This is a genomic window from Marivirga sp., from assembly GCF_024636815.1.
GTDB lineage: Bacteria > Bacteroidota > Bacteroidia > Cytophagales > Cyclobacteriaceae > Marivirga.
Genome location: NZ_JAGXGF010000020.1, coordinates 1 through 56,579 on the forward strand (window position 1 = coordinate 1; position 56,579 = coordinate 56,579).

At 33.7% G+C, this 56,579-nt stretch carries 64 protein-coding genes and 1 riboswitch; of the genes, 35 read left to right on the forward strand and 29 right to left on the reverse strand.

Annotated elements, in window-relative coordinates; all coding sequences use genetic code 11:
• Positions 1 to 100 precede the first annotated feature (100 nt).
• From rpsI to Q0L29_RS01695, 7 genes are all read right to left on the reverse strand, one after another.
• Positions 101 to 487: a 30S ribosomal protein S9 gene (gene rpsI, locus Q0L29_RS01665; protein WP_296618526.1), complete on the reverse strand. Its 387-nt coding sequence runs from the start codon at positions 485 to 487 to the stop codon at positions 101 to 103.
• A gap of 11 nt (positions 488 to 498) precedes the next feature.
• Entirely contained in the window at positions 499 to 942 is a 444-nt protein-coding gene (rplM, locus tag Q0L29_RS01670; protein WP_296618527.1) for a 50S ribosomal protein L13, read from the reverse strand.
• 212 nt (positions 943 to 1,154) lie between these two features.
• On the reverse strand, positions 1,155 to 1,868 hold the full coding sequence (locus Q0L29_RS01675; RefSeq protein WP_296618528.1) for an RluA family pseudouridine synthase: 714 nt from the start codon (positions 1,866 to 1,868) through the stop codon (positions 1,155 to 1,157).
• Positions 1,869 to 1,886: 18 nt separating this feature from the next.
• On the reverse strand, positions 1,887 to 2,972 hold the full coding sequence (locus Q0L29_RS01680; RefSeq protein WP_296618529.1) for an ATP-binding protein: 1,086 nt from the start codon (positions 2,970 to 2,972) through the stop codon (positions 1,887 to 1,889).
• An 8-nt stretch (positions 2,973 to 2,980) separates the two neighbouring features.
• Entirely contained in the window at positions 2,981 to 3,670 is a 690-nt protein-coding gene (locus Q0L29_RS01685; RefSeq protein ID WP_296618530.1) for a response regulator transcription factor, read from the reverse strand.
• Positions 3,671 to 3,782: 112 nt separating this feature from the next.
• A complete protein-coding gene (locus Q0L29_RS01690; RefSeq protein WP_296618531.1) occupies positions 3,783 to 4,817 on the reverse strand; it encodes an aminopeptidase in 1,035 nt (344 codons plus the stop codon).
• Positions 4,818 to 5,945 (reverse strand): hypothetical protein, encoded by a 1,128-nt coding sequence (locus Q0L29_RS01695; protein WP_296618532.1) that lies wholly within the window; start codon positions 5,943 to 5,945, stop codon positions 4,818 to 4,820.
• A 103-nt stretch (positions 5,946 to 6,048) separates the two neighbouring features.
• Between Q0L29_RS01695 and recA the strand changes: the two genes are divergently transcribed.
• The 3 genes from recA (at position 6,049) to Q0L29_RS01710 (ending at position 8,313) form a co-directional block, all read left to right on the forward strand.
• Positions 6,049 to 7,089, forward strand: coding sequence for a recombinase RecA (gene recA / locus Q0L29_RS01700; RefSeq protein WP_296618533.1), 1,041 nt, complete (start codon positions 6,049 to 6,051; stop codon positions 7,087 to 7,089).
• A 144-nt stretch (positions 7,090 to 7,233) separates the two neighbouring features.
• A complete protein-coding gene (locus Q0L29_RS01705) occupies positions 7,234 to 7,848 on the forward strand; it encodes a DUF3267 domain-containing protein (protein ID WP_296618534.1) in 615 nt (204 codons plus the stop codon).
• 63 nt (positions 7,849 to 7,911) lie between these two features.
• Positions 7,912 to 8,313: a hypothetical protein gene (locus Q0L29_RS01710; RefSeq protein ID WP_296618535.1), complete on the forward strand. Its 402-nt coding sequence runs from the start codon at positions 7,912 to 7,914 to the stop codon at positions 8,311 to 8,313.
• A 2-nt stretch (positions 8,314 to 8,315) separates the two neighbouring features.
• Here the strand turns inward: Q0L29_RS01710 and Q0L29_RS01715 are convergent, their stop codons facing one another.
• The 3 genes from Q0L29_RS01715 to Q0L29_RS01725 are packed head-to-tail and all read right to left on the reverse strand — an operon-like array spanning position 8,316 to position 10,154.
• Complete coding sequence (locus Q0L29_RS01715) at positions 8,316 to 8,924, reverse strand: cytochrome c (protein WP_296618536.1); 609 nt, start codon at positions 8,922 to 8,924, stop codon at positions 8,316 to 8,318.
• The gene (locus Q0L29_RS01720) at positions 8,914 to 9,576 is read right to left on the reverse strand and encodes an SCO family protein (RefSeq protein ID WP_296618538.1); all 663 of its coding nucleotides are present in this window, start codon (positions 9,574 to 9,576) and stop codon (positions 8,914 to 8,916) included. The genes Q0L29_RS01715 and Q0L29_RS01720 overlap by 11 nt, the downstream gene beginning before the upstream one ends.
• Before the next feature lie 44 nt (positions 9,577 to 9,620).
• Complete coding sequence (locus tag Q0L29_RS01725) at positions 9,621 to 10,154, reverse strand: CopD family protein (RefSeq protein ID WP_296618540.1); 534 nt, start codon at positions 10,152 to 10,154, stop codon at positions 9,621 to 9,623.
• Between the two features lie 147 nt (positions 10,155 to 10,301).
• Here Q0L29_RS01725 and Q0L29_RS01730 point away from each other — a divergent pair, with 147 nt between their 5' ends.
• Positions 10,302 to 10,982, forward strand: a complete 681-nt coding sequence (locus Q0L29_RS01730; RefSeq protein WP_296618541.1) for a Crp/Fnr family transcriptional regulator — start codon at positions 10,302 to 10,304, stop codon at positions 10,980 to 10,982.
• Positions 10,983 to 11,034: 52 nt separating this feature from the next.
• Here Q0L29_RS01730 and Q0L29_RS01735 read toward each other — a convergent pair whose 3' ends face one another.
• Both Q0L29_RS01735 and Q0L29_RS01740 read right to left on the reverse strand, forming a co-directional pair.
• Positions 11,035 to 11,961, reverse strand: a complete 927-nt coding sequence (locus Q0L29_RS01735; RefSeq protein ID WP_296618543.1) for a hypothetical protein — start codon at positions 11,959 to 11,961, stop codon at positions 11,035 to 11,037.
• A 10-nt stretch (positions 11,962 to 11,971) separates the two neighbouring features.
• Positions 11,972 to 13,252, reverse strand: a complete 1,281-nt coding sequence (locus Q0L29_RS01740) for a CHASE2 domain-containing protein (RefSeq protein WP_296618544.1) — start codon at positions 13,250 to 13,252, stop codon at positions 11,972 to 11,974.
• A gap of 129 nt (positions 13,253 to 13,381) precedes the next feature.
• Here Q0L29_RS01740 and meaB point away from each other — a divergent pair, with 129 nt between their 5' ends.
• Complete coding sequence (gene meaB, locus Q0L29_RS01745) at positions 13,382 to 14,377, forward strand: methylmalonyl Co-A mutase-associated GTPase MeaB (RefSeq protein ID WP_296618632.1); 996 nt, start codon at positions 13,382 to 13,384, stop codon at positions 14,375 to 14,377.
• Positions 14,378 to 14,383: 6 nt separating this feature from the next.
• Positions 14,384 to 16,579, forward strand: coding sequence for a choice-of-anchor B family protein (locus Q0L29_RS01750; protein WP_296618545.1), 2,196 nt, complete (start codon positions 14,384 to 14,386; stop codon positions 16,577 to 16,579).
• A gap of 42 nt (positions 16,580 to 16,621) precedes the next feature.
• On the opposite strand, the gene Q0L29_RS01755 is transcribed toward Q0L29_RS01750, so the two are convergent.
• From Q0L29_RS01755 to Q0L29_RS01780, 6 genes are read right to left on the reverse strand one after another with little or no spacing between them, the layout of a single operon-like run.
• Positions 16,622 to 17,329 carry a diphthine--ammonia ligase gene (locus Q0L29_RS01755; protein ID WP_296618546.1) on the reverse strand — a complete coding sequence of 236 codons (708 nt, stop codon included), beginning with the start codon at positions 17,327 to 17,329 and terminating at the stop codon, positions 16,622 to 16,624.
• Position 17,330: 1 nt separating this feature from the next.
• Positions 17,331 to 18,314, reverse strand: a complete 984-nt coding sequence (locus Q0L29_RS01760; protein ID WP_296618547.1) for a DUF3667 domain-containing protein — start codon at positions 18,312 to 18,314, stop codon at positions 17,331 to 17,333.
• A 53-nt stretch (positions 18,315 to 18,367) separates the two neighbouring features.
• Positions 18,368 to 18,526, reverse strand: a complete 159-nt coding sequence (locus Q0L29_RS01765; RefSeq protein ID WP_296618549.1) for a DUF5522 domain-containing protein — start codon at positions 18,524 to 18,526, stop codon at positions 18,368 to 18,370.
• Positions 18,523 to 18,912: an acyl-CoA thioesterase gene (locus Q0L29_RS01770; protein ID WP_296618550.1), complete on the reverse strand. Its 390-nt coding sequence runs from the start codon at positions 18,910 to 18,912 to the stop codon at positions 18,523 to 18,525. Before Q0L29_RS01770 ends, Q0L29_RS01765 begins: the two co-directional genes overlap by 4 nt.
• Positions 18,909 to 19,952: a YncE family protein gene (locus Q0L29_RS01775; RefSeq protein ID WP_296618552.1), complete on the reverse strand. Its 1,044-nt coding sequence runs from the start codon at positions 19,950 to 19,952 to the stop codon at positions 18,909 to 18,911. Before Q0L29_RS01775 ends, Q0L29_RS01770 begins: the two co-directional genes overlap by 4 nt.
• Before the next feature lie 2 nt (positions 19,953 to 19,954).
• On the reverse strand, positions 19,955 to 21,841 hold the full coding sequence (locus Q0L29_RS01780) for a TonB-dependent receptor (RefSeq protein ID WP_296618554.1): 1,887 nt from the start codon (positions 21,839 to 21,841) through the stop codon (positions 19,955 to 19,957).
• Positions 21,842 to 21,932: 91 nt separating this feature from the next.
• Positions 21,933 to 22,162, reverse strand: a riboswitch (cobalamin riboswitch).
• 62 nt (positions 22,163 to 22,224) lie between these two features.
• On the opposite strand from Q0L29_RS01780, the gene Q0L29_RS01785 reads away from it, so the two are divergent.
• Complete coding sequence (locus Q0L29_RS01785) at positions 22,225 to 22,869, forward strand: plasmid pRiA4b ORF-3 family protein (protein WP_296618555.1); 645 nt, start codon at positions 22,225 to 22,227, stop codon at positions 22,867 to 22,869.
• Positions 22,870 to 23,548: 679 nt separating this feature from the next.
• On the opposite strand, the gene Q0L29_RS01790 is transcribed toward Q0L29_RS01785, so the two are convergent.
• Positions 23,549 to 24,445 (reverse strand): LysR substrate-binding domain-containing protein, encoded by an 897-nt coding sequence (locus tag Q0L29_RS01790; protein ID WP_296618557.1) that lies wholly within the window; start codon positions 24,443 to 24,445, stop codon positions 23,549 to 23,551.
• A 275-nt stretch (positions 24,446 to 24,720) separates the two neighbouring features.
• Here Q0L29_RS01790 and Q0L29_RS01795 point away from each other — a divergent pair, with 275 nt between their 5' ends.
• The 5 genes from Q0L29_RS01795 to Q0L29_RS01815 all read left to right on the forward strand — a co-directional run bounded on the left by Q0L29_RS01795 (position 24,721) and on the right by Q0L29_RS01815 (position 28,090).
• Positions 24,721 to 25,239, forward strand: a complete 519-nt coding sequence (locus Q0L29_RS01795; protein ID WP_296618558.1) for a DinB family protein — start codon at positions 24,721 to 24,723, stop codon at positions 25,237 to 25,239.
• Between the two features lie 217 nt (positions 25,240 to 25,456).
• Entirely contained in the window at positions 25,457 to 25,834 is a 378-nt protein-coding gene (locus Q0L29_RS01800; RefSeq protein WP_296618559.1) for a metalloregulator ArsR/SmtB family transcription factor, read from the forward strand.
• Positions 25,831 to 26,463, forward strand: a complete 633-nt coding sequence (merTP, locus tag Q0L29_RS01805) for a mercuric transport protein MerTP (protein ID WP_296618561.1) — start codon at positions 25,831 to 25,833, stop codon at positions 26,461 to 26,463. The genes Q0L29_RS01800 and merTP overlap by 4 nt, the downstream gene beginning before the upstream one ends.
• A gap of 46 nt (positions 26,464 to 26,509) precedes the next feature.
• Positions 26,510 to 27,856, forward strand: coding sequence for an NAD(P)/FAD-dependent oxidoreductase (locus Q0L29_RS01810; protein WP_296618563.1), 1,347 nt, complete (start codon positions 26,510 to 26,512; stop codon positions 27,854 to 27,856).
• Between the two features lie 27 nt (positions 27,857 to 27,883).
• On the forward strand, positions 27,884 to 28,090 hold the full coding sequence (locus tag Q0L29_RS01815; protein WP_296618564.1) for a GDCCVxC domain-containing (seleno)protein: 207 nt from the start codon (positions 27,884 to 27,886) through the stop codon (positions 28,088 to 28,090).
• Between the two features lie 61 nt (positions 28,091 to 28,151).
• Here the strand turns inward: Q0L29_RS01815 and Q0L29_RS01820 are convergent, their stop codons facing one another.
• Positions 28,152 to 29,375, reverse strand: coding sequence for an MFS transporter (locus Q0L29_RS01820; protein WP_296618565.1), 1,224 nt, complete (start codon positions 29,373 to 29,375; stop codon positions 28,152 to 28,154).
• Between the two features lie 253 nt (positions 29,376 to 29,628).
• On the opposite strand from Q0L29_RS01820, the gene hisB reads away from it, so the two are divergent.
• Positions 29,629 to 30,726, forward strand: coding sequence for a bifunctional histidinol-phosphatase/imidazoleglycerol-phosphate dehydratase HisB (gene hisB / locus Q0L29_RS01825; protein WP_296618566.1), 1,098 nt, complete (start codon positions 29,629 to 29,631; stop codon positions 30,724 to 30,726).
• A 106-nt stretch (positions 30,727 to 30,832) separates the two neighbouring features.
• Positions 30,833 to 32,167 (forward strand): M24 family metallopeptidase, encoded by a 1,335-nt coding sequence (locus Q0L29_RS01830; protein WP_296618568.1) that lies wholly within the window; start codon positions 30,833 to 30,835, stop codon positions 32,165 to 32,167.
• A gap of 55 nt (positions 32,168 to 32,222) precedes the next feature.
• Here Q0L29_RS01830 and Q0L29_RS01835 read toward each other — a convergent pair whose 3' ends face one another.
• Entirely contained in the window at positions 32,223 to 33,536 is a 1,314-nt protein-coding gene (locus Q0L29_RS01835) for a DEAD/DEAH box helicase (RefSeq protein WP_296618570.1), read from the reverse strand.
• A 143-nt stretch (positions 33,537 to 33,679) separates the two neighbouring features.
• On the opposite strand from Q0L29_RS01835, the gene Q0L29_RS01840 reads away from it, so the two are divergent.
• From Q0L29_RS01840 to Q0L29_RS01850, 3 genes are all read left to right on the forward strand, one after another.
• Positions 33,680 to 34,822, forward strand: a complete 1,143-nt coding sequence (locus tag Q0L29_RS01840) for a DEAD/DEAH box helicase (protein ID WP_296618571.1) — start codon at positions 33,680 to 33,682, stop codon at positions 34,820 to 34,822.
• 73 nt (positions 34,823 to 34,895) lie between these two features.
• Positions 34,896 to 35,129, forward strand: a complete 234-nt coding sequence (locus Q0L29_RS01845; RefSeq protein ID WP_296618573.1) for a DUF2007 domain-containing protein — start codon at positions 34,896 to 34,898, stop codon at positions 35,127 to 35,129.
• 39 nt (positions 35,130 to 35,168) lie between these two features.
• On the forward strand, positions 35,169 to 36,146 hold the full coding sequence (locus Q0L29_RS01850; protein WP_296618574.1) for a hypothetical protein: 978 nt from the start codon (positions 35,169 to 35,171) through the stop codon (positions 36,144 to 36,146).
• An 88-nt stretch (positions 36,147 to 36,234) separates the two neighbouring features.
• On the opposite strand, the gene Q0L29_RS01855 is transcribed toward Q0L29_RS01850, so the two are convergent.
• Together Q0L29_RS01855 and prmC are read right to left on the reverse strand one after the other, a co-directional pair.
• Entirely contained in the window at positions 36,235 to 36,987 is a 753-nt protein-coding gene (locus Q0L29_RS01855) for an SDR family NAD(P)-dependent oxidoreductase (protein ID WP_296618577.1), read from the reverse strand.
• Between the two features lie 476 nt (positions 36,988 to 37,463).
• On the reverse strand, positions 37,464 to 38,309 hold the full coding sequence (gene prmC, locus Q0L29_RS01860) for a peptide chain release factor N(5)-glutamine methyltransferase (protein ID WP_296618578.1): 846 nt from the start codon (positions 38,307 to 38,309) through the stop codon (positions 37,464 to 37,466).
• 51 nt (positions 38,310 to 38,360) lie between these two features.
• Here prmC and ribD point away from each other — a divergent pair, with 51 nt between their 5' ends.
• The 4 genes from ribD (at position 38,361) to Q0L29_RS01880 (ending at position 41,586) form a co-directional block, all read left to right on the forward strand.
• Entirely contained in the window at positions 38,361 to 39,425 is a 1,065-nt protein-coding gene (gene ribD / locus Q0L29_RS01865; protein ID WP_296618580.1) for a bifunctional diaminohydroxyphosphoribosylaminopyrimidine deaminase/5-amino-6-(5-phosphoribosylamino)uracil reductase RibD, read from the forward strand.
• 19 nt (positions 39,426 to 39,444) lie between these two features.
• Positions 39,445 to 39,927, forward strand: coding sequence for a GAF domain-containing protein (locus Q0L29_RS01870; protein WP_296618581.1), 483 nt, complete (start codon positions 39,445 to 39,447; stop codon positions 39,925 to 39,927).
• Between the two features lie 111 nt (positions 39,928 to 40,038).
• Entirely contained in the window at positions 40,039 to 40,956 is a 918-nt protein-coding gene (hemF, locus tag Q0L29_RS01875; protein ID WP_296618583.1) for an oxygen-dependent coproporphyrinogen oxidase, read from the forward strand.
• A gap of 54 nt (positions 40,957 to 41,010) precedes the next feature.
• Positions 41,011 to 41,586, forward strand: a complete 576-nt coding sequence (locus Q0L29_RS01880; protein ID WP_296618585.1) for a phosphatase PAP2 family protein — start codon at positions 41,011 to 41,013, stop codon at positions 41,584 to 41,586.
• Here Q0L29_RS01880 and Q0L29_RS01885 read toward each other — a convergent pair.
• The 3 genes from Q0L29_RS01885 to Q0L29_RS01895 all read right to left on the reverse strand — a co-directional run bounded on the left by Q0L29_RS01885 (position 41,560) and on the right by Q0L29_RS01895 (position 43,838).
• A complete protein-coding gene (locus tag Q0L29_RS01885) occupies positions 41,560 to 42,258 on the reverse strand; it encodes a LytTR family DNA-binding domain-containing protein (protein WP_296618586.1) in 699 nt (232 codons plus the stop codon). The genes Q0L29_RS01880 and Q0L29_RS01885 overlap by 27 nt on opposite strands.
• An 11-nt stretch (positions 42,259 to 42,269) precedes the next feature.
• Positions 42,270 to 42,857 (reverse strand): riboflavin synthase, encoded by a 588-nt coding sequence (locus tag Q0L29_RS01890; RefSeq protein WP_296618588.1) that lies wholly within the window; start codon positions 42,855 to 42,857, stop codon positions 42,270 to 42,272.
• 75 nt (positions 42,858 to 42,932) lie between these two features.
• Entirely contained in the window at positions 42,933 to 43,838 is a 906-nt protein-coding gene (locus tag Q0L29_RS01895) for a DUF58 domain-containing protein (RefSeq protein ID WP_296618589.1), read from the reverse strand.
• A 136-nt stretch (positions 43,839 to 43,974) separates the two neighbouring features.
• On the opposite strand from Q0L29_RS01895, the gene Q0L29_RS01900 reads away from it, so the two are divergent.
• From Q0L29_RS01900 to Q0L29_RS01915, 4 genes are all read left to right on the forward strand, one after another.
• Positions 43,975 to 44,277 (forward strand): DUF3276 family protein, encoded by a 303-nt coding sequence (locus Q0L29_RS01900; protein ID WP_296618591.1) that lies wholly within the window; start codon positions 43,975 to 43,977, stop codon positions 44,275 to 44,277.
• Between the two features lie 170 nt (positions 44,278 to 44,447).
• On the forward strand, positions 44,448 to 45,488 hold the full coding sequence (locus tag Q0L29_RS01905) for a quinone-dependent dihydroorotate dehydrogenase (RefSeq protein WP_296618592.1): 1,041 nt from the start codon (positions 44,448 to 44,450) through the stop codon (positions 45,486 to 45,488).
• A gap of 66 nt (positions 45,489 to 45,554) precedes the next feature.
• The gene (locus Q0L29_RS01910; protein ID WP_296618594.1) at positions 45,555 to 46,451 is read left to right on the forward strand and encodes a bile acid:sodium symporter family protein; all 897 of its coding nucleotides are present in this window, start codon (positions 45,555 to 45,557) and stop codon (positions 46,449 to 46,451) included.
• A 17-nt stretch (positions 46,452 to 46,468) separates the two neighbouring features.
• Entirely contained in the window at positions 46,469 to 47,959 is a 1,491-nt protein-coding gene (locus Q0L29_RS01915) for a M28 family peptidase (RefSeq protein WP_296618596.1), read from the forward strand.
• Between the two features lie 33 nt (positions 47,960 to 47,992).
• Here Q0L29_RS01915 and Q0L29_RS01920 read toward each other — a convergent pair whose 3' ends face one another.
• On the reverse strand, positions 47,993 to 48,334 hold the full coding sequence (locus Q0L29_RS01920) for a hypothetical protein (protein ID WP_296618597.1): 342 nt from the start codon (positions 48,332 to 48,334) through the stop codon (positions 47,993 to 47,995).
• Positions 48,335 to 48,480: 146 nt separating this feature from the next.
• On the opposite strand from Q0L29_RS01920, the gene Q0L29_RS01925 reads away from it, so the two are divergent.
• The 4 genes from Q0L29_RS01925 to Q0L29_RS01940 are packed head-to-tail and all read left to right on the forward strand — an operon-like array spanning position 48,481 to position 49,537.
• Positions 48,481 to 48,792, forward strand: coding sequence for a rhodanese-like domain-containing protein (locus Q0L29_RS01925; protein ID WP_296618599.1), 312 nt, complete (start codon positions 48,481 to 48,483; stop codon positions 48,790 to 48,792).
• A 10-nt stretch (positions 48,793 to 48,802) separates the two neighbouring features.
• A complete protein-coding gene (locus tag Q0L29_RS01930) occupies positions 48,803 to 49,000 on the forward strand; it encodes a heavy-metal-associated domain-containing protein (protein WP_296618600.1) in 198 nt (65 codons plus the stop codon).
• A gap of 5 nt (positions 49,001 to 49,005) precedes the next feature.
• Complete coding sequence (gene trxA, locus Q0L29_RS01935) at positions 49,006 to 49,305, forward strand: thioredoxin (protein WP_296618602.1); 300 nt, start codon at positions 49,006 to 49,008, stop codon at positions 49,303 to 49,305.
• Position 49,306: 1 nt separating this feature from the next.
• On the forward strand, positions 49,307 to 49,537 hold the full coding sequence (locus tag Q0L29_RS01940) for a hypothetical protein (RefSeq protein ID WP_296618604.1): 231 nt from the start codon (positions 49,307 to 49,309) through the stop codon (positions 49,535 to 49,537).
• A 61-nt stretch (positions 49,538 to 49,598) separates the two neighbouring features.
• On the opposite strand, the gene Q0L29_RS01945 is transcribed toward Q0L29_RS01940, so the two are convergent.
• A complete protein-coding gene (locus Q0L29_RS01945; protein ID WP_296618605.1) occupies positions 49,599 to 49,901 on the reverse strand; it encodes a DUF4286 family protein in 303 nt (100 codons plus the stop codon).
• A gap of 161 nt (positions 49,902 to 50,062) precedes the next feature.
• Between Q0L29_RS01945 and Q0L29_RS01950 the strand changes: the two genes are divergently transcribed.
• The 6 genes from Q0L29_RS01950 (at position 50,063) to Q0L29_RS01975 (ending at position 55,673) form a co-directional block, all read left to right on the forward strand.
• Positions 50,063 to 50,998: a MerR family transcriptional regulator gene (locus Q0L29_RS01950; protein WP_296618607.1), complete on the forward strand. Its 936-nt coding sequence runs from the start codon at positions 50,063 to 50,065 to the stop codon at positions 50,996 to 50,998.
• Between the two features lie 369 nt (positions 50,999 to 51,367).
• The gene (locus tag Q0L29_RS01955; RefSeq protein WP_296618608.1) at positions 51,368 to 51,871 is read left to right on the forward strand and encodes an RNA polymerase sigma factor; all 504 of its coding nucleotides are present in this window, start codon (positions 51,368 to 51,370) and stop codon (positions 51,869 to 51,871) included.
• A 113-nt stretch (positions 51,872 to 51,984) separates the two neighbouring features.
• A complete protein-coding gene (locus Q0L29_RS01960; protein ID WP_296618610.1) occupies positions 51,985 to 53,466 on the forward strand; it encodes an NAD(P)/FAD-dependent oxidoreductase in 1,482 nt (493 codons plus the stop codon).
• 4 nt (positions 53,467 to 53,470) lie between these two features.
• Positions 53,471 to 54,313, forward strand: coding sequence for a phytoene/squalene synthase family protein (locus Q0L29_RS01965; protein ID WP_296618612.1), 843 nt, complete (start codon positions 53,471 to 53,473; stop codon positions 54,311 to 54,313).
• 9 nt (positions 54,314 to 54,322) lie between these two features.
• Complete coding sequence (locus tag Q0L29_RS01970) at positions 54,323 to 55,168, forward strand: 4-hydroxy-3-methylbut-2-enyl diphosphate reductase (RefSeq protein WP_296618613.1); 846 nt, start codon at positions 54,323 to 54,325, stop codon at positions 55,166 to 55,168.
• A gap of 25 nt (positions 55,169 to 55,193) precedes the next feature.
• Positions 55,194 to 55,673 carry a sterol desaturase family protein gene (locus Q0L29_RS01975; protein ID WP_296618615.1) on the forward strand — a complete coding sequence of 160 codons (480 nt, stop codon included), beginning with the start codon at positions 55,194 to 55,196 and terminating at the stop codon, positions 55,671 to 55,673.
• Between the two features lie 322 nt (positions 55,674 to 55,995).
• Here the strand turns inward: Q0L29_RS01975 and Q0L29_RS01980 are convergent, their stop codons facing one another.
• Positions 55,996 to 56,493: a tol-pal system YbgF family protein gene (locus Q0L29_RS01980; protein ID WP_296618617.1), complete on the reverse strand. Its 498-nt coding sequence runs from the start codon at positions 56,491 to 56,493 to the stop codon at positions 55,996 to 55,998.
• Positions 56,494 to 56,579 lie beyond the last annotated feature (86 nt).

Genomic DNA, 56,579 nt, shown 5'->3' on the forward strand with positions numbered 1-56,579 from the left:
ACTTTCTTGTTAAGTGTCCGAAATGGACACCAGCTTCAAGTAAGTCGTTGTACTCAAGCTTAGCCATAAGTTTTTAAATTTATATGTTGTTGTGTAAAAATTAACGTTTAGAGAACTGGAATGCTCTTCTCGCTTTTCTTCTTCCGTATTTCTTACGTTCAACCATTCTAGGGTCTCTGGTAAGAAATCCTTCTGCTTTCAATGCTGGCCTGTGCTCAGGATCAAGTTCGCAAAGTGCACGAGCAATTGCTAAACGTACAGCTTCTGCCTGACCTGCCACTCCTCCACCATCAACATTCACTTTTAGGTCGAAAGAACCTTCAGTTTTTGTTGTAGCAAATGGTTGGTTAATGATTGCTTGAAGAATTTCAGTTGGGAAATAATCTTTTATATCCTTTGTATTAACGGTAATAGCACCTTTGCCCGACTGCATATACAATCTAGCAACAGATGTTTTTCTTCTACCAATGGTGTTTATAATTTCCATCTATTGATTTTTTAGATTTCTTTAACTTTAGGTTTTTGTGCTTCATGACCGTGTTCTGCTCCTTCATATACATAAAGGTTTCTGAACAAGTCTCTGCCCAATCTGTTTTTCGGCAACATGCCTCGTATAGCTCTTTCTACTAGTAAAGTAGAAGATTTTGCTTTCAACTGACGAGGGGTGATTTCACGCTGACCACCAGGATAACCTGTGTAGTGCTGGTAAACTCTATCATCCCATTTCTTTCCAGTCATAAGGATTTTGTCTGCATTGATAACGATAACGTTATCCCCACAGTCCACATTAGGCGTAAAACTCGGTTTATTTTTACCACGAAGAATTTTGGCTACATCGCTGGCAAATCTACCTAATACTTTTCCTGCAGCATCTACTACAACCCAGTCTTTTTCAACTGTTGCTTTATTTGCCGAGATGGTTTTGTAACTAAGCGTATCCACTATTTTTTCTTTTTGTTAGTTCTTAACTCCTTATTAATTAGCTTTTTACAGATAGTAAACATTTATGATCGGGCGAACTATCCGCTAAAAGGGACACAAAGATAGAAGCTTATTAATTGAAAAACAACATCCTACGAAAAAAATCGCATGGATTTACGTATTGTTTTTGCTCTTTTTCAAGCTAAATCTCTAAGACTTGCAAATTTCTAAGATTATCTATTTTTTTTCAACTGCTTTAGCGCAACTTCTATATCTTTAGGATAGGGTGCTTCGGCTGTGATAACTTTGCCTTTTAAATCAGTTAAAACTAAAGATTTTGCATGCAAAGCAAATCTTTTAATTATAGGTTGCTCTTCCTTTTCTTTTCCCCTAACAAAATTCTTTTTAAAAGAAGAAAGATATAATAATTGACCACCATAAGTTTCATCTCCTGTGATGGAGGCATTCAAAGAAGCCAAATGAACCCTTATTTGATGCATTCTGCCTGTTTCGGGTTTGCAGGCTACTAAAGAATGCTTTTTAAAAGTTTCTATTGTATTAAAAATTGTCTTAGCAATTTTACCTTGCCTGTGAGAAATTTTCACATAACCTGAGGCTGTGGTATGTAAGGGTAAATTTACTTCTTCATCCTTAAATTGATGTAAACCATCTACTATCGCGTGATAGGTTTTATCTACTTGTCGGTGTTCAAATTGCATAGATGAATTTCTGTAAGCTTCGGTATTTTTGGCTACCAATAAAACCCCGGAAGTTTCTTTATCAAGCCTGTGACAGATTTGATAATCATCATTATATTTTTTCACTAAGGATAAAATCGTTACCGAATCGTTTCTATCCGCTAATGTTGAAACGAAAGGTGGCTTATTTATAAAAATATAATCATCTGATTCATCTATAATCAGTGGCTTAAGTGATTTGTAATACATTCTAAAATTAAAGTTAACCTATTCTGAATCTTCTTCCTTATCTGCTATCGGTACAAAAGGTTCTGGTGCTTTTTTCACAGGGAGTTTAAAACTAAATAGCGAACCTTTACCCACAGTACTTGTAACGGATACTGAGGAGCCATGTGCTTCAATAATATGCTTCACAATCGCTAAGCCCAAACCTGTTCCGCCCCTTTCTTTCGATCTACTTTTTTCAATACGGTAGAATCTTTCAAATATCCTTTTTATGTGTTCGGGTGAAATTCCAGCACCATGGTCCTGTATGGCTATGGTGACATCCTTTTCTGTGATTTCAAAACCGACCACAATTTCGGTATTTTCATCGGAATATTTGATGGCATTGGATATCAAATTTACAATTACTTGATAAATTCGTTGATAATCAGCAATTACGTTTATTGGGCCTTCATACGTTTTGTCAAATTGAAGATTCATATTCTTTTTGTCTGTCTTCCCTTCAAACTGGTCAAAAACGTCCTCTACTAAAGCCAATAAATCAAGTTCTTCAAAATGCATGGTGATTTCACCGGCTTCAATATGAGATAGCGTCAATAAATCATTTACCAACATTTCTAAGCCATCTAAACTTTTGGCGGCTTTTTTAAGAAATTTACCTCTTACGTTTTTATCTTTTACAGCACCATCTATAAGTGTATAAACAAACCCTTGGGCGGCAAAAATTGGAGTTTTTAATTCATGGGATACATCAGCCAGAAACTCACGCCTGTAGGTAGCCATCCTTTTTAATTCATCAATTTCTTGTTGTTTATTGGCGGCATAACTAAAAATCTCCTGATTGATTTTCCGTAAAGGATTAAAAGATTTTTGAGTTTCCATATCATTTACGAATGAATAATCTTTTTCTCCTAATTTATTAAAAACTTCATATAGCTTGTTGATTTCTTTAAAAAAGAGAAATTCTAGCACTATACTGATGAGCAAATAAGACGAGGAAGAGGATAAAATAAAGGTTAGAATTAATGCTGTGGCACCTACTCCTTCCAACAAACTTAAAAAAGCAGTTGTAACAATAGCAATTGTAAGTGCTAACAAAACAGAAACTCCTCTGGAATTAAAAAGCATAAATTTCCTTATTCCGTATCAAATTTATAACCAACTCCTTTTACCGTAGAAATATAACCATCGCCTACTTTTTCCCTCACTTTACGAACATGAACATCTACCGTTCTAGCTAATACATATACGTCTGATCCCCAGATATTTTGCAATAAATCATCTCTATTGAAAACCTTATTTGGATTTTGAGCCAGAAAATATAATAATTCAAATTCTTTTTTCGGTAAAGATACTTGTTTTCCGTCCACAGTAACCGTGTAGCTGGTTCTGTCAATCATTAAGCCACCAATTGTAATTTTATTGCTGTCCTTTTGTTTTTTTATGTCACGCCTGAAATAAGCATTTATCCTGCTCATTAAAGCACGTGGTTTAATAGGCTTGGTAATATAATCATCCGCGCCATTTTCAAAGGCAGCAACTTCAGAATATTCTTCTGATCGGGCAGTCAAGAAAATAATGAATGCATTAGCTGATTCAGGATTTTCTCTTAGCTGACGGCAAGTTTCTACCCCATCTTGATTGGGCATCATGATGTCAAGTAAGATCAATTGTGGCTGAAATTTTTGAGCTTTTTCAACTGCCGTTTTTCCATCTTGAGCGGTTTTCACCTCATAGCCTTCTTTTGTGAGGTTATATTCCAATAACTCTAGTATGTCTGATTCATCATCAACGACAAGCACCTTGTGGCTTTGCTTGTTTCCCATGGTTAATTGTGTTTTATTTTAGGCTAAATTCGATAAAAATATTTATAAATTAAGCGATTAAAATGGTAATAACAATTTCTTAATATCTAATTAAACTTAAGGATACATTCATTTATAAAGAATCAAGGTTCTTTTGATAAAAATCTAACATGCTTAAAATTTCTCCATTAAACTTCTCTTTTAAATCCTGTGCTAGCATTTGTTGATGACCCGAATAGCGTTTAAATGATAATAAGTAAGCATTATTGACATCTATTTCACTTTTTAGGAATTCAGTATATTTTGGATTTTTAAATTTTTGATTCCTTAAATCTTCTTTAAATTTTTCAATAAAATAATATTTTTGATTTTCTTTTTTGGTGGTATTAAATGCTTCTATTTGATGATAAAGACTGTCGAATCTTGGTAAATAATCTCTAACAAATTGATTAAGAGAGTGCTTATCTTCAAGGTGATCTAAATATTCATTATGGTCTTTTTTGAATAGTTCAGGCTGTTTTTCAAAAAACATTTTAGTGAATTCTTGTCCGAAAAAAGAAGCTAAATTTTCATTGAAATCCACACTATCTCTAATGAAAATTTCATCATGAGTTAACTCATGGAAAATTAATTCCGCCAATCTACCATTGCTGTATTGTAATACATTGCTTAATATGGGATCCTTTAACCAACCCAATGTTGACCATGCACTTGCAGTTCGCAACCGCACATCAAATCCGTTTGTTTTTAGCTCTTGCTCCAATTTTAAAGCTTCCTCTTCAATAAAGAATCCTTTATAACTAACCTTTCCTAAAACCGGAAATTTCCATTCATAGCTTTCCAAACTATAGGGGTAGGCTGCTGTTGCAACCCACATTAATTCTTTTCCTTGCTGATCATACATTTTTTCGTATTGGTCCTCAGATGAAAATCCTAATTCAGAATTAGCAAATGATTTAACGGATTTAACTAATTCAATTTTTGTCTTTAGAGAATCAGGATATGATGGGTTTTCCAAATAAAACTCCAAAGGCTCAGCATTGTACATAATAGAAAACTGGCCTTTAGCCTGTTGTAAACCATATCGGATCAAATCCCATTTTAAAACAATGAAAATAGTGATTACGGTTAAACCGAGTAGTAATATTTTGCGAAATATAGATTTCAATTATTTGTTTTTTATTGGGAGCGTTTTAAAGATATTAAAATATATGGCGTGAGAAAATTCAAATAATCGATTATTGAAATCCCAATAGGGTTCAAATCTTAACAAAAGCATAGAAGATTCTCCGATATGAAATTCATTCATGACTCTTAATATGAGAAGTTTTCTTTCATCTTCATAAAATCTTGAATTAGGATCAGTACTGTAGGATTGATATAATCTCCCACCTTTATAAGAATAAAAATGATCTCCTTCCCAATAACTCAGCATAAAATCTCCCATTTTTGTTTCCAGGGTACCATTTAAATAATAGCCATACCCTTCAGTATAAGGTAGGCTAAATTCTTGACTGTTATCTATATAATGTAAAAAATAACCTTCCCATTTATGTCCTTTTATAAAGCCTTTATTATATTTTTTATGATAAGAAGCTCCAATGGCATTATTAAATCTTGTAACCAAGGGTTGTCCTCTTAAAGCATCAATTTGTCCAGCCCGATGATAGCCTCTAAACTGATAATGAAGTGTGGCTGTATTACCATTTTTTTTTATCACATCATATTGACTCACTATTCCTCCGGAAACTTCTTCTTTAAAAGGGGAGTTTTGATAAATCATTTTCTCCCAGTTGATCCAGGCATCAAAAAATATTCTTTCTTTATTGAATAAATATTGAATGCCATTTTCAGGTGTATCAACTAATAGTCTTTCAAAATCTTCAAGTGGTTCTAACATGCGGTGATGAACGGAGCCATTGTAATTTCCGAAAATCAATTGGCTGTTATTCCAATCGTACAAAATACTGAAATAGGGGATGGAATAAGTTAGGTTATTGTTACCGAAATCTTTGTGTAAAAATATTCCAGCTTGTATATTGACTTGTTCATGTAATTGGTATCCAATGCTAGGAATAAATCTAGTTCCAAACAAAGTGTAGCCTTTTACGATTTGATTGAAATATTCATTATTTTTATTGAATGATAAAGCCCTTATAGAAAAACTGAAAGGATTATCTAAAGTACTGTCTTTTACAATTTTTTGTTCGAACCCTGTATTGTCTAATTGAGCCAACAAAGGATAAGTACAAAAGACTAAAATAATGAGAGAAACAGTAATAAATTTGATTTGCATAAAATTTAGTTATAAAGCAAGGCTAAAGCATTTGGCAATTGTCTCTTTTCCTGCTAAATTCGATGCAGCAAGTTACAAATAAGCCCTATACAAAATATTAAAGATGAGCGAAAAAAGCGAAAAATTAAAAGCATTACAACTAACTATTGATAAACTGGATAAAACTTACGGGAAAGGTTCCGTAATGAAGTTGAGTGACGAAAAGGTAATGGATGTTCCATCTATTCATACCGGTTCTTTAGGATTGGATATAGCCTTAGGAATTGGTGGTATTCCGAGAGGAAGAGTGATTGAAGTTTATGGCCCTGAATCTTCAGGTAAAACTACCTTAGCCATGCACTGTATTGCTGAAGCCCAAAAAGCAGGTGGCATGGCAGCTATTATTGATGCTGAGCATGCTTTCGATAAAGGCTATGCTGAAAAATTAGGAATTGATACTGAAAACTTATTGATTTCTCAACCCGATAGTGGTGAACAGGCTTTGGAAATAGCTGAACACTTAATTCGCTCTGGAGCTTTGGATATAGTAGTGATTGATTCTGTTGCGGCTTTGGTTCCTAAAGGGGAATTAGAAGGCGAAATGGGAGACAGTAAAATGGGACTTCAAGCTAGATTGATGTCTCAGGCATTGAGGAAATTAACCGGAGCAATCAGTAAAACTGGCTGTTCATGTATTTTCATCAACCAGTTAAGAGAAAAAATCGGGGTGATGTTCGGAAACCCTGAAACAACTACAGGTGGTAACGCATTGAAATTTTATGCTTCTGTTCGATTGGATATCAGAAGAATAGGAAGTATCAAAGAAGGTCCTGATAACATCACTGGTAACAGAGTGAAGGTGAAAGTGGTGAAAAATAAAATGGCTCCTCCATTTAAAGTTGTGGAATTTGACATTATGTACGGAGAAGGAATTTCTAAAGTAGGAGAGATCATTGACCTCGGTGTAGAATTGGATGTGATTAAGAAAGCCGGTTCCTGGTTCTCTTATATGGATAACAAATTGGGCCAAGGAAGGGATTCCGTTAAATCCTTGATTTTAGATAATCCAGAACTGATGGAAGAATTGGAAACTAAAATCAGAGCTAAAATAAATGGAGAGGATTTAGACGCGAAAGTGGGGAAAGCAGAAAAAGCTAAAAAGTAATATCGATATTAATCGCTTTAAATATAGTAAAAGCAGCTGCTGAAAGGTAGTTGCTTTTTTTGTATCCAACTACATGTAAAATTCACTAAAGCTTAACACAATCTATTAATCTTATGGCTTATTTTCACGTATATTTATGTGAAAATGAGCCCAGAGCTATTAAAAAATAACAGCCAGTACAAAAATGTGCTTTCCATCATGGATAGCTCTGAATGGTTGCTGTTTATTACTACTTTCATCCGCAGGAAAAACCCTATCACCAGAACTTATTGGATTTATCTATTGGTAGGTTTAATCGGAGGTATTTATATCCTTTTCAATTACGATTTAGTTAGCATTGAATCCAGATTTTGGATAGTGGGTATTACAGGGGGATTGTTAATTTCATTATTAGTCAGTCCTGTTTTGCATGAACTAATTCACGCATTAATTTTTAGGTTTTTCGGAGCAAGCAGTATTAAATTCAAATGGAACTGGAATCTTTTTCGCTTCAATGTTCAAGCCAATGATTTTGTTTTAAGCAAGAAGAAGTATTTTTTCACTTGCATTATCACCTTTTTCCTTTTCTCCATATTACCATTCGTTTTAGCCTTCTATACAGATGGAATATTGCTTTTTACTTTGCTTTCTCTCTCTTTTTTTCATGCACTCTATGCTATGAAAGATTTAGCAGTATGTAGTTATTTATACAAGTTTCCAAACTGCTATATTTACAGCTCGGAAGAAAATAAGACTATTTTTTATAAGTCAATACCATAATTTTGATTTTATAAAACCTCCATCTTTTCTTATCGTTTTCGAAATAAAATCTAAATTATTGATATGAAATCTGTATTTAAACTAAGCTTGATGCTTTTTGCTTTCCTTATGATCAGTTGCGAATCAAAGGAAAAAGAAATTGAGAAATTAAAATCTGAAACCATTGCGGTGCATGATGAGGTGATGCCAAAAATGGATGATATCATGAAGTTGAAGAAATCTTTAAGGGCTAAAGAAGATTCTGTTTCTTCCCACGATAGCACGAAAATTAAAGGGCTGATACTATCTTTAGAAAAGTCAGATAAAGTGATGATGAATTGGATGCGAAATTATGATCCACAGATGGAAGGTATGTCTGATGAAGAAAAAATTGAATATTTAAAGCAGCAAAAATCTTCAATTCAAGAGGTAAGCGAACAAATGAGAAGCAGTATTTCTGAAGCAGAAGCTTATCTGAATCAATAAAATTATTGACAGTTGGAGAGCGATTCTTCAATTGTCTCTATTTCAATCATACCCTTTTCATTCTCCCAGCTGTTGTAAATATAAGTTGAAATCTCTGCTATTTCCAGGTTGGTCAATCTCTCCAATGCCGGCATTGCCTGATTATAAGTTTTTCCATTTACCTCAATTTCTCCTTTCAATCCATTTTTTATAGCACAAATACTTCTAGGAATATCAGCTAACATATAATCTGATTTAGCCAATGGTGGGAAAAGCTTTCCCAAACCATCTCCATTTTCCTGATGGCAATTGCTGCAATGCGTAGTGTAAAGTTGCTTGCCCTGTATCATGTATTTGGCATACTTCTGCATTTTGGTATCTGAATAATTTTCAGTAGCTGAATTTCTAAATTCTTCATATCTGCCACAAGAAAAAAGGATAAGGCTAAAAATTACAATTGAAAATAATCCTGCTTTATCAAGTTTATAGTGGAAATTAAACCTGTCAGATTTTAGCCTTGAAAGCGGCTTAAAATACTTGAATAACCTAAATATAATGTAGATATAAACGTGACAGGTTTTGAGAAAAGTACAAACAATACGAGTGAAATAAAGAAACTTTTTATTCATCATAAGTAGCCAAAAGGAGTTCAATATCTGTAATGAGTTTATCTACTTCTTCAGATCGAGTGCCGTCATAAACGCCTCTAATTTTTCTTTCCTTATCCACCAATAAAAAGGCACCACTATGAAGAAAACCGCCTACTTCGTTTTCATCTTCCATGGCTGTCACCATATAACCTTTTTGGCCTAATTCATAAATATCTTCCTTTTCGCCCGTTACAAAGTGCCATTTAGGTGCTTCAACATCCAGTTTTTCAGCAAAATCTTTCAGCAAAGCAACGGTGTCATATTCAGGGTCAATGGTATGAGAGATTATAGCAACTTCATCATTTTCTTTATAAGCTTCGTAAACTCTCAACATTTCCTTTTTCATGGTAGGACAAATGGTGGGGCAAGAAGTGAAAAAGAAATCGGCAACATATACTTTACCTTCAAAGGTTTCTGGGGTTACCCAATTGCTGTCCTGATTCACAAGCTTATAATCAGGTATTGTGTGGTCAACCGTATCGGTTACAGTTTTTCCATCCACTATTTTTTCCACGTATTGCTTTCTACCCAAAACAGGAAATTCAGCTTTTTTATTTTTTTGATTCTCTAAACCACAAGCCGCTAATGTTAGGCTTATTAAAGTAAAAAAAAGTATTGATTTAAAAGTGTTCATTATATATAATTATGAATTATGAATTATGAATTATGAATTATGAATTATTTATTTTCCCTAATAGCTTTATAAATTTTAATGGCTACCATTAGCAAAACTCCAAAACCTATGAATCCTACAATACCGTAGATCCAGTCAAGCTCATTTTTAAGTACTATTAAGAATACTACGGCAACCAAGAATAGAGTTGCTATTTCATTCCAAATTCTTAACTGTGTGGAACTGTATTTGATTTCTCCTTTTTGAAGTTTTTTGTAAATATAATGACAGGAAAAATGATAAAGGTAAAGCAAAAACACAAAGGTCAGTTTGATATGCATAAAAGGCTGCTTCAACCAAAAAGGTTGTAGAACCAGTAAACTTGTAGCTAAAATCAATGTAATAATTGCTGATGGCCAGGTAATGACATTCCATAACAACCTGGACATCTTGCTTAACTGATTATGCAAGATCGTTTTTTCAGGCTCGGATTTTTGAAGAGCTTCAGTTTGATAAATAAAAAGCCTAACGATATAAAATAATCCTGCGAACCATGTGACTACAAAAATGATATGCAAAGATTTAATATATAAATACATATTTTGTTAATTAGGATTTCAATTTTTTGAATTAGGAAATATTTTATCCTGTTGCAAAAGTAATGAATATGAACTTATTTTTGTTTAGTTCCGTAAAGTATAAAGTTGTATTGAGTAACAAATATCACCTTTTTTAATCCAAGTAAAATGTCAGACTCTACCAAATTATGGTATTTCGAAAATATTGATTTATTCAACTTACTTTGCCCACATAAGATTGAGGGTATTGAAGATGAACATCCGATGACTCAATTTAAGAAAGAGGAGTTCGTGTATTTTGCTGAGGAGGCATCGAATTACATTTATATGATAGCTGAAGGCAGGATCAAAATTGGTTCTTATCTGGAAGATGGAAAAGAATCGGTAAAGGCGATATTGGGTAAGGGTGAGATTTTTGGTGAATTAGCTTTAGCAGGAGAGGAGAAAAGACAGGATTTTGCTCAGGCAATGGATAGCGGCACTATTGTTTGCCCTATGACTTTGGAAGATATGCAAAACTTGATGTCTGAAAATAAGCCCTTGAGTTTTAAGATGATGAAATTGATAGGTCTTCGTTTGCGCAAAACGGAAAGAAGATTAGAGTCACTCGTTTTTAAAGATGCCAGAACAAGAATTGTTGAATTCCTAAGAGATGAGGCTAATGAGCGAGGAAAGAAAGTCGGATATGAAACCATGATTCCAAGTCATTTAACGCACAAAGATATAGCGGCCCTAACAGGAACTTCTCGACAAACTGTTACCACTATTTTAAATGAATTAAGAGAGAAAAATATTATCAATTTCGATAGACGGAAGATTCTAATCCGAGACATGGAATTATTAGCATAAAAAAAGGAAGCACTTTTCAGGCTTCCTTTTTTGGTTAAAGTAGGTTTTAATTTCAATTCGTAAATCCATTTCTGATTAAGAAATCTTCATAAGCTTTTTCAAAAACCGGCACATTTGGTGCCATTTGAATGGCTTGCTCATATGCTGTTAAAGCATCCAATAATAAATCGTTGTCTTCATAAAATGCAGCCATTACTAATTTGTCCATTGCTGACTCACCTTCAATTTCACTTTTCAATTGCGCCAATGTTTCTTTAATTTCGGAAGTTTCTTCTTCTGGCTTAATAGTAATAGCATAATCATCAGATTTCAAATCTTCTCCTTTTACTTGCACTTTCACTTTAATAAAATTTTGACCTTTAAAAGGAGCTTCACTTCTGTTCAATAAATAAGAAGTTTTATCAACAGTCTCTGTTGCGATAGTTTCATCGAATAAATTACTGAAAGTAAGTTCATACTCTAATTTTTCGGTATCTCCTTCTTGCTTAGGCTCGTTCCATCTTAAAATGACTTCATCATTGATAATTTCACTTGAACTTAGAGCCATAATTTTGATAGATGCACCACTTGCTAATGCTCTATCAACAGCTCCTGTAGCTCCCATACTTTGTCTGTAATCGCCACTTCCTTCATCATCACTCATTTTGTTCATTACAAAATCAGCATATTTACTTGCTACACTGGTGTTTTTACTCTTTAAGTTTGCAGCTAAACCTGATACCGTATGAGAACCGGGAGTTTTAACTTCTAAGGTTTTACCCGAATTGTGCATCAAGCCTAAATACGCTTCTTCCGATAACTTCAACTCATCACCTGAGTTTAATGACTGACCTGTTTTTAGGGTAGTCCAATCAGCGCCTTCTATTTTTACTGAATTATCACCCTTATTGGCCAATACCTTGAATACATATTCTTGAGCATTTGCCGTAAAATTACCTAACATTAATGCTACAACTAAAATTTTGAATATAGATTTCATAATTTCTGATTTAATTGATTTCTACTTTGTCTTTTCTTCTTTTATTTACACTAAACAATTCTTTTCGACCTTCTTTGGTGAACATATTTTTTACTACTCCATTATAAACTTCTAAGGAGTCACCCACTACCGCCACAACACCCATTGCGAGTGTTAATTCTAAATTAATATTATATAAATGATAACTGTATATTATTGCACCTAAAATAAGCAATAATTCAATTAATTGTACCACTTTGGTTATTCCGTCATACCAGTTTTTTAATGCATAATAAACCCACATAAAGGCTACTACGTTCAGGTAGCATAATAAAACAGCTATTATGATTTGATAATGCTCTTCTAATTTATAAACATAGTCTTCATCTAATATCATCGAAATGATATTTGCATGTATCACAGCACCATACATATCAGGTTTACCTCTACCAGCATATTTTTCATTTAATGGCGTATAATACTTATCCTCAATATTATATGGATCGCCAAAATATTCCCCCAGCATTCCAAAAATAACGATCTTACCTTCTATTAATTCAGGTACAAAATTTTCATTAAATACATCCGGGATATCTAATGCAAAAAAGGTAGGAGCAAAGTTAGTTTGACTACCCATCGCATTTCCTTTGTAATTAATGTATTCAACTTCATTATCTCTTTCGAGAAATCTTTCTACTTTTTTAGGTCCTAAATATTGTGCCAATTTTACTGCAAAAAATAAATGGGTGCTATCTTTATTATACAAAATATCTTTAGGAACAAAAGAACGACAAGTTTTAACGTCTTCCTGACTCACTCCTTCTGCAGTTATCAAATTTGCAAAACCAAAATCTTCAGCATGCACTCTGAATTTTTCAGCGGATAGTTTTAATGAGTCTACTACATTTTTATCATTCCACCTTTCTAATTTTGTGGCCATTACTAAATTATCTACTTCACTTAATGCATTAGCTAATGCTGAATCTTGAGCTTCGCCTTTTGGAAATGGGAAGAATGTATCTAAACCAATAACTTTAGGATTGTATTTGTTAATAATCCTAATTTGCTCGGCTATCATTCTTCTGGGCAATCGACCAATATTAACAATTACGATATTATCATCAGCGGGTGGATCTTCTCTTAAAGTGGAATAAACAATATCGTTGAATTCAACATCTTCCAATGCTTCACCTACTGGATCAATTGCATCGAAAACATTTATTAAAGAGAATAAGCCAAAAATTACAACAAATATAAAAGCAGTTGCTAATACTGAATCAATCCATATATTTTTGAATATACTTCCTCGCATTCTATATTGAAATAGTTAAAATTTTTATCTGAATAGTAAAATTATGATATATTATTGAATTTAACAATAATATGGAAAAAAATTGTATTTTGATCCTTTTGCATCTTAACTTTTGGTTTTAAACAATATATAAGCTTGAAAAGAAAAAATAGATTATCATTAGAGGAATACAAATCAGGTGTCCTTTCAGGGGATAGAGTTGGTTTAAGTAGAGCTATAACTCTGGTAGAAAGCACTTTAGATAGTGATAATGAATTGGCAGCAAAATTAATAGATGAAGTATATCAGTACACTGGGAATTCATTTCGGGTTGGGATTACCGGGGTGCCCGGAGTGGGGAAAAGTACTTTTATTGAGTCATTTGGACATCATGTAATTGATAGTGGAAAAAAATTGGCTGTCCTAACAATAGATCCTTCAAGTCAAAAAACAAGCGGAAGCATTTTGGGAGATAAGACTAGAATGGAAAAACTCAGTCGATCTTCTCAAGCCTTTATCAGGCCTTCAGCTTCAGGTGATGCATTGGGTGGTGTAGCTCATAAAACTAGAGAAACTATGCTGCTTTGTGAAGCGGCAGGATATGATTTTATTTTTATTGAAACTGTAGGCGTAGGGCAGTCAGAAACTGCCGTGAAGAATATGGTGGATTTCTTTTTGCTGTTGATGTTGGCTGGCGCAGGAGATGAGTTGCAAGGCATAAAAAAAGGCATAATGGAAATGGCTGATGCAATTGCAATTAATAAGGCAGATGGTGATAATATTAAAAATGCTAGCAATGCAAAAAGAGAATATCAGAATGCTTTGCATTTGTTTCCGGCTAATGAGAATGGCTGGATTCCTAAAGTTCAAACTTGTTCTGCTTTGAAGGATGAGGGTTTAGCAGATATTTTAAAACTTTTAACAGACTTCCATTTACAACAAAATGAATCCGGATATTTTGAAAAAAACAGAAAAGAACAGGCAATTCATTGGATGCATCAGACTATTCATCATTATTTGAAGAGAAACTTCTACAAAAGTCCGGAAATATTAAAGAAATTAAGCAATTTTGAAGAAGAGGTTCGGAATGGAAACAAACATTCCGTGCAGGCTGCCAGGACTTTATTAAATCATTATTTTAAATAAACTATCATGACCAAATTATTGACTCTATTTTTTATTTTGTTATCCATTAATTTGATAGCTCAAACTCCATGTGAAAATGGGGTAGCAGATGGATATCCATGTAACCAAGTTGATTTTTTCAGCAATTTGAATAATAATACTTTATCTGGAACCTCAGGGGTGCAATCCAATGATATTTGGGGATGGACTGATTCACAAACTAATAAAGAATATGTGCTTATTGGCCAAACTAATGGGACTGTATTTGTGGATATTAGTAATCCCTCCTCTCCGGTTATTGCGGGAAGACTCCCGAGCCATACAGGTAATGCCAGTTCTTGGCGTGATATAAAAGTTTATAACAATTATGCTTTTATAGTAGCAGATGGAAATACCGGACATGGAATGCAAGTCTTTGATTTAACTCGCCTGAGAAATGTTGGAAATTCGATTGAAATATTTGATAATGATGCGCATTATAATGGAGTTTCGAGTGCTCACAATGTAGTAATTAATGAGGAAACAGGTTTTGCATATATTGTGGGAGCTAGAGGAGCTGGTAATAATTGCGGTAGTGGTGGATTACATATTGTGAACATTCAAGAACCTAAAAGACCTACTTTTGAAGGTTGTTTTGATGTTGATGGTTATACTCACGATGCTCAGTGTGTTATATATAATGGACCTGATACCAATTATCAGGGTAAAGAAATTTGTTTTAATGCCAATGAAAATACAGTAACTATTGCAGATGTAGACGATAAAGACAATACAAGCTTAATTTCAAAAGTTAGCTATCCTCAGTCCGCTTATTCTCATCAAGGTTGGTTAACTGAAGACCATCAATATTTTATTTCAAATGATGAGTTAGATGAATTAAATAGAGGTATTAATACCAGAACCTTAATATGGGATGTTCGAAACTTAGATAATCCGATATTGCTCAATGAATACTTTTCTGAAAGAATAGCTATTGATCATAATTTATATACCAAGGATTTCAAAATTTTTCAATCTAATTATACCAATGGATTAATAATTTTGGATGGAAAAAAAGTAGCCAAAGGAGACTTAAGAGAATTAGCTTTTTTTGATACATATTTTCAAGGTAATAATACCTCATTTAATGGATCATGGAGCAACTATCCTTATTTTGAAAGTGGGGTTGTGGCTATTAGTGATATTAATAATGGCCTTTTTCTTGTCCAACCAAATATAGAGGAAAAGATTACACAGCACCCTGTCTTCACTTCTTGCGGTGTTGAAGCTGTTTTAAATGTTGGGGTTGCAAATGGATTTACAGTCGAAAGCTATCAGTGGCAAATTTTAACTGGTGGCACTCCTGAGAATTTAACCAATGATGCGAATTATTCAGGCGTAAATACTGCGCAATTAACTATTAATCCTGAGCTTAGTGGCTTAGCGGATATGCAATTTAGATGTAAAATAGAGTTGGCAAATGGAGAAATTTTGACAAGCTATTTATCTAATACAATTGATGGATTTCCTGATGCGAATTTTTCTGCTTCAATGACTGATTTAGCAGTACAGTTTGAGAATAATAGCTTGGGAGGCCAAAATTATGAATGGGATTTTGGCGATGGTTCACAAATATCGACTGAACCTAATCCAAGTCATACTTATGAAAGTGCGGAAATTTATGAGGTAAGGCTAACAACTTCTAATGACTGTGGATCTTCTGAATTTGTTTATAGCGTTAATTTGTCACAATGTTTACCTTTTGCAGATTTTACAGTTTCTGTTGATGAAGGCGAAATTTCATTTATTAATTTGACTAGAAATTCTAATCTATTTGAATGGGATTTTGGAGATGGGTCGCCTATAATAACCGATAAAAATCCTGTTTATACATATGATAGCGAGGGACCGTATGAGGTTACCTTAACGGCTTATAATAATTGTGGAGCCAGCACTGCAACTCTTACAATCGATGCAGCTGTGCTCAATAATGATAATATTTTAGAAAAGTCAGTAAGTATTTATCCTAATCCAGTTCAAGATCAATTATTTATCAATTACAATTCTACTGCAGAAGTTCAAGATGTAAATATTGTTTCTTCAGAAGGAAGGAAAATGTATTTTAATGACGTCCTAAAAAATCAAGAATCTATTAAAATGTCTTCATGGGAAGAAGGAATATATTTTCTGATTATTACAAATGCAAAAGGGGAGAGAGCAGTTAAGAAAATCATTAAAAATTAATACAGGTTATTCGGTGATCCTTCAGTGTAAACCGAATAGCTTTTATTCAAGCTCAGCAAAGTAAAATTCGCTTTTCACTGTTTTTATTTCTCCATCGTCATCTGTTTTATATTTATAGAAGTGAGATTGAATAGATTTTAAATCTAGTTTAACGGCTTTTAGGAAAAGTGGGCCATCATAAACAAAAGTGTGAAATTCACCATTTTCCCCGCAAGGATCAACATCTTGTGGGAGTTGCTTTAGAAGATCCTGATTGATAGTCATACCTACAACCTTCCGGCTGATTTTAGAGGCATCCCCTGCACAAATTTTGGTTTGATAACCTAAATCTAAAAACTCTTTAATAACTTCTTTAGTTGGTTTTTTCCATAAGGGGAATAAACATTTCATACCAGCTTCAGCCATTTTATCTTCTCTGTATTTCTTCAAATCTTCCAGGAAAATATCACCAAAAGCTACGGTGTCTATACCTTTTGATTTACAATATTCTGCATATTCCTGCATCACTTGCTCATAGGATATATTACTTTTATCTGAGGAGAGATAGCTTATTTTCAGTGGGATATTTAAAGCTTTTGCTTGAGCTTCAATTAATTCTTTTTTTATTCCATGCATACCTACTCTGTTGGTTTCTTCTCCTATGACGGTATGCAGGTGATCTATTTTATATTTCTCTGACTGAATTAGATAATGTAGAGCTAAACATGCATCCTTTCCTCCACTCCAACTTAGCGAAATTTTCTTTTTCATTTTAAAGCGTTAAAAATGATATATAAAGTTCAAGCAACAGTCCAAATGATAAAAGAACAAAATAGAGAAATCCTAAAGAAAAGAATTTAAAAACGGATTTTGCCCAACTGTTTTGGTAAAGTCTTTTGATGGAGAATGACGTATAAGTACTTACCCAGACAAAGCTTAGAAAAATTATCCAATCTTCGGCTCCTGAGAACAGACTAATTAGTAAAATTGCCAGTCCATAAACGAAATAAGCAAAAGCATGTAAGTGCAAGCCATGGATTAGGTGTTCTATAAAATATCTTTTTTTGTAAAAAAGTATTAGGAGAATTAGAGCAAAAACAGGCAAGAAAAAAAACATCATCACAGGTAAATTCCTAATTGCCAAGTAAGTGAACATAGAAGAATTTAGTAAAAATGATCTTTTATAATGAGCAGGAATACCTTCAATATTCCCACCTACTTTATTGAGATTTGCCTCGAATTCCTCATCGCTCAATGTTTCATCTGCAGCCCAGTATTTTAAAGTTGCCCATTTATTTAGTGAATCTTCCTGATTTACAGCTTTATTCTGCTCAACTTTTTTAATCAGTTGTTGAACTCCTGTACTATCGAAATTTTCAATTTTCAAGGAATCCAAATCAGGTTTTTTATTGATAAATGATTTTAACCCTGAGTCAATTAAATCTTTAGGAACCGTAAGGCTAATCATGAAAAAGTAGAAAAGGGAAAATATTAAATACATCCTTATAGGATTAATATACCTTCTTCTTTTCCCTTCATTAAAAGCTTTGGTTAATTTTCCTGGCTTAAAAATGAATGGATTCAGTGTTTTGAATAAGATGGTATCAAAACTCAGGTAATTGGAAAAGAAATCCTTCAAAAAAGCTCCTAGAGCTAATTTTTTATCTGAATTTTCTTGCCCGCAATTAGGGCAGTAATTTTGATCTGTATCTAATTGCTCTCCGCAATTCAGACAACTCGTTAATTTATTTTTCAATCTTACGTTCGATTAGGTTGCTACGAAAGTAAAAAATAATATGAAAAATTTTACTATTTTTTTGATTTCACATTTTTAAATTGGTAAGGACAATGTCTGCATTTATTTCCACAGCAATAACCCCTTTTTAGATGGTATTTTTCCGTGAAAACAAAAAAACCATTTTCCATATAAAAATCATCAGTTTCTATTTTTATATTTTTTTCACTCATATAATCGAAACAGGTTTTTTGTTTTCATCCACTGCTACCATTATGAAACGGCCTGAGATAGATTTTTCTCTATGATCCGAATACATTTCTTCCGTAAAAACATCCACTCTGACTTCAAGGCTTGTTTTACCTACTTTTTCTATTTGACCAACTAATTCTACTATGGTTCCAGCTGGAATTGCTTTGTTAAAATCAATTTTATCACTGCTAACTGTTACCATTTTTTGTCTGGAATAGCGAGTGGCTGTAATAAAAGCCACCTCATCCATCCATTGAAGGGCAGTCCCTCCAAATAACGTATCATAATGATTAGTCGTATTTGGAAAAACTGCCTTGGTTACTTTAGTTATGGCATGATTGATTTTTTGTTCTTTTGATTCAATCATCTATCACGCTCGATGTTAAAAGTAAATTGAGTAGGGATAATACCGGCTGTAAAAGAATCTAACAATTTTCCATCATTACTGTACCTCTGTACCAGACCTTCACTTGAATAATCTACTGCATCTCCTAAGTAAAAGTCACCCGAAACAGGATCAATACCAAATGCATAGGGTGTTTGCATGTCAACCGAGATATTGGTGTTAGTCACATTGTAATCAGTTGTATTTAATAAAAATATCTCACCATTTGAATAAAAGAATATGTTCATTTCAAAGATGTCGATATCACCAAGTATTTCATTATCATGATCAATTTGGTTTTCAATACCTGTTAATGAAGTGTTGAGCTGGACTAAACTTCCACTAGTGCAAACAATCCAAATCTTTCCATTATCATCTTCGATAATTTCTTGAGGCCCTTTGGGCACAGATATAGTTTGTTCTATTTCTAAATTATCAATATTTATAATTGACAATTCGCTGATACTTCCATCAAAACTAGCATGTCCTACAATAAGCTTATTGTTTTTAATAATAAGATGCTCAGGATATTCTTGGGTTTCTATTCTACCGATAAGTTGATTTGTTTCTAATTCAACAACGAGTATTTCACTAGAGGTTAAAGCAAAATTCTCATTATAGGGTCCCCAATTTGATATAAATGCCAAATCATCTGATATAGCTATGTCCCTAGGCTTGTCTAATTCAGGAAACTTTATCAATGTTTCGTAATCTAAATTAGCATCCATTATTTTTATATCGTTGCTACCATTCAGAACGCTGTATATTTTGGAATCATAAAGTGATGCATTTTGCTGTACATCTCCCAAACTCATATTACTCTGTCTTCGGAAAGCAATGGGCGTGTATTCATTTATTTCTGGATCATAATTTCCTATAGTAGCATTATTGTTTCCAAACGACCCCTCGTTGTAGATGTAAACTCCTGAGGTTTTCAGTTTAATTTCTTCCTTTTCTTCACAGGCTGAAAGTAAAAATAAAAGGGCAATTACTTTAAAAAAGTTAGTGTAATTTTTTTTCATGTTTAATTAATTTTAAAGGTTTTATTTATACTGATTTGAAAATTTCTCCCCGGCATAGCATATCCGGAATACAACTGATATTCTTTATTTAATATATTTTTTACTTGAGCTGAGGTCGTCCAAATTTTATTACTCCATTTCAACCCTATGTCTGATAATAGAAAGGATTCTAATGCATAGATGTCTGAATTGCTGTTAGTAGTATAAACTTTTCCTGTCCATTGCTGAAAAACGTCCAATGAAAATTCCCTCCAATGGAAAGAAGATGAGGCATTTGCTTTGTGTAAAGGAGTGTAAATTAATTGCTTACCAATTTCATTTTGATTGCTTTCGCTTTCAAGTACAGTCGATTTTGTGTAACTGTATTGACCATTAACCTCAAATTTCAATTCTGAAGCTATAGGAAACCTAACATTTGCACTGGTTTCAATTCCCCCAGCCAAAACCTCTTTAATATTTCTAGGTCTCCATTGATTATTTTCATCAGGTACCCATTGAATCCAATTGTCTACTTGATTATGATAGGCTGTTATGGAAAAATTCGATTTTAAATCATTCCAATGATGTAGAGATGATACAGTAACTTCTTTGTTCCAAGAGGTTTCAGAATTAAGCTCAGGCCTTCCAGCTTCGTTCCAAAATCTATCGTTTAATGTGGGTAATCTAAAATTGTAAGAGGTATTTAACTTCAGGTTTAACTGATGGTTTTTAGTATTATATAGTTGAGTAGATATGCCTACATAAGGTGAAATTGGGATATTTACTTGTGGAACAAATTGCTGTCTTAAATGAACTGCATAGTCTGTTTTTTTCCAGATTTTCCCTTTAAATAGAGCACCCAAGCTATAGCGTTCTTCAGTGGCGCCACCACCCTCATAATTTTGATTCTTTGCATCTATGTAATTATATCTTGCCGAAAATTTCATTTGATGCCTAGTGGAGAAATTGTATTTGTAATCAGCAAAACTCTCCCATCTGTCTACTTTATAATAAGAGACAGCGCGATTAAGTTGATATTCCATTTCGTCCATGAAATAACCAGTGCCAACATTCAAACTACTTTTTACTCCTGTTTTTTTATAATTGAGATGAGTTCTTATATTTTGATCTTTTTGTTCATTTACATCTCGAGTTGAACCTATAGGAGGTTGTATTTCTCTGAAATTGTCATTGAACCAAATTGCCAGTTTTATTTTTTCAGATTCATTGATTTTATATCCGATGCTTTGGTTTATCCCCCATTTTTCAAATCTTGCATTATCTTGTTTTTCACCAGTTTGTAAAATCTCAAAATTATTTTCGGCTTTTCCCCAATACAATCGAGTATCATAAGCCCATTTTCCGTTACTGCCATTTGCATTTAGGTTACTATTTAAAAGTCCAAAGCTTCCTATTTGCTGACCAAGTGATAATTTATTGCCTGATTTAAAATGAAGTGGATTTTCCAGCAATACTGCACCCCCAAAAGCGCCACTGCCTCCCATGCTACTTCCACTTCCCGGAATGATAGATATTTCAGAAATGGCTTGAGAAGGCAATAGCGAAAAGTCTGTTTGCCCTAAGGTGAAACTGTTGATATTGAAATTATCCCAAAGCACTGCGGTTTGACTGGCATTGGTTCCACGGAAAGAAATGGTAGTCAGCATTCCATTTCCATATTCTTTGAAATAGATACTGCTGTTTTGTTTTAAAATCTCACTGATATTATCCCCATTATAAAAGTCAAGGGTTTTTGCTTTAGGCAATATTATATTGTTGCCAGGCAGAAACTGTTTTTCAAAATTGCCTTGCACAGAAACTTCCTCTAACACAGGAATACTATCCTGATGATTTTGTGCCCATAGTTCATTAGTGAACCATAGCAATAAAAATACTACACCTAATCGCATAAATTGAGTTTAATGCGACCACGGTAAAAATCAGATGTAAAAAAGTTAGCTTATAGCTTTCGTACATTCCTGACCTTTCACCCGAAAGTCGAAAATATTTATGAGCTATGGCAGGTCTCCTGACTCGTCCTATGAAGTAGCGGCCTTCCCGTCAACCTAAAGGCTAACAGTGGCAAGGGTGTTGCACTTCAATTAAAAGTGGACTTACAGTTGCGGGGACAGTTTCGGAATATTAGTTTTAAAAATTAAAACCAAGCACCGAATTCCCTTTTAATCCTGAAGGAATGAAATCCAACAGGAACCATAATTCTCTGCAAATGTAGGGGAATGAAAGATGAATTCAAATTTTTATTTTTAACTTTAATAATTAAAATTCTTACGCTATGAAAGTAGTTCCAATGTATCCTAATCCTTATAAGCTCAAAATCCATCTGGAGCACACAGATATTTATAGGGTTATTATGGTGCCGAGAGATATTAATATGTTACAATTTCATCTGATTTGTCAAGAAGCGATGGGATGGATGATGGCCCATTTGTTTACATTCACTGACAAAAAAGGTTCTTCAGCTAAATTAAAAGCAGGCTTACCAATGGGTGATTTGCCGTTTTTATCAGGGCCGGAAGAAATAAAGGCTAATGAGGTTAAGTTATCTGATTTTCATGAAGTCTCGAATGGTAAATACTTTTGGTATTGGTATGATTTCGGAGACGATTGGTGGCATAAAATCAGTTTTCAAAAACCATCTAAAAATGATTTGGAATTATTTAAGGGCGATCCTGTTTGTCTGCAAGGTGAAAAAGCTTGTCCCCCTGAAGATATTGGTGGAGTGGGAGGATACCAACATTTCCTGAAAATTATTGATGAAGATATCCAGCCTGATAAGGATGAATTGATGGATTTTTATGGTTTTATGGATGGGGATGTATTTGACCCAGATTTTTTTGAAATTGATTTTATTAACGAGGAGCTTTCACAAATTATGGAATGGGATGATTGGCATAAAACTGCTGATGACTTTACTTGATTGCAGTGAAATTAAACAAATAAAAATATTGACCCTTATTAATCATGGTTATCATTAGCTTGGCACAGAATCTTCATTACCGATTTCTGTAGTAGGAGAAAATCCTACTAGCTTAAATTCAAATGACGTTATTTAGAAGTTTTTCCTGCTTTCCTCGCTGCGATACCATGGTCATTTAAAGAATAAATAATTTTAGTCTCGTAATTAAAAATTATCTAGAAACAAGGTAATTTTGATTTATATAAGGGTAAAATAAGACCGAATTTATTTGATGAGTTAATTATTGGCTAATTCCCCCAATTTCGCCTTAAGCGAAAAAGTGGGCTGGAGGGTAAAATGGCGGGCCAGCGTTGGGAATTGTTGCTAGTAGCATCATTTTACCTAGATTTTTTGCCAGCCAATAGCTGGTCCGCCTCTGGCTGACATACTTTTTCATCATTGGAAAAAGTATGAATGATTAGGCTAGAATTAAAATGTAAAATTGGCAATTTAATGCTTAATTCTGCTCTCTGGGACACCATAAAACAATGAAAAGCTGCCCTTACACCAATAGAATGCACTAATGTATTTTTACCGAGGAAAACGGGTGAAGTTATTTGGAAGTTTTTCAGTTTGTCTTTTAACAAATAATACTTGAATCTTATTGATTAAATCGAATTCAGTCAAAGTTAGATATTAACTACTTATACTTTTGATACCATTTAAATTTATCATTTAGAATATCATTTTTATGCAGCCTTATGAAATCAAGGTATGCGCGAGAAACAGGTGAAATTCTTTTTCCTTTCAGCCAAATTAACCTCCATTTTGTTTTGACTGGTAAGTCCTCTGCTGCTAAAATATATAATTGCTTATTTATTAGTTCATTTTTTATACCAATCAAAGGCATAATAGAATTGCCTAATCCTGCGATAACAGCTTGTTTTACAGCCTCATTTGATGTTAATTCTAATCTCTTTCTAATCTTTGAATTGTGTGTTCCATAGTAATGTTCCATGGCGCTCCTTGTAGCCGAGCCTTCTTCCCTGTAGATTAATGGCTTCATTTCATTTGATTTTGGTTCATTACTAACCAAATACAATTTATTATCAATTAATAATTCTTCTTCAACATCTAATAAGTCTGGAAGAACACTTACTAGTGCGAAATCAATTTCATTATTTTTTAAGCTTTGTATTACCTTACTTTTATTAGTTACATCCAAAACCAAATCAATTCCAGGGTTTTTAGACAAGAACTCTTCCAGGAAAAAAGGGATCACATATTTTCCTGTTGAGGCTGAAGAAATTTTTAATTTTCCAGTCATAATGCCATTATAGGCTTCTGTTTTATAATTTATATTGTTTAATTCTTCTATTACTCTCTCAGCAATCAGTGCTACTTCACTTCCGAAATCAGTGATGTGTAATTTTCTTCCAACAATCTCATATAGGGGGATGTCGAATTGATCTTGAAAGTTTTTTAATTGAATAGAAACAGCAGGCTGTGACATGAAAAGCTCTTCAGAAGCTTTCGTGATGCTCAGTTTTTGTACCACTTTCAGAAATATCTGTAGCTGGTGTATAGTATAATTCATAAGAACAATTTATTACGTTTAGTTTAGGTGGTTAATTAAAGCCTCATTATTAATTTAATGGGGCTTTTTTAGTGAATAGCTGTAAATTCTCTAGCTTTAAGTTTTTGCTCTTGTATTTAAAATTCTAATTGAAATTGCACAACTGATAATATTTATCAGGCTATAATTCCAAATAATCTTTCATAAATTACTTTTAATTAATGGCAGACCTTAAATTTCCTGCTTTTTAAGGCGATAATTTAGGGAGACTTTTACTACGATAAAAAAAATCCAATATGACAAGAATTTGTATACTAATTAGTTTTTTTTTAATCAATACGATAGAGGGAAAAACACAAGGTTATTTTCAAGAGGAATTTCCAAAGGTTTGGGAGCGAAGCACTAACTACACTAAAGCCATTGTGAAAGCAATGCCAGAAAAGCTTTATGATTTTAAAGCCTATGAAGATGGTATGAGTTTTAAGGAGCAGCAATTGCATATTGTTGACAACATCAGTTTTCTAACTAATTATATCACAGGAGACTTTAAGAGCTTTTATAAGAAGGACAAGCTAGATGAACTGAACAAACAGCAAGTTTTGGAGATTTTGGATTCAGCTTTTAATTATGTATCAGTTTTAATTGAAAATACTGAAACTAGCGCACTTTCAGAAGAGATAATTTTTAAGGATGCTGAAATGTCAAAACAGAATATTTTCTACTTGATCAGAAGTCATATAATTCATCATATGGGGCAATCAGTTTTCTATTTACGCATGAATAATATAAAGGCACCTACATATGTGGGATGGTAATGGGTGTCTGACACATATTCTTCTATTAAGGTGCTTAAGTCAATTAATTGATTAGTACTTAAAATTCACAAAGCATTTTTAATAATAGGTGTAAATCAAGTGATGATCATACATTCACTGCGTAAATAAAGTTGTTATTTTTTTTTATTTAAGAATTTGCTTAAATAATAAACTTAATTAGTTTTGCATTCGTTATGAAACCACAAACAACGCACTCATGGATAAAAATCAATCATGTATAAGAGTATTGGCTGATGAAGTACAGATTCAGCAATGCAAAGAAGATTTGCAGGAAAATGAAGCGTCTTTTGGGAAGTTAAGTGGTATTCTGAATCTGGCTGGGAATGAGGTTCGTTTAAAAATATTATACCTCTTAGAGCAAGAAGGACAATTATGTCCCTGTGACCTATCTGATATTTTAAATATGAGTATTCCTGCCATATCTCAGCATATCAGGAAAATGAAAGATCGAGATATCATTACTGGAAAGAGAAGCGGGCAAACGATATTTTATTCTATAAACGAAGAACATTTAGGGCTTTTGAAGCCCTTGTTTCAGGAAGTTAAAGTAAATGAACAAAGTAAAACTATATGAATTCTCAGGAAAACTCAAATATTGAATCAGGTAATAACAATAAACTATTGGGTGCAGGATTGGTATCAGCAATTGCAGCATCGTTATGCTGTATTACTCCAGTTTTAGCCTTGGTCTCGGGTGCATCCGGCATTGCCTCTACCTTTTCTTGGTTGGATCCATTAAGGCCTTATCTGATTGGAGTGACTATATTGGTTTTAGCATTTGCCTGGTACCAAAAACTAAAGTCCAGAACGGAGGAGGAAATAGCTTGCGCTTGCGATGTGGACGAAAAACCTAATTTTTGGCAAAGCAAAAAGTTTCTTGGACTCGTTACTGTTTTTGCAGTGGTGATGATGGCTTTTCCTTTGTATGCAGATATGTTCTATTCATCTCAAGACCAAAAACAGACAATAGTGGTAGAAAGTGATAATTTGAATACTGCCACTTTCGAAATTAAAGGAATGACCTGTAGTGGTTGTGCTTCTCACATTGAAAATGACGTGAATAAATTGGATGGCATAGTGAAAGTAGACGCTAGCTATGAAGATGCTAATGCCACGGTGAAATATGACAATTCAAAAGTAACTGTACAAGAAATTAAAGGTGTCATTAATGGCACTGGATATAAAGTAATTAGTCAGAGATAATTTTTTTGACTTTTATATTTAAGAAATTGCTTAAATAAAAAATAGGATGAAAAAATATAGTGTATTCGTAATCGGTTCAGGCATGGCGGGCATGAATATTGCCAACCGCTGTGCTTCCAAAGGATTAAAAGTCGGGATCACGGATGAACTACCCTATGGCGGAACCTGTGCCCTTCGTGGTTGCGATCCGAAGAAAATCATGTTGGCTGCTGCAGAAGTAAAGCATATGGCAGCTAATCTTCAAGGAAATAATACTTCTACCGTTCCTGAAATTTCCTGGACTGATGCTATGAAAAGCAAACAGGAATTTGTGGGTGCAATACCCCCTAAAATTGAAAAGGGGTATGAAAAAAATGGCATAGATACGTTTCACTCTTCTGCCCGTTTTATTAATGAAAATCAGCTTCAGCTAGGGGATGAAATCATTGAAGCAGATAAAATTGTGATTGCAACAGGAGCTAAAGCACGGCAACTTGAATTTACGGGTGGCGATTTGGCTTTAACAAGCACTGATTTTCTAGATTTTGAAACACTTCCTAAATCGCTCATCTTTATTGGGGGAGGCTATATTGCGTTTGAATTTGCACACATGGCCGCCCATTATGGTAGCAAAGTGACTATTATTCATCGGGGTTCAAGACCACTGGAAAATTTTGATCCCTTTATTGTGGATGAAATCACCAAAGCCACCAAGGAATTAGACATAGATTTAGTACTTAATACAGAGGTAAGAGCCATTGAAAAATCTGACAAAGGATATAAAGTATCAGGTAACGGCCAAAGTAATGATAAGAGCTGGGAAGCTGAAGTCGTGGTGAATTCAGCAGGAAGGATTCCGGCTATTTTTGACCTTGACTTGGAGAGAGGGAATGTCGATTTCAATGAAAAAGGAATAACTGTAAATGAATACTTGCAAAGTAAATCTAACCCTAAGGTGTATGCGGCTGGAGACGCAGCTTATACAGAGGGCTATCCTCTAACTCCTGTTGCAGTGATGGAAGGCCATATTGTAACTTCCAACATTTTAAAAGGAAACAGTAAAAAACCGGATTATAGTGCTATCCCTACCGTAGTTTTTACTTCTCCTGCTATGGCATCAGTTGGATTGTCTGAAAAACAGGCTAGTAAAAAAGAACTGGATTACATTGTTAAAAAGAATAGCGTCCCGGAATGGTTTACTGCCAAGCGTCTCAATGAAAAAACCTATGCTTTTAAGACACTTATCGAAAAAGATAGTGGTAAAATTTTGGGAGCACACCTCACGGGGCCGCACGCAGAAGAGGTCATCAATCTTTTTGCCATGGCCATTAAAGCGGGATTTACCTCAAAGGATATAAAAACCATGATATTGACCTATCCTTCTGCAAGTTCGGATATAGTCTATATGGTATAAATTGAAAATCATTAAAATAAAATCGAAATGGAAGTAATATTAGAATCAACGATAAAATGCCCCAATTGTGGACATGAAAAAACAGAAGAAATGCCAACGGATGCTTGTCAGTTCTTTTATGAGTGTGAAAACTGCAAAACAGTTATGAAACCGAAAGCTGGTGATTGCTGTGTATATTGTAGTTATGGAACTGTGCCTTGTCCACCAATTCAGCAAAATAAAAGTTGTTGTTAATAAGAATATAGTAAAAAAGGCATCAAACAAATCAATATTACTTGATGCCTTTTTATTTATGTTAAGTGCTTTTTATTTGTTTTATAGTAGCCGGCATACGGAATTTTATAATTAGTGATGAAATAATGGTAAGCCCGGCTATCGTTAAAATCGCATATTCAACGCCAAATAAATCTGCTGTAATACCGGAAATTATGGCTCCAAAAGCATATCCTAAATCTCTCCATAGCCTGAAAGTTCCTACGCTTTCGGCTCTTTGTTGCGGACTGGTGGCTTGTGCAATTGTTGAGAGAAAAGTAGGGTAAACCAAGGCTGTTCCTAAGCCTAAAATAGCAGAAAGACTCGCTAAAACTCCAAAACTACTACTATAGGGAATAAATAATATGGCAACACCTTGTAATAGCATCCCCCAGAATAACATTCCTTTTTTAGAGTAATGATCTGACATTTTACCCGTAAACAACTGACCAATTCCCCAAACTGTAGGGTAAATAGCGGTAATAATCCCAATATTTTCATTGTCGAAATTCAGTGACAAGAGCACTATGGGTAACAGGCCCCATATCATTCCATCATTTAGGTTATTGATTAGACCTGCCTGAGTCACAGAGCTCAAAGTTTTGTTTTTGAAAGTAGTTTCTAAAAAGATGTTCTTTAACTGAACAGTTTTGTCCGTGCTGCTTTCTTTATGAACAAAATCACGGGTGTCTTTCACCCAGAAAAAGGTTAAAAGGAAACCGACTATTGAAAGAAAAATACCGATATAGAAAGGATAAGGAGTGATTCCGTAATCATTAGCTACATAACCAGTGATGAAAGCTACAACGCCTACGGCAAAGTATCCAGCAAATTCATTTAATCCCATCGCAAATCCACGATCTTTTTCGCCTACTAGATCTATTTTCATTACTACTGTACTACTCCAGGTCAAACCTTGGCTTAAACCTAATAAAACATTAGCGAAAATGACAAATGTCCAGCTAGGGGCGTAAATTAGCATGAATGGGACAGGAATTGCTAAAATCCAACCAAAGAGCAGGAGGTTTCTTCTTCCAAATTTATTGGCAAGTTTGCCTGTATAATAATTAGCTAATGCTTTACTGATTCCGAAAGCAGTAATAAAGGTGAGAATAGCCGTTTTGGATGCTACTCCAAACTCCACTTCTGCAAATTGTGGGAATATACTCCTTTCCATTCCCACCATACCGCCAACAAATCCATTGACGATAACCAACAATGTAAACTGTTTCCAGTTTTCTTTAAGTCCTAATTTTATATTATCCATTGTAATTCCTTCATTCAAAATACAAAAGTCGTCATTTCAAAAATAAAGTTATGTATCAATTGTTATAGAAGTTTATAATTGAATCAAATATGAAGATAAAATTATCTTTAAAATCCGTTCCTTTTTTCTATCACCAGGCCCGCCAAACTGGTCTTGATAATCGTCAGAAAACATATAAATCATCATATCATTTTAGCTATTCTGTTTTAAATCAATTCCAAATCCTTAATTTTGGATTCTCAATTAATTAAAGATGAAAAAGAAAGTATTATTTATAGATAGAGACGGTACCATTATTCAGGAGCCGCCTACAGATTATCAAGTTGATTCTTTGGAGAAACTGGAGTTTTTGCCTTTTGCCATTAGTGCTCTTCAATTTATAGCTCAGAATTCGGATTATGAATTGGTGATGGTAACCAATCAGGATGGTCTGGGAACAGATTCCTATCCTGAAGATACTTTTTGGCCTGCGCACAATAAAATGTTGAAGCAATTAGAAATTGAGGGAATAACATTTACTGAGCAACATATAGATAAAAGTTTTGAAAAAGAAGGAAAGAATACTCGCAAACCTGGTACAGGTATGCTCCAAAAATATTTCTCAGATGAATACGATCTAGCTAATAGCTATGTGATTGGAGACAGAAAAACGGATGTAGAGCTAGCTAAAAATTTGGGAGCCAAATCAATTTTTATTGGTGAGGAATTACCTGAAGCAACTTTTACTTCCAAAGATTGGAGAGAGATTGCTCGTTATTTGGTAATGCCTTTAAGAACTGCTTCCATTTCCCGTAAAACCAATGAAACGGATATTAAAATCAATTTAAACCTTGATGGCAGTGGAAAAGCTGAGAATTCAACAGGATTGAAGTTTTTTGACCATATGCTTGACCAATTAGGCAAACACGGAGGATTGGATTTATCTATCAAGGTAAATGGTGATTTGGAAGTGGACGAACATCACACCATTGAAGACACAGCATTAGCTTTAGGAGAGGCATTTAAGCAAGCTTTAGGTAATAAAAGGGGGGTTTATCGCTATGGGTTTTTGTTGCCTATGGATGATGCTTTAGCTCAAGTTGCAATAGATTTTGGGGGGAGACCGTGGATAAACTGGAAAGCAGAATTTAAAAGAGAAATGGTAGGGGATATGCCCACTGAAATGTTTTTTCATTTCTTCAAATCTTTCTCTGATGCTTCACAATGTAATTTAGATATTCAAGTGAGCGGGGATAATGAACATCATAAAATTGAAGCTATTTTTAAGGGTTGGGCTAGAGCTATTAAAATGGCGGTTAGTCGTGATGAAAGTAGGTTAAATGATCTGCCTTCTACTAAAGGTGCTTTGTAAATCCTCTTGATTTGTAAACATGTTTTTTGGTAATAATATTTGAAATAAGGATATGTTGAATTACATTAATAAATGTATTCATGTATCTATCCATAAATTAAGCTTTATGAAATTCAATTTTATTTATTTTCTGATAATCTCTTTTTTCATTGCTCAAAGTAGTTTTGCTCAATATCCTGAAATTCTGAGTCTGGAAGATCAGGCTAAACTTAAGGATGAAATTTTAAAAGAACGTTTTGAGACCGTTCTTCCCGAAATTATGGAGCGGACAGGTTTTGATATGTGGTTGATAATTTCCAGTGAATATAATGAGGACCCTGTAATCAAAACTATGCTGCCGTCTACCTGGATGGCCGCAAGAAGAACCACTATGCTGGTAATTTATCAGCCTGAGAAAGGTGCTGAATTACAAACACATGCAGTAGCGCGATATGATGTAGGAGAGATTTTTAAAAGAGCCTGGAATCCCGATACTCAAGCTGACCAATGGAAAAGATTAGCGGAAATTATTGAAGAAAAAAATCCAAAGAAAATAGGGGTGAATATGTCCAATGATTTTTCCCATGCCGATGGATTGGTGAAATCTGAATATGATTTATTAATGGACGCTTTATCGAAATCACAACAGAAAAAAGTCGTTTCTGCGGAGAAATTGGCAGTTGGATGGCTGGAAACGAGAACAGAAAGAGAAAGGATAGTATATGAGCAGTTATGCAATATTGCGCATAAAATTATAGCCAAAGGATTTTCTTTGGAAGCAATTACACCGGGCGTCAGCACTACAGATGATTTAGTTTGGTGGTATAGACAAGAAATCAATAGGTTAGGCTTAAAAACATGGTTTCATCCGACAGTAGATGTTCAGAGAGCAGATCCTGAAAGTTTTGATCATTTAAGAAGCTTTAGCAAAAGACCTGATTTGCAAATCATTCAGCCTGGAGATTTATTGCATGTGGATTTTGGTATCACCTATTTAAGATTGAATACAGATACACAACAGCATGCTTATGTATTGAAATCAGGAGAAGAAAGAATTCCTAATTATTTGGTGAAAGCATTTGAAGAAGGAAAAAGTGTGCAAGATCATTTGACCAATCAATTTAAAACAGGTAGAACCGGAAACGAAATGTTATTAGCGGCTTTAGAAGAAGCAAAGGCAGAGGGCTTAAAGCCAACTATTTATACTCATCCAATAGGTTATCATGGTCATGCGGCAGGTCCAACAATCGGAATGTGGGATTCGCAAGGAGGAGTACCAGGTAGTGGAGATTATCCATTATATCCTAATACCACTTACTCCATAGAATTAAACACAGCCGTTTTCATTAAAGAGTGGAATAAAGAAATCCGAATTATGCTTGAAGAAGAAGCCTTTTTCGATGGAGAGGAAATCTATTATATAGATGGAAGACAGGAAGAGATTTATGCTATTCCAAGGTAAACTTAACTAACAATGATTTTCACCTAGCCCAAGCGTCTCGCTTGGGCTTTTTATCTTAAATAGTCTTAATCCTTACTTTTTTCTTTTTTAATCTACTGTTATCTAGGGTCTTAACTAAATTCTTTGCCTTTGCTGCATTTATGGCTACAAAAGCACAATCTGATTTTAATTCAATCACCCCAATATCTTCTTTTTGAAGCTTGCCTTCTTTCATAAATAAGCCGGCAATATCTCCTTTTGAGATTTTATCTTTTCTTCCTCCCGAAACTAATAGCGTTTGAAATTCTATTGCATCAGGATTCGTATTTTCTATTTCTTGGATTGATGTATAGTCTGCTTGGATAAAATTAGGAAGTTTTTCTTCCGCTCCTTCTAAAACATATGCTAACCCAGATTGATGCATACGGGCAGTTCTACCATTTCGGTGAGTAAATTCATCTTCTTTTATGGGTAAATGATAATGAATAATAAATTTAATTTCAGGAATGTCAAGGCCTCTAGATGCTAAATCTGTGGCTAATAATAAATGATAGCTACCATTTCTGAATTTTATTAAAGCTCTCTCCCTATCTTTTTGCTCCAAACCACCAAAAAAGCAACCATGGTTTATATTAAGCTTATTTAAATACTCACTGACTCTTTCTATACTGTCCTTAAAGTTACAAAAGACAATACCGGGCTGACCATCTAATTTCTGAATTAATTGACCTAGTGTTTCCAGCTTATCTTTATCAGGAGATTTTATGACTTTAATGCTTAACTTATTAATCTTTTCATCTAAATAATTGATATAAAAAGGGTCACGTAAACCTATGAATTCTGGAATAGATTTTGGTTCCGTGGCAGAAGTCAAAACTTTTCTTCTTACTTGCGGAAGCTCCCAAATAATGGCTTTCATTTCTTTTTCAAAACCGATTTCCAATGATTTATCAAATTCTTCCAACACCAAAGTTTTAATATTTTTCACAGCAAAACTTTCCCTTTCTATATGGTCAGCAATTCTACCAGGTGTCCCTATTAAGATAGCAGGAGGATGTTGTAAGTCAATTTTATCCTTTGCACCTGCTCTTCCTCCATAAATGGCATTAGCTTTATAGCCACTGCCCAATTCTCTCACTACTTGTTCAATTTGCAAAGCTAATTCACGAGAAGGAACGATTATAAGTGCCTGGATTTCTTTACATTCAGGGTCTAGCGATTCTATAATAGGCAATAAAAAGGCTAATGTTTTTCCACTTCCAGTAGGGGACAGCAGAATGGTGTCTTCAGAAGTTTTAAGAACTTGAAGCACTTCTTTTTGCATAGGATTTAATCCTTTGATACCCAGCTTGGCCAGCATCTCAGACTGTGATTTGATTTTTTGAACCATTTTGCAAAGCTAAGGAAATAAAGCTGGAATTAGGTTTGATTTATAATAACCAAAGGAAATACTGAGGATTAAAATTAATTGTTTAGTGCTTCCATATACAATTTTTAGATACCTTTGCCTATCTAATTTTATACCCTTCCTTTATGTCTTTTTTAAAATTTAATTTACCAATTGCTCTTACTAATTCTTTAGAAAAACTGAATATTAAAAGTCCTTTTCCTATTCAGGAGGAAGTAATCCCCCTTGTAAATGAAGGCAAGGATGTATTAGGAATAGCCAAAACTGGCTCAGGTAAAACACTATCTTATGTTTTACCAATATTGACTAAACTGAATTTTTTCCACGGAGGAATAAATCGACAGCCACAAGTATTAATTTTAGTGCCTACTCGTGAGTTAGCTCAACAAGTATTAGAGGTTTTTAAGCTTTTTATAGATCCTAATAGGAATCAAAGTAAAACCCTTGCAGTTTTTGGCGGCACCTCTAAAAACCCACAAATGCAATCTATGGGAGAGGTTAAAATTTTGATTGCAACGCCAGGTAGGTTGTTAGATTTAATTTCTTCCAACGCATTGAGGTTAAGTAGTTTAGAAATGTTGGTGATTGATGAGGCCGATAAATTACTAAATACAAATTTCAAAAAGGAGCTAGATGATATTTTAAAACTTATGCCAAGCAGAGTACAAAAGCTTTTGTTTTCAGCCACTTTAAGCCCTGAAGTGCAAAAATTAAATCACCTTTATCTAAACCAGCCAGCCATCATTCAATTAGAGCAGGCAGAGGAAAAGATTGAATTGATTAAGCAATCAGCTTATGCAGTGGATTCAAATCAAAAGGGACCATTTCTTCGGTATTTAATAAAATCTAAAGATTTAAAGCAGTTATTGGTTTTCACCTCTTCAATTACAACTGCAGATAAAGTTGCTGATAAATTAAGAAAGAATGGAGTTGAGGCATTGGCAGTTCACAGTAAGAAAAGTCAGCTTGCTAGAAATCAATCATTAAAAGATTTTAAGGCAGGAAAAATTAATGTTTTGGTGACTACAGACCTTTTATCCAGAGGTATTGATATTGAATTTTTGCCGCTTGTGATTAATTATGAATTACCTCGTTCACCAAAAGATTTTGTTCATAGAGTGGGAAGGACTGGTAGAGCAGAGAATTCCGGAGAGGCCATTTCTTTAATTGCGCCTGAAGAACAACATCATTTTGAAGTGATACAAAAGAAAATCAAGCAAAAAATTGAGATGAAAGATGTTTTGAATATTGATTTGCAGGGCTTTTAAATTATCATAAAGTTACATTGCTTGTGATTTACTTAAAATTTTAATATTCTAAATTTTCCTTATCTTTAATGATATGGAGAAGAATCAAAAAGATATGATTAAAGTTTATACTGACTCTGAAATAAATGTTGAAATGGTCAGGGCTGAATTAGCCAAAATAGGAATCCCTTCTTTGGTTAAAAATGATTTTAAATCTGGTGTAATGGCTGGTTTTGGGGCTTCACCTAATGCGGTTGAGTTATATGTAAACCCTTCTGATTTGGATGAAGCAACTTCACTAGTACAAGATTTAAACAAGGGTAGCTAAGTTACGTATTGAATAAGTTTTTATATAAAATTAAGCTGATTGGATAAAAAATTTTTAAAAAATCAACATTTTAGGGATATCATATTAAGTGTGATATTTGGATTGCTTTCAACACTATTAAGTTTGGTGAAATTTAATATTCCAGGCTTCACTGCTGCCATTAGTAGTTTGAATGAGATTCCTTTGTTGATTAGTGTGTTCTACGTTAGTAATCCATTTTACCTAATCATTGCAGTGGTTATTTCAGCCTTAACCACCCCTGAGCAGGGGTCAATTTATTCTACAATTTTGATGCATGCAGGAGGGTTAGCTTTTTTTGGTATTTATTATCATCTGTTTTTGAGAAGATTTTCAGACGACTTAATTAGAAGTATTTTATATTGTGCACTCGGAATCGCTATCTATTATGCCGTATTTTTAATGCCTATATTTATAGTAACTAATATATTGCTAGGGTTAAATGAAACTGATTTCATTCCTTTTTATACTGAACTTAGTAAGTCAGTATATTTCGAATTTATCACTTCTTTATTAGTGGTGACTTTATTTTTGATCCAATTTAATTACAGTAAAAAATTAAAAAAATACTCAACAAGCTTAGAAGAGTTAGTCAATAATCGTACAGAAGAACTAAGAAATACCGTAGAAGAACTTAACCATGCCAATGAAGAGCTTACTTCTATGAATGACGGTCTGGATTTAATGGTTAAAAATAGAACGGCAGAGTTGGAAGATAGAAACTTTCAGCTAACAGAATATGCCTTCATAAATTCTCATTTACTGAGAGCCCCTTTAGCAAGAATTTTGGGTTTGACAGACTTGATAAGAATGGAAAGTACGGACCCAAAAACTCAGGAATTAATGGATAAATTATTTAATTCATGTGAGGAACTGGATGAAATTATTAAGCTAATGAGTACCCAATTATCAGATGGAAGCATTCTCAATTATGCTCAAAAGGAAGATTTGAAAAATAAGATTAATGAGATTATTGCTCAAAGGGATAAATTAAGTTAAAGAATAGAGACTAAAACCTCGAATCAAGGTGAGGTTATATCCAAACTCTCCAAAATTTAATACTTATTCACTTCAACACTTTCAAACCTCAAGACTTGTTCACCATTGTGGAAGAAGCCTGTGCAGTTGGGAAAATTAGTACATCTGCTAAATTTACATGTGCTGGTCGAGTCGCCATAAACAAAATTAAATCAGCTATATCCTCAGCTTTTAAGGCATCAAATCCTTCATATACTGATTGAGATCGATCCTTATCGCCTTTGAATCTAACTAAGGAGAATTCGGTTTCCACTAGACCTGGTGCAACTTGCGAAACTTTAATTCCATGTTTATTTAAATCCATTCGCATGGAGCTGTTTAATGCGTCCACTGCATGTTTGGAAGCACAATATACGTTTCCATTAGCATAAGCCTCTTTTCCTGCGACCGATCCAATATTGATAATATGCCCGGATTTCTGAGCGATCATTTTCTGAATGATAGGTTGAGAAACGTATAATAAACCTTTTACATTTATGTCAATCATGGCTTCCCAGTCTTTCATACTACCGTTCTCTATTGATGCCAATCCATGAGCATTTCCTGCATTATTAATCAGTAAATCAATGTTTTGCCATTCTTTGGGAAGACTTTCAATAGCATTTAAAACTGCTTTTTGATCACGAACATCAAAGTTTAGTGTATAAATTTCAGTATGCTGGCTTAAATCCTTTATTAGTTCATCAAGTCGTTCCTGCCTTCTTCCTGTTGCAATAATTCTAAAACCATTTTTCCCTAATATTACGGCAGTAGCACGTCCAATGCCTGAAGTTGCGCCTGTTATAAATGCTGTTTTTTTCATTGTTTTTTGTTCTAATATTATCTCTCAAAGAATGCAAAGAAGTACACAGAAAGAATTTTTAATCACTAAAAATAAAAAATTGATATTGATTGCTATAATCTAAATTGATTTAATTAATGATTCTAAGCAAGCTTTCACTATCAACTAGTTTTGAGACATTGAAGTTAACCAAAAGGCCTAATTTTTTAAATACGGTATAGATAGCTCCTCTTATTTGGTAGATCAATTCTTTTAAACTCATTAAGTTGGTTTAAAGGTTGAATAATTAATTGGAGTGTTAAATTAATACTAATTAAGTTAAGTACAAACCATTTTTGAATGCTTACTCACATTTAATTACTCACAGAAAAGGGGCTTTTGAGACTGTTTATTAAGGATTAATTAATATAGTGATTTTTCCGAAAGAAAGTAATAGATTCATTAAGGTAAGCTAACATCTATTTTATTTCTGTGGTTTTCCGGGCATTATGTGAGCCTCATTTCCTCCCAAAAACAAAGCGATCCTTTCCCTGCATATCTCCCATGATTTTTACATTTCGGAAACCGTTATCTTCCATAAGCTTTTTTACTTCTTTCCCGAACTGCTCATTAATTTCAAAATATAATTCTCCTCCTTGCACTAAATGTTTAAAGGCCAGCTTTGATATTCTTTCATAAAAAATCAAAGCATCATGGTCTGGTACAAAAAGAGCATTTGCAGGTTCATGTTCAAATACCTTAGTCTCCATTTCTGCTTTCTCTTTTTCTAATACATAAGGAGGGTTGCTTATCCATATATTGGATTTAGGTAAATCCAAGTCTTCTTCTAATATATCAGCCTGCAGGAAGCTTACTTTAGCATGGTTAAGTTTAGCATTTCTCTTGGCGGTTGCCAATGCTGAAGAGCTAATATCTACTGCAAATACCTCGCAGTGTTTTCTTTCCTTTGCAATGGTAATGGGAATAATACCACTTCCTGTTCCTATATCCACTATTAGCTGTTCACTCAAATCAGGATGGTTTTCTAGTATTAGGTGCACCAATTCCTCGGTTTCTCTCCTAGGAATCAAAACATTAGGGTTGACTAAAAACTGCCTGCTATAAAACTCTACTTTTCCTAAAATATGCTGGATTGGTTTTCCAGTTCTTAGTTCAGAAAGAATAGAATCTAATTTTTCATGGATGGAGTCAGAGGTCTCAATTTCTTTTTCCATCATTACATCCATTCGTGAAATCTGGAGTATATCTTCAAGAATTAAAAACGCAATCGCTTCTGCTTCGCCTTCAGTTTCAAATTCTAATATCGATTTTATTAATTTTTCTAATAGTAGTTTACTGTTCATTTAAGATCCCTTTCCTCAAAGTTCATGAATTTTTATTTAGTTTTGCCTGTGATGAGTAAACAAGACGAATTATTTATGCAACGTGCCCTGCAATTGGCTGGTTACGGTAAATCAACAGTAAGCCCTAATCCGATGGTAGGTTGTGTAATTGTTTATGATGACAAAATAATAGGAGAGGGCTGGCATCAGAAAGCTGGAGAACCCCATGCTGAAGTTTTAGCAATTCGTTCTGTTAAAGATGAAGAATTTCTGAAATTAGCGACTGCTTATGTCACCTTAGAACCTTGTGCCCATTATGGAAAAACACCTCCTTGCGCTGAATTATTAGTAGAAAAAAAACTGAAGAAAGTTGTGATTGGAGCTGTTGACCCCAATCCATTAGTGGCAGGAAAAGGAATTGAAATACTAAAGAATGCAGGAATTGAAGTGAGAACTGCAGTTTTAGAACAAGAATGTTTATCAATTATTAAAGCATTCTTTACTTTTATGGAGAAAAAACGTCCATATATTGTTATAAAGTGGGCACAGACTGCTGATGGTTTTATCGCAAGAGACGATTTTGATTCCAAATGGATTAGTAACCCTTTATCTAGGCAACTAGTGCATAAATGGCGTACTGAAATTGACGCTATATTGGTTGGAAAAAATACTGTGAAATATGATGATCCAAAACTAACTGCTCGCGATTGGTCGGGTAAAAACCCGGTTCGAATAGTGATTGATCATAATTTGAATCTGAGTGAGGATTTAAAAATCTTTGATGGTGAGCAAAAAACCATTTTGTATCATTCTAAGGATTTAAAAGCAAAAAGGTTAGGAGCAATATTCGTTCAATTGGATGAAAAGGATTTCCTTAATAATATGATGAGTCATCTTCATGAAGAAAAAATCCAATCGGTTTTGGTAGAAGGCGGGGCTCAAACTGTGCAATCTTTCATTGATGCTGGTTTATGGGATGAGGCTCGTATTTTCACTTCTCCTGTAAGCTTTGAAAATGGAATTAAAGCAGCGGAACTAAAAAACCATAAGCTCGTTTCCCACGAAAATATTCTAGATAAAAATCAAACTGATATTTTATCTATTTACTGTAATTCAACAAATAGTCTAAAATCTTAAATCTAATAATCTTATAAAAATGTCAGAATCATTATTAATAGATATAAATGCATCCAAAGAGGAAAAATATAAAGCCTTAATTCCACAAATAAATGCTTTAGTGGATGGAGAAGAAGATGTTGTGGCTAATTTAGCCAATATAGCAGCTGCATTGAAAGAAGCTTTTGGTTATTTCTGGATAGGTTTTTATATAGTTAAAAATGGAGAATTAGTATTAGGGCCATTTCAAGGACCTATTGCATGTACCCGCATTCAAAAAGGAAAAGGCGTATGTGGTTCAGTCTGGGCAGATGCCAAAACCATTATAGTAGCTGATGTAGAAGCTTTCCCTGGACATATTGCTTGTAGTTCAGCTTCCAAATCAGAGATAGTAGTTCCTGCTTTTAAAAATAATGAGGTGGCATTGGTCTTAGATATCGATAGCAATGAGCTCAATACATTTGATGAAACTGATCAAAAATACCTTGAAGAACTAATGAAAACAGTTTCTAAATTTTTATAAATAGAGCCTATTACCCAATAACTTGAGGATCATTTGTATTGAGTTGAAAACAAGAAGCAAATGACACATGTTAGTGCAATTTAATTTTAGAATCCATATAATCCTTTTTTAATGAATACTGATAAAGCATCTATAGGACATTTTTTTCAGGAACTACAAACTGACATTTGTGATAAAATATCTTCAACTGATGGTAAAGGAAAATTTAAGCTTGATGAATGGAGGCATACTAAAGGCGGAGGAGGAAAATCTCGTTTATTGCAAAATGGCAATATTTTAGAAAAAGCTGGTGTTAATTTTTCGGCTGTCGAAGGACCTGCTCCGGAAGGATTATTGAAAACCCTGGAAATTGATGCGGAACAAAAAGATGATTTAAACTTTTTTGCCACTGGCGTTTCCATAGTGATGCATCCTTTTAGCCCGATGGTGCCCATTATTCATATGAATGTGCGCTATTTTGAATTGAGCAACGGTACATATTGGTTTGGTGGCGGAATAGATCTTACACCTCATATTATTGATAAATCTCAAGCTCAATTTTTCCATCAGGAAATTAAAAAAGTTTGTGATCAACATGATATGGGCTATTATCCCAAATTCAAAAAATGGGCAGATGATTACTTTTATTTGCCTCACCGAGATGAAACTCGTGGGGTAGGAGGTATTTTCTTTGATCGACTTTTAGAAAATGAAAAGCACAGCAAGGAAGATATTTTTGCTTTTGTACAAGATATAGGGGAATTATTTGCACCAGTTTACAGCCATTTAATGGAGATTAATAAGGCTAAAAACTTCTCTGAGGAACATAAAAAGTGGCAATATTTGAGAAGAGGAAGGTATGTAGAGTTTAATTTAGTGTGGGATAGAGGAACAAAATTCGGCTTGCAAACCAACGGAAGGACAGAGTCTATTCTCATGAGTATGCCACCTCAGGCCAATTGGGCTTATGATTACCAAGCAGAAAAGGATTTTGAAAAAGAAACTATGGCTTTATTAAAGAAAGATGTAGATTGGGTGAATATTCTATAAGTTCTTTTTAGGTCATTTGTAAGTTAAGCAGTAATTTTCCTCAAATTTTCAAAGATGCTAGAAACCTTAATTGAACTCGATCAGCAATTTTTTTTATGGCTTAATGGTTTACATGCCGATTGGTTAGATCCAATAATGTTAGCCATAACTGGGAGAAACATCTGGGTCCCTTTATATGCAGTTATTTTGTTTTTTGTCATTAGAAAATTGAAATGGCAGAGTTGGTCAATGATTTTGGCTTTTGCTTTATTAATTACTTTGGCGGATCAGGCAGCTTCAGGTTTTTTTAAGCCTTTTTTCGAACGATTTCGTCCTTGTCATGAACCAGCAATTAAGGATATGGTACATTTGGTGAAACATTGCGGTGGACAATACGGATTTGCTTCTAGTCATGCATCCAACACATTTGCTTTAGCTTTTTTTCTATTATTTATTTACAGAAATGTTTATGTTCGATGGATGATTGTTTGGGCAGTACTGGTTTCTTATTCACGAATATATGTGGGAGTTCATTATCCTGGAGATATTATAATGGGAGCTATATTAGGATTATTAGCAGCTGTTATAACTTATGAATTATACAAAAGAATTTTCCCTAATCACTTAGAGAAAATTCATGGTATTGTATAAAGTTTCTTTGTAAGAGGCACCAATAGGAATAGATTTTGCTTTTATATGCACGGTTAAATCTTCTATATAATCTATCTTTTCAATGTTTACAATAAATGAGCGATGCACGCGCACAAACCTGTGAACTGGTAATTTCTTTTCAACTCCCTTCATTGTATGGTGTACAATGTATTTTTTCGCTTCTGTATTAATGACTACATAATCAGCTAAGGCTTCTACAAAAAGGACATCTTGTAATCTCAAATGAACAATTTTACCATCACTTTTGATGAAGATATGTTCAATAATATTTTTCTTTTTACGAAATGCCTCAATATTTTTTTGAGCTTTTGTAATGGCTTGGGCAAACCTCTCGTATTCGAATGGCTTAACAAGATAATCTGTTACTTTTTGTTCAAAAGCATCTACTGCATAGCTATCATTGGCAGTAACTAGAATTACTTCATAGCCATTGTTTAGTCTTTGCGTCAACTCAATACCCGACATTTCAGGCATTTGAACATCCAGGAATATAATGTCAACCTCATGTTCTTCTAATAAATCAAGAGCGGTTGCGGCATTTTCAGCCTCCGTAACTAATTTTAGCCCATTAGTTTCCTTGATTTGTTTAGAAATATATTGTCTGAATATTGGATCGTCATCCACTATCATGCAATTCAATTCTGAAGCCATAGTGTTGTTGGTTAGTTAGTTTTATTTATTAGTTTATGCACATATTTCCCAATTATATCGAATTCTAAGTTCACTTCATCGCTTTTTTTCATTTTTTTGAAGTTAGTGTGCTGAAAAGTATAAGGAATAATGGCTATACTAAATTTTTCATCTGAAACATTGAAACATGTAAGACTCACACCATTTATACAAATAGAGCCTTTTTCTACTAATACATTCTCTGAAGAATCATAGGAAAATTGGAAAAGCCAGCTTCCATCTTCATCCTTAATATCTAGACATTTTCCTTTCGCGTCCACATGTCCTTGAACAATATGACCGTCTAACCTTCCATTCATTATCATGCATCTCTCTAAATTTACAAAATCACCTACAGCTAGGTTTCCTATGGATGACTTTTGTAAAGTTTCATTCACAGCAACAACGGTGTGTGCATTCGGATGTAACTCTGTCACTGTAAGGCAAACTCCATTATGAGAAATACTTTGATCTATTTTTAATTCATTAGAGATATCGCTTTTGATAGTCAACTTTAAATTAGTCCCTTCTTTTTCAGCTAATTTTAGTTCTCCTAATGATTCTATTATTCCTGTAAACATTGTGTAATATTAATAAAAGTAAATGGATTGAAAAACAGCTTTTAATCTAAATAGTTTAGATATATGAAAATTCGATTAATTCATTTTATTTCTTTTGATTAGAAATTCTGCCATAACTTTTTGAATATTATCATTTATATCAACTCTAGTTAAATCCACTTTATATTGATGGCATTTTAAAGCAATTTGCTTATAGTATTCATCTACCTTTTTATGATAATTCTCTTTGATTTGAGACGGATTCAATTTCATTTTTTGTCCACTTTCCAAATCCTCAATTACATAAGGCCGATCTTCCAATTCAAAGTCAATCTCTGTAGCTGGTTCATTTACCTGAAAAAACAACACTTCATGTTTGCGATGTTTTATGTGTTGAATAGATTTGAAAAACTCCTCTAATTGCTCAGGTTTAGTCATTAAATCGCTGAAAATAATTACCAGAGAGCGTTTATGAATTTTTTCAGCCACTATATGGAGACTTTGGCTGATTTCAGTGCTTTTATGTTGTTGGTTTTGTTTTAAAATGTGTTGAAGATGTACGAAAATGTTTTGAAGGTGCGCCCTGGTTGATTTAGCTTCAGTAAATACGTCAATTTTATCTGAAAAGGAAATCAAGCCAACTGCATCTCGCTGTCTTTGTAATAAATATGCTAAGGTAGAAGCTGCTAAAATACTAAATCTAATTTTTCCGTTATTTTGCGTTGGGTAATACATAGAAGAGCTATTATCCAACAATATATAGGCTCTTAAATTGGTTTCCTCATCGTATCTTTTGGTGTAAAGTCTGTCTGTTTTAGCATAAACTTTCCAGTCAATGTGACGAGTACTTTCCCCAGTATTGTATAATCTGTGTTCAGCAAATTCTACAGAGAATCCATGGAAAGGAGATTTATGCATGCCCGTAATAAATCCTTCCACCAGCTGTTTGGCCAATAAATCAAGAGAAGGAATTTCAGGAAGATTTTCTAACGATATTTCCATTAATATTATTTACTTATTTATTTAAAGTTATGTTTTGGCAATTTAGTAAGGTCAATTTGCAAAAGTGTAAGGGTTTATACTATATTTAAGCCAAATAATAAAAAAACAACATTTAGAAAGATTAGTGAAAGAGTTTATGGAAAGAGAACAGGAAGAATTATTTTCAAAGAGAGTAAGGGCAGGAAAGAGAACTTATTTTTTTGATGTAAGAACAACGAAGGCTAACGATTATTATTTAACTATAACCGAAAGTAAAAGAAAGCCTAAAGATGACGGATTTACTTTTGAGAAGCACAAAATATTCTTGTATAAAGAGGATTTTAATAAGTTCGTAAATGCATTGAATGAAAGTGTTGAACATATCAAAACTGATTTAATGCCTGAATTTGACTTCACTCAATTTGATAGAGATGAAGATGATGATTCAAGCTGGGATTAAATTTTAATCTTATTTTATTATAAATACTAAAGCTCCTACTTATGGCTAGGAGCTTTATTTCATTTTTTATTGATTTGTATTTAATTTTCAATCAATTACAAGGATTTATAAAATCTATGTCAGAACTTTGGGTTTCATTGTAGAATTTCAAATTCCTGAATTTTGATTTGATGTATAAATCCATAATTAGACCATTATTATTTCAGTTGTCAGCTGAAAAAGCCCACCATTTCACTTTTTCTTTAGCTCATTTTTTTTTTAATATTCCAGGTGTAAAATCCTTTAATAGGAGCTTATTTCAAATTAAATCTGCTAAGTTAGAGAGAGAATTATTTGGTTTAAAATTCCCTAATCCAGTAGGTTTAGCAGCAGGTTTTGATAAAGATGCAAAATTAATTGATGAGTTAGAATCACTTGGTTTTGGATTTATTGAAATAGGAACCATCACCCCGAAAGCTCAACCTGGCAATCCTCAGCCAAGGTTGTTTAGATTGCAAGAAGACAGTGGTATAATAAACCGAATGGGTTTTAATAATCAAGGTATTGAAGCAGCAATAGAGCGTTTAAAGAAAAGAAAAAGCAAGGTCATTATTGGAGGGAATATCGGTAAAAATAAAGTAACTCCTAATGATGAAGCATTTAATGATTATGAGAAATGTTTCCTGCAACTTTATCCTCATGTAGATTATTTTGTAGTGAATGTAAGCTCTCCCAACACACCCGGACTGCGGGAACTTCAAGAAAAGGAGCCGCTTATGCAATTATTAAATCACTTAAAGGAGCTCAATAAACAGCAAGAAAAAACAAAACCAATATTATTAAAAATTGCTCCTGATTTAACGAATCAACAATTAGATGATATTATTGAGATTGTAAGGGAGACGAAAATTGATGGAGTAATTGCTACCAATACTACCATCAGTCGTGATGGATTGAAAACCCCAGAATCAGCAATTAATGAAATAGGAAATGGCGGATTGAGTGGAAAGCCTTTAGGGAAAAGAGCAACAGAAGTAATTCGTTATTTAAATGAGAAATCAAACAGTGCTTTTCCTATTATTGGGGTTGGAGGAATTATGTCTGAAGAAGATGCACTTGAGAAGTTAGAAGCTGGTGCAAGTTTAATCCAACTCTACACAGGCTTTATTTATGAAGGACCAGGATTAGTAAAAAGAATTAACGAAGCTATTCTCAAAAAGTCAGATACTTAAAAATGGGTTCTGCTAATTGCAGAAAAGAAATAAATTCAGCATTTTTCGGGTAAAAAACTGATTGTCATGGAACAAAGTGCTGTAACTGCCATATTTCTTCCCTTAGCTTTGGGGATTATTATGTTAGGAATGGGTATGACACTTACCCTTAATGATTTTAAAAAAGTTGCGCGCTATCCAAAAGCGGCTGTTATTGGATTAATTAGTCAACTCATTCTTTTACCTCTGATTGGCTTTGGCTTAGCTGCTTTATTTTTCACTATTCCCGAACTTGCAGTAGGCTTGATTTTAATATCCCTTTGCCCTGGTGGAGCAACATCTAATTTAATATCTCATTTAGCAAAAGCAGATTTGGCACTATCCATAAGTTTAACAGCTATTAGTAGTATCATTACCAATTTCAGTATTCCAATATTATTGAATATTGCACTGGCCCATTATATGACTGGAGAAAAGGCAATAACACTTCCTTTTTTTAAAACATTTATTCAAATCTTTTTAGTGACTATTTTCCCTGTAATCATAGGGATGATAATTAAGAAAAAGCGGCCTCAATTTGCATTAAAATCAGAAAAGGCTATGAATATAATTTCTACATTTTTCTTTATTCTTATTTTGTTAGCAGCAATATTAAAGGAAAGAGAAAATATCATCCCATATTTTGAACAAGCAGGGGTAGCCGCTATTATTTTGAATATATCAGCTTTATTAATAGGTTTTATTCTGGGCAAAATGTTTGGTTTAAATAAAAGGCAAAGAAGCTCTATTGCAATTGAAACCGGTATTCAAAACGGAACCTTAGCTATTGCATTGGCTTTAAGTCCTGCAATATTAAATAATACGCAAATGGCAGTCCCAGCTGCAATCTACAGCTTATTGATGTTTGTGACCGCTGCTGTAGTTATTATGATTTCTAAAAAACAAAACTCACAAGAGGCTTTAAAAGAACTATCTTTAACCTAATTCTAAACTTATCAAACATGACTAAAAAATTATGGATTATTTCAGCTTTGATGCTGACTTCTCTTTGGGTTTTCGCTCAAGATGAAGCTGAGTTAGTAGAAAATACTATTCAAAAAAGTACAATTAAAGGACATATTTACTTCTTGGCTTCTGATGAACTAGCAGGACGAGAAACAGGTACTCACGGAATTGATGTTGCAGCAAAATATATTGCTACCACTTTTCAAAGATATGGAGTCTCTCCAGTTAAGGGTGCTACAGATGGGTATTTCCAAGAAGTTCCTTTAGTGAAAAATGTCGCACCTAACGCTTATGCCCTGCAACTTGGTGAAGAGGCAGTAAATGCAGAGAACTTATTGCGAATAGAAGGTTCTGGAGTTGATTTGCAATCAGACTATATTTTTCTGAATTATGGAACTGAGGAAGATTTCGATAATAAAAAAACTGAAGGCAAGATTGCAGTGGTTATAGCAGGTCATAAGGATAATCAAGATTACAGATTTGTTTATCAGGCAAGTGCCAAAAAATCAACTTTGGCAAAAGAATCTGGAGCACTTGGTATAATTGAATTACATACGGATAAGCCGGATAATTGGAAGACCTTTAAAAGTTTTATGGGTAGAGGGTCTTCAATAGGCTTTAAATCTGAACATGATATTGAATCTAGTTTTTTCAAAATTTGGGTAAACGATAGTGAAAAACAATGGCTTAATAAACTTGATGCAAGGAAAAAATCTGACTTGAAAGTAACTATTGGTCAAGCTATGCAATTACCAATGCCTTCGAAAAATGTTGTAGGCATGGTGGAAGGAACGGATCCTGAATTAAAGAATGAATTTATTATTTACTCAGCACATTATGATCACTTGGGGATAGGTAAACCAAATGCTGAAGGCGATTCTATTTATAATGGTGCTCGTGATAATGCGGTTGGTGTAGTTACTGTAATGAGTGCAGCAGAAAGCATTGCAAAAAATCCAACTAAGCGTTCCGCATTATTTATACTTTTTACAGCTGAGGAAAAAGGGTTGTTGGGAAGTAAATATTATGTTGAAAATCCTCTGCTACCTTTAGATCAGATGGTCTATTGTTTTAATAGCGATAATGGAGGATATAATGACACCACTTTGGCAACCATTATTGGGTTGGAAAGAACAACAGCTGGAAAACATATCAAAGAAGCTGCCGAAACTTTTGGCTTAAAAGCCATTGATGATCCTGCTGGTGAGCAAGGGCTTTTTGATAGAAGTGATAATGTGAATTTTGCCAAGAAAGGGATTCCTGCACCAACTTTTAGTTTAGGGTTTACAGCTTTTGACGCTGAAATTGGTAAATATTATCATCAGCAGTCTGATAATCCTGAAAGTCTGGATTATGATTATATGAAAAAGTTTTTCAGGGCATTCGTTTTATCTGCCCGCTTAATTGCCAATGATGAAGAAACCCCTTTCTGGACGGAGGGTGATAAATATTATGAGGCTGGAAAATCCCTTTATAGTAACAAATAATTAAAATAGGTTTCTGAATTTATTTTCAGGAACCTATTCTACTTTAATTTCAAATACCCACCGTTTCTGATCTGTAAAATTATTATTTCCTATACTAGTAGATAATACAATCTCCACAGTTTCCGAACCCTGATAGCCTTCTTTCGCCTGAAATTGATATTCACCCCAATTCATTTTACTGATTTGATATACTTCAGCTTGCTTTCTAATTTCATAACCTCCTTCAGTAGGAATGGAAGTAGCTATTTTATAACTGTAAGGTTCTGATCCTTTGAGGAGGACTTCTATTACCTTAGTATCCAATTCGTCTTTCATATCTACTTTACAGCTTATTAAGCAAAGGACAAGAAATATACTTAATATTTTGTGCTCCATGATATTTGTTTTTCTAATAAACTCTTAAAGAGGCCACTAAGTTGTATAGTTTTTGGATTTGTAAATAATTGTAACTCCTGTTACAAACAAAGCTTTGCTAAAAATCGTACCTTTGCTTAAGAATATTTAAAATAAAAAAGATCATTATGAATCATAAAAACATTACTCCCGAGGAATTTGATAAGCTTTCCAAAGAGCCTAATACTGAAATAATAGACGTTCGTTCCCCAGAGGAAAAGGTGGAAGGCTTTATTGAAGGAGCTAAAGTAATCAATATTATGGGACCTTCTTTTGCTGAAGATATCAAGGCTTTGGATAAAGATAAAACGTATTTGGTGTACTGCAGAAGTGGAAACAGAAGCAGTACTGCTTGTGGCTTTATGGCTAGCAATGGTTTTGATAAGCTTTATAACTTAGATGGAGGAATTCAAGCCTGGAATCAATACGCTAAATCATAATTTTTTTGATATGGAAGTTTTAGAAGTTAAAAATGTAAAATGTGGAGGTTGCGTAGATGCTATCAAGAATGGTTTAGCGGAGCTTGAAGGGATTGATGTGATAAATGTTGATATCTCAACAGCTAAGCTGGAATTTGAAAGTGATGGCAGTACTCCATTAAATACAGTGAAAGAAAAATTGGATAAGTTGGGTTATCCTGCAAATTAAGAGATATGGCTAGTTTTGGTGATTTAATAAAAAGTGAAACACCTGTATTGGTTGATTTTTATGCCGATTGGTGTGGTCCTTGTAAAATGATGGCGCCATATTTAGAAGAAGTGGCGCAGAAAATGAAAGGAAAAGTGAAAGTGATTAAAGTGGATGTAGATAAAAATCAACAAGCATCAGCAAAATATAAAGTTCAAAGTATTCCCACTTTGATTTTATTTCAAAATGGGCAAATTAAATGGAGACAAGCAGGAGTAGTGGATCCTAATACTATTATGTCCCAAATCAATAATTTAAACAATTGAAATGAAGTCAAATAAATTACTACTTCCAATTTTAGCAGTCCTTACTTTAGGATTAGCACCTTTTTATCCAGAGCCCCATTTTTTTGGGAAAGTTCGTTGGATTTTAGGTGGTGGAGAAGGAATGCAAGCTGCTGATTACTTTGATTTATTGATGCATGGTGCACCTTGGGTGTTTTTAGCCTATCGATTGGTAGAAATGTTGATTAAATCATTGAAAAAGCAAAACTCATAAAAAAGAGTTCGTCTCAAAAAATGTCATCCCTAGGGAAGCTTTCGAGGCGAACTCTTTTACATTAAACCGTTTCTAAGAAAGTTCTAAAGGAAACACATTTATCTTGAAATTTCTTATTGTGTTCATCTCTTAGTCTTGGAGCTTCCTCTGACATATATTTTTCTAACTTGTCTAATTCATCAGTAAAATACTGAACAGCATAAGTTTCTCCTTCACCTTCAGTTTCATTCAATAGACGCAGCATTTTATGCTCATGGAATAATCCAGTAGCTAAAATTTCCGGGATATGGGTTTCTTTCATCCACTTTATCCAGATTTCTTCTACCTCTTTTTCAACATTCACAGTAACATTATAAATAATCATGGTGTTTTTCAGATTTTTTTTACAAATTTGACACATTGTTTTGTTTCTAAAAAACATTTTCAAGGTCTTATGGTTATTTTTTTTACTTATCAACCTAAAAGAAATTACATATTAACATTATACTTTAATTTAAACAGGTAAGTAGAAAGGAGAGAAGCATTGTGAGCAGTTATTCAATTAAAGATTTAGAGCACCTATCAGGAATTAAAGCCCATACCTTAAGGATTTGGGAACAACGTTATAATTTTATCGAACCTAAGAGGACCGATACCAACATTCGTTACTATAGCGATAAAGATTTAAAGTTGGTATTAAACATATCCACTTTAAAGGAGAATGGATATAAAATATCCAAGATTGCCAAAATGAGTGAGAAGGAGTTAGGTCAGGAGGTATTGAAGATAGCAGAAACCAATTTAAGATTCCCTGACCAAATCAACTCATTAACCTTGAGCATGATTGATATGGATGAAGATAGGTTTGAGAGTATATTAAATAATAATATTCTGAAATATGGTTTTGAACGAACCATGTTAAATATCATCTACCCTTTTTTGGCAAAAATTGGTATGCTTTGGCAAACAGGAAGTATTTTGCCGGCCCAGGAGCATTTTATATCCAATTTAATTCGTCAAAAAATGACTGTTGCCATTGATGGACAATATGTCACTGAAAAGGAGTCAAAGGGTAAATGGTTATTATATCTGCCGGAAGGAGAGTTGCACGAGTTATCTTTGATGTTTGCGTCATTCTTATTAAGAGCACGAAAGTTTAAAGTAATCTATTTAGGTCAAAATCTTCCGAAATCAGATTTATACTCAGTTAGAGAAATACACAACCCTGATTACGTTTTAACAATTTGTACAGCAGCACCTAAAAAATCAGAAGTACAGGAGTATATAGATGAAGTAGCTGAATTATTTAGTAGTGCTACCTTGTTTGTTGGAGGTTTTCAGGTTATAGGTCAGGATATTAGCAGAAAAAAGAATGTTGAATTTATAATGAAGATGGAAGATCTAATAGAATTCATTAAAGAAAAAGATATTGAACTTTCGCCTAAAAGTCCTGAAGTACAAAGAAATATGAAATATGAATAAAATTTTATTCTTATTGTTAATTATTCCAAAAGCTATCCAATTACGATAGCTTTTTTCTTTTCCCTACTAATTACCACCCCTCTTCCCACAATATTTTAGTAAAGTTTCTTCCAATTGATATTTGATCTTCACCAAAAAGATTAATAAAAATTAGTAAAATTGGTTTTTGTTCAATATGTATTAAACATTTTTAATGGATGTATATACATAAAAAAAATGCTTTTAAAATCATTTTAAGCAATATAATGCAAAATATGGCTAAAATTGATCATATAATGTTTAATGAAAAAATAAAATAATTAAACAAAAAGATTGTATATTGTTTAATAATATCATAGATTTGTTAAACAACATTAAATATTGACAATCATGACAGCATTAGAATTTGGTTACGCGATTAATAACATGACGAAATCTATGAAACCGTTTGCATTAAGGCTTACGAAAGACATGGAACAGGCAAATGATTTAATTCAGGAAACTGTATTAAAAGCATTTTCAAACCGTGAGAAATTCTCAGAGGGTACTAATTTGAAAGCATGGTTGTTCACTATCATGAAAAATACTTTTATCACCAATTATCAAAGAATGGTGAGAAGAAAAACTTTCATTGATACTACTGAAAATTTACATTTCATCAACTCAACAGAAAACATAGCACAAAATTCTGCTTATGGATCATTTGCAATGGCTGATATCGTAGGTCAAATTTCAAAATTGGATGATGTTTATAAAGAGCCATTTATGATGCATTACAGAGGGTTTAAATATCATGAGATAGCTGAAAAATTAGAAATCCCAATTGGAACTGTTAAAAATAGAATACATATTGCCAGAAAAGAGTTGAAAGATGCTCTTAAAATATATGCTTAAAATAATTCTTATAAGATAATCACATAAAATGATTTACTAATTATCTTATTATAAGTATCAAATGAGAATTTTTTGTGTAATTTAATCCTAGGTGTTTTATAATTAACTCATTAATGGCTAGTAAAAAAGTAGTTGTAATTGGTTCTGGTTTTGCAGGTTTATCTACTGCGACTTATTTGGCTAATGAAGGCTGTGATGTAACAGTTTTAGAGAAAAATAGTGATCTAGGAGGACGAGCCCGTCAGTTTAAAGCTGAGGGCTTTACTTTTGATATGGGTCCAAGCTGGTATTGGATGCCAGATGTTTTTGAAAAATATTTTGAGAACTTTGGTAGAAAAGTAACTGATTATTACGATCTCCAAAGATTAGATCCTTCCTATCATATAGTATTCGGCAAAGATGACATAATGAAAGTGCCTGCAAATATGCAGGAATTCAAAGCCTTGCTGGAGAAACTCGAAGCCGGAAGTGGGGATCAATTAGATATATTCCTAGAACAAGCAGCCTACAAATACGAAAAAGGAATAAATGATTTGGTTTATAAACCAGGTCGTTCGCTCACCGAGTTCATGAGTATTAAATTACTTTTTGATATGGTTAGAATGGATATTTTCTCTTCTATCTATAGCCATGTTCGCAAGTTTTTTAAAAATGACCGCATTATTCGATTAATGGAATTCCCTATTTTATTCCTTGGAGCTCTCCCTGAAAATACGCCTGCACTTTATAGTCTCATTAACTATGCTGACATCAGCTTGGGAACATGGTATCCCAAAGGTGGGATGCATAAAGTTGTAGAGGGTATGGTGAAGCTAGCAGAAGAAAAAGGAGTGAAATTTAAAACTGATCAGGAAGTATTGTCCGTAGATTGTGAAGGCAATCTTGCCAAAAAGGTGATTACTAAAGATAAAGCGTACGAAGCAGATGTAGTCGTTTCATCTGCGGATTATGAACATACTGACCAGAATATTCTTCCTGAAAATCTCAGAAATTATAATGCCAAATATTGGGAAAGCCGAACAATGGCGCCATCTTCTTTGATTTTTTACCTTGGAATTGATAAAAAAATTAAAGGTTTAGTCCATCATACCTTATTCTTTGATCATGATTTTGGTCCGCACGCTAAGGAAATTTATGAAACTCCTAAATGGCCGGAAGAGCCATTGTTTTATGTGAGTGCACCTTCTAAAACTGATGCCACTGTGGCACCAGAAGGCAAAGAAAATGTATTTATTTTGATGCCTGTGGCTCCGGGGCTGGAAGATAATGAAGAAATAAGAGAAAAATATTATGATCTTATTATGGACAGAATGGAGAAAATATTAGGAGAAGATATCAAGAAATATGTAACTTATAAGCGAAGCTATGCACATAATGATTTCATTAATGATTATCATTCATTTAAAGGGAATGCTTATGGTCTGGCTAATACTTTAAAGCAAACAGCTATATTGAAACCAAGCTTGAAGAATAAAAAACTTAAAAACTTTTATTATGCTGGTCAGTTAACTGTTCCTGGACCAGGAGTGCCTCCTTCATTGATTTCAGGACAGGTTGTGGGCAAGGAAGTAATGAAAGATCTAAATAAGAATTAACAGCATGGATGCTAGAGAATTATTTAACCAAACTACTTTCGAATGCAGTAAGCTGATCACGAACAGATATAGTACATCCTTTAGCTTAGGCATCAAAAGTCTTGATAAGAAATTTCATTTTCCTATTTATGCGATTTATGGCTTTGTGCGATATGCAGATGAAATTGTAGATACCTTTCATGAAAAAGATAAAGCAGCCCTTTTAAAAGATTTTAAAAGACAAACCTTTGAAGCAATAGAACAACAAATCAGCTTAAATCCTGTTTTGCATTGTTTTCAGATGGTAGTGAATGAATATCAAATAGACCATAAATTGATAGAAGCATTTCTACACAGTATGGAAATGGATTTGCTTGATATTGATTATGAACAATCTTCCTATGAAGAATACATCTATGGCTCTGCTGAAGTAGTAGGTTTAATGTGTTTGAAGATTTTTTGTGAAGGAAAAGAAGAGGATTATCAGAAATTATTGCCTTCAGCAAAAAGTTTAGGATCGGCCTTTCAGAAAGTAAACTTCTTACGTGATATCAAATCTGATTATTTCGAAAGGGGTAGAGTTTATTTCCCTGGAGTTGATTTCAATGATTTTTCTGCATCTCATAAAGAGAAAATTGAAGCGGATATTCAAAAAGATTTCGATCATGCTTATGAAGGAATTATCCAGTTGCCACGAGGCGCAAGATGGGGCGTTTATTTGGCCTATACTTATTATTTGAAATTATTTGATAAAATAAAACGATTTCCCCCTGATAAAATATTAGAAGAACGAGTAAGAGTTCCAGATTCAAAAAAACTATTTTTACTGTTGGGTAGTTATGTAAAACATCAGTTCAATACGCTTTAAAAATCAGCCATGATGAACCTAAACGTTAAAATAGATAATAGTTCCGGATTCTGCTTTGGGGTAGTGTATGCTATCGAAATGGCAGAAGACATGCTCGATGAACAAGGTTACCTTTATTGTTTGGGCGATATTGTGCATAATGATGAAGAAGTAAAAAGACTTGAAGCAAAAGGATTGAAAATTATCGACCGCGAAGCTTTAAAAGAATTGACTGATGAAAAGGTCTTAATCAGAGCCCATGGAGAGCCGCCTAGTACCTATAAATTAGCCATTGAAAATAATCTCACCTTAGTGGATGCTTCATGTCCTGTAGTTTTAAAATTACAGAATAGAATTAAGAATTCTTTCGATAAAAAAGAACAAATATACATCTACGGAAAGCATGGGCATGCAGAAGTTGAAGGCTTATTAGGACAAACTAATCAGGAAGCAGTCGTTTTTCAGGATATAAACGAGTTGGATATCGACAGTTTACCAAGAGAAATGACGCTTTATAGTCAAACCACCAAAAGCACTGATAATTTCTATAAAATAAAAGAAACCTTAACCGAGGCTGGTATAAGTGTTAATGCTAATGATACTATTTGCCGACAAGTTTCTAATAGAGATAAAGAGTTAAGATCATTCGCTGGAGAATTTGATAAAGTTATTTTCGTATCGGGAACAAAATCATCTAATGGAAAGGTTTTGTATAATGTATGCAAGGATAAAAATCCAAATACATATTTCATCTCAAACATTACTGAATTAGATAAAAGCTGGTTTGCTGAAAATGATTCTGTAGGAATTTGCGGGGCCACTTCCACACCTATGTGGTTGATGGAGCAAGTTCGGGATGAACTATTGAAATATTAAGCTTAATTTAGTAGAATAATAAATCATGTCAGATATATTAACCATCTTATTTTATGCTTTATTGATTGTAGGTACCTTCTTCTTTATGGAAGGGGTGGCTTGGTTTACGCATAAGTATATCATGCATGGATTTCTTTGGACTTGGCATAAATCACATCATAAAGTGCATAATCATAAGCTGGAAAGAAATGATTTGTTTGCAGTGGTATTTAGTGTTCCTTCTGCTGCATTGATCATGGCAGGAATCGAATTTCCTGAGTTAAGATGGTTACTATTTGTAGGGATTGGAGTGGCGTGTTATGGAGTATTCTATGTTTTGTTCCATGATATTTTAGTGCACAGAAGAGTGAAATTAAAATTCAAAGCTGAAAATTCTTACTTGAAAAGAATGATGAGAGCACATTACATTCATCATGAAGTACATACGAAAGAAGGAGCTGAGGCTTTCGGGTTTTTATATGCCCCAAAAAAATATGAGCCTAAAGAGGAGAAAAGTAAAGCTTAATGTGGAAATTCAGTATAGGAATGACTTCGAAATTCTATCTTTTTTATTAAAAATTTGCGATTTCAAAACTTATTTTCATAGAAGATAACATGAATTTTGATTTACAGGAACAAAAGGATTAACCCGACCACTTCCGAGGAACTCGGAAAAGCGGGAGGGAGGACAAAACAGCGGGCAGCGTGGGAACGGGGAGGAAGCTTTGTTTTGTCTTGAATTTTTGTTTCTTTTTATTCAAGTAAAAAGAAAGGCAAAAAGCAACCAAAGAATTGAAAATATACAAAAATTTCAAATAAACTGAGTTATTGGTTTTTAGTAATATTCATTAGTCACCACAGTGTCCCAGAACTTTATCATAATCTAGTTGAAAAGATGGATTTCGATTAACTGCAAACTCTAAATCAACCAAAGCTGAGTCACAATTTCCTAATAGAGCAAACGAATAGCCTCTCCAAACAAAGGATTTCAAATGAGAAGAATCAGAAAGATTTATAGCCTCTGTAAAAACCCTCTTTGCATTCTCATAGTTTTCCAGATTGAATAATAACTTGCCTTTTTCAAATATGTAGTTGTCATGGAAATCAGAATGAAGACTGTTATTAATAATTTTATTTATGAACTCAAAAGCAGGATCGTATTTACCCGAACTAACTAAGGAATCAAAGAAATAAGTGTTTGTATGAAATTGATTTAGTTCATTCCTTTCTTTAATTGGATTATTTCGAATTTCTTCTATGTCAGCTAAAATATCTATATGTTCAATATAAAAGATTAACGATAAAGCAACTAAACCAACAATGATCAAGAGTATTGGTCTTTTCATCATCCACAAATTAACAAAAAGTAAGCTTATAACACAAGGCTACAGGTTACGGAAGAAAATAGCGTGTTATTAATCTGCCATAACTC

Coding starts and splice junctions, on each gene's coding strand:
- Q0L29_RS01955 (WP_296618608.1), top strand. CDS start 51,368: ATGACAGCATTAGAATTTGGTTACGCGATTAATAACATGACGAAATCT.
- Q0L29_RS01675 (WP_296618528.1), bottom strand. CDS start 1,868: ATGTATTACAAATCACTTAAGCCACTGATTATAGATGAATCAGATGAT.
- Q0L29_RS01715 (WP_296618536.1), bottom strand. CDS start 8,924: ATGATGAATAAAAAGTTTCTTTATTTCACTCGTATTGTTTGTACTTTT.
- Q0L29_RS01940 (WP_296618604.1), top strand. CDS start 49,307: ATGAAGTCAAATAAATTACTACTTCCAATTTTAGCAGTCCTTACTTTA.
- Q0L29_RS01840 (WP_296618571.1), top strand. CDS start 33,680: ATGTCTTTTTTAAAATTTAATTTACCAATTGCTCTTACTAATTCTTTA.
- Q0L29_RS01920 (WP_296618597.1), bottom strand. CDS start 48,334: ATGGAGCACAAAATATTAAGTATATTTCTTGTCCTTTGCTTAATAAGC.
- Q0L29_RS01710 (WP_296618535.1), top strand. CDS start 7,912: ATGAAATCTGTATTTAAACTAAGCTTGATGCTTTTTGCTTTCCTTATG.
- Q0L29_RS01930 (WP_296618600.1), top strand. CDS start 48,803: ATGGAAGTTTTAGAAGTTAAAAATGTAAAATGTGGAGGTTGCGTAGAT.
- Q0L29_RS01795 (WP_296618558.1), top strand. CDS start 24,721: ATGACAAGAATTTGTATACTAATTAGTTTTTTTTTAATCAATACGATA.
- Q0L29_RS01680 (WP_296618529.1), bottom strand. CDS start 2,972: ATGCTTTTTAATTCCAGAGGAGTTTCTGTTTTGTTAGCACTTACAATT.
- hisB (WP_296618566.1), top strand. CDS start 29,629: ATGAAAAAGAAAGTATTATTTATAGATAGAGACGGTACCATTATTCAG.
- Q0L29_RS01895 (WP_296618589.1), bottom strand. CDS start 43,838: ATGGAAATATCGTTAGAAAATCTTCCTGAAATTCCTTCTCTTGATTTA.
- Q0L29_RS01820 (WP_296618565.1), bottom strand. CDS start 29,375: ATGGATAATATAAAATTAGGACTTAAAGAAAACTGGAAACAGTTTACA.
- Q0L29_RS01900 (WP_296618591.1), top strand. CDS start 43,975: ATGGAAAGAGAACAGGAAGAATTATTTTCAAAGAGAGTAAGGGCAGGA.
- Q0L29_RS01790 (WP_296618557.1), bottom strand. CDS start 24,445: ATGAATTATACTATACACCAGCTACAGATATTTCTGAAAGTGGTACAA.
- Q0L29_RS01965 (WP_296618612.1), top strand. CDS start 53,471: ATGGATGCTAGAGAATTATTTAACCAAACTACTTTCGAATGCAGTAAG.
- Q0L29_RS01730 (WP_296618541.1), top strand. CDS start 10,302: ATGTCAGACTCTACCAAATTATGGTATTTCGAAAATATTGATTTATTC.
- ribD (WP_296618580.1), top strand. CDS start 38,361: ATGAGTAAACAAGACGAATTATTTATGCAACGTGCCCTGCAATTGGCT.
- Q0L29_RS01905 (WP_296618592.1), top strand. CDS start 44,448: ATGTATAAATCCATAATTAGACCATTATTATTTCAGTTGTCAGCTGAA.
- Q0L29_RS01810 (WP_296618563.1), top strand. CDS start 26,510: ATGAAAAAATATAGTGTATTCGTAATCGGTTCAGGCATGGCGGGCATG.
- Q0L29_RS01785 (WP_296618555.1), top strand. CDS start 22,225: ATGAAAGTAGTTCCAATGTATCCTAATCCTTATAAGCTCAAAATCCAT.
- Q0L29_RS01980 (WP_296618617.1), bottom strand. CDS start 56,493: ATGAAAAGACCAATACTCTTGATCATTGTTGGTTTAGTTGCTTTATCG.
- Q0L29_RS01705 (WP_296618534.1), top strand. CDS start 7,234: ATGAGCCCAGAGCTATTAAAAAATAACAGCCAGTACAAAAATGTGCTT.
- Q0L29_RS01685 (WP_296618530.1), bottom strand. CDS start 3,670: ATGGGAAACAAGCAAAGCCACAAGGTGCTTGTCGTTGATGATGAATCA.
- Q0L29_RS01835 (WP_296618570.1), bottom strand. CDS start 33,536: ATGGTTCAAAAAATCAAATCACAGTCTGAGATGCTGGCCAAGCTGGGT.
- Q0L29_RS01725 (WP_296618540.1), bottom strand. CDS start 10,154: ATGTATTTATATATTAAATCTTTGCATATCATTTTTGTAGTCACATGG.
- Q0L29_RS01800 (WP_296618559.1), top strand. CDS start 25,457: ATGGATAAAAATCAATCATGTATAAGAGTATTGGCTGATGAAGTACAG.
- Q0L29_RS01855 (WP_296618577.1), bottom strand. CDS start 36,987: ATGAAAAAAACAGCATTTATAACAGGCGCAACTTCAGGCATTGGACGT.
- Q0L29_RS01830 (WP_296618568.1), top strand. CDS start 30,833: ATGAAATTCAATTTTATTTATTTTCTGATAATCTCTTTTTTCATTGCT.
- Q0L29_RS01695 (WP_296618532.1), bottom strand. CDS start 5,945: ATGCAAATCAAATTTATTACTGTTTCTCTCATTATTTTAGTCTTTTGT.
- Q0L29_RS01975 (WP_296618615.1), top strand. CDS start 55,194: ATGTCAGATATATTAACCATCTTATTTTATGCTTTATTGATTGTAGGT.
- Q0L29_RS01765 (WP_296618549.1), bottom strand. CDS start 18,526: ATGAGTGAAAAAAATATAAAAATAGAAACTGATGATTTTTATATGGAA.
- Q0L29_RS01770 (WP_296618550.1), bottom strand. CDS start 18,912: ATGATTGAATCAAAAGAACAAAAAATCAATCATGCCATAACTAAAGTA.
- hemF (WP_296618583.1), top strand. CDS start 40,039: ATGAATACTGATAAAGCATCTATAGGACATTTTTTTCAGGAACTACAA.
- Q0L29_RS01970 (WP_296618613.1), top strand. CDS start 54,323: ATGATGAACCTAAACGTTAAAATAGATAATAGTTCCGGATTCTGCTTT.
- recA (WP_296618533.1), top strand. CDS start 6,049: ATGAGCGAAAAAAGCGAAAAATTAAAAGCATTACAACTAACTATTGAT.
- Q0L29_RS01880 (WP_296618585.1), top strand. CDS start 41,011: ATGCTAGAAACCTTAATTGAACTCGATCAGCAATTTTTTTTATGGCTT.
- Q0L29_RS01945 (WP_296618605.1), bottom strand. CDS start 49,901: ATGATTATTTATAATGTTACTGTGAATGTTGAAAAAGAGGTAGAAGAA.
- Q0L29_RS01890 (WP_296618588.1), bottom strand. CDS start 42,857: ATGTTTACAGGAATAATAGAATCATTAGGAGAACTAAAATTAGCTGAA.
- Q0L29_RS01845 (WP_296618573.1), top strand. CDS start 34,896: ATGGAGAAGAATCAAAAAGATATGATTAAAGTTTATACTGACTCTGAA.
- Q0L29_RS01735 (WP_296618543.1), bottom strand. CDS start 11,961: ATGAAATCTATATTCAAAATTTTAGTTGTAGCATTAATGTTAGGTAAT.
- prmC (WP_296618578.1), bottom strand. CDS start 38,309: ATGAACAGTAAACTACTATTAGAAAAATTAATAAAATCGATATTAGAA.
- Q0L29_RS01750 (WP_296618545.1), top strand. CDS start 14,384: ATGACCAAATTATTGACTCTATTTTTTATTTTGTTATCCATTAATTTG.
- Q0L29_RS01870 (WP_296618581.1), top strand. CDS start 39,445: ATGTCAGAATCATTATTAATAGATATAAATGCATCCAAAGAGGAAAAA.
- Q0L29_RS01910 (WP_296618594.1), top strand. CDS start 45,555: ATGGAACAAAGTGCTGTAACTGCCATATTTCTTCCCTTAGCTTTGGGG.
- Q0L29_RS01740 (WP_296618544.1), bottom strand. CDS start 13,252: ATGCGAGGAAGTATATTCAAAAATATATGGATTGATTCAGTATTAGCA.
- Q0L29_RS01755 (WP_296618546.1), bottom strand. CDS start 17,329: ATGAAAAAGAAAATTTCGCTAAGTTGGAGTGGAGGAAAGGATGCATGT.
- Q0L29_RS01780 (WP_296618554.1), bottom strand. CDS start 21,841: ATGCGATTAGGTGTAGTATTTTTATTGCTATGGTTCACTAATGAACTA.
- Q0L29_RS01885 (WP_296618586.1), bottom strand. CDS start 42,258: ATGGCTTCAGAATTGAATTGCATGATAGTGGATGACGATCCAATATTC.
- Q0L29_RS01720 (WP_296618538.1), bottom strand. CDS start 9,576: ATGAACACTTTTAAATCAATACTTTTTTTTACTTTAATAAGCCTAACA.
- Q0L29_RS01925 (WP_296618599.1), top strand. CDS start 48,481: ATGAATCATAAAAACATTACTCCCGAGGAATTTGATAAGCTTTCCAAA.
- rpsI (WP_296618526.1), bottom strand. CDS start 487: ATGGAAATTATAAACACCATTGGTAGAAGAAAAACATCTGTTGCTAGA.
- Q0L29_RS01960 (WP_296618610.1), top strand. CDS start 51,985: ATGGCTAGTAAAAAAGTAGTTGTAATTGGTTCTGGTTTTGCAGGTTTA.
- Q0L29_RS01915 (WP_296618596.1), top strand. CDS start 46,469: ATGACTAAAAAATTATGGATTATTTCAGCTTTGATGCTGACTTCTCTT.
- Q0L29_RS01815 (WP_296618564.1), top strand. CDS start 27,884: ATGGAAGTAATATTAGAATCAACGATAAAATGCCCCAATTGTGGACAT.
- merTP (WP_296618561.1), top strand. CDS start 25,831: ATGAATTCTCAGGAAAACTCAAATATTGAATCAGGTAATAACAATAAA.
- trxA (WP_296618602.1), top strand. CDS start 49,006: ATGGCTAGTTTTGGTGATTTAATAAAAAGTGAAACACCTGTATTGGTT.
- Q0L29_RS01775 (WP_296618552.1), bottom strand. CDS start 19,952: ATGAAAAAAAATTACACTAACTTTTTTAAAGTAATTGCCCTTTTATTT.